48 protein-coding genes, 1 tRNA gene and 1 riboswitch (2 of these 50 running past the window's edge) are annotated in these 57,671 nt (G+C 40.3%); of the genes, 24 read left to right on the top strand and 25 right to left on the bottom strand.

The window, feature by feature from the left end; translation table 11 throughout:
- The 6 genes from ruvB to MAF46_RS02015 form a co-directional block, all read left to right on the top strand.
- A protein-coding gene (gene ruvB, locus MAF46_RS01990) for a Holliday junction branch migration DNA helicase RuvB (RefSeq protein ID WP_060785990.1) crosses the window boundary here: on the top strand, window positions 1-858 show its 3' portion. 222 nt of this gene lie to the left of the window's left edge; the window shows 858 of its 1,080 coding nt (coding positions 223-1,080); its start codon lies beyond the left edge, outside the window; its stop codon occupies window positions 856-858.
- Between the two features lie 68 nt (window positions 859-926).
- Window positions 927-1,346, top strand: a complete 420-nt coding sequence (gene yajC, locus MAF46_RS01995; protein ID WP_060785989.1) for a preprotein translocase subunit YajC — start codon at window positions 927-929, stop codon at window positions 1,344-1,346.
- A 17-nt stretch (window positions 1,347-1,363) separates the two neighbouring features.
- Entirely contained in the window at window positions 1,364-1,945 is a 582-nt protein-coding gene (locus tag MAF46_RS02000; protein ID WP_004130797.1) for an adenine phosphoribosyltransferase, read from the top strand.
- Between the two features lie 95 nt (window positions 1,946-2,040).
- Window positions 2,041-3,369, top strand: coding sequence for a cell division protein PerM (locus MAF46_RS02005; RefSeq protein ID WP_060785988.1), 1,329 nt, complete (start codon window positions 2,041-2,043; stop codon window positions 3,367-3,369).
- 71 nt (window positions 3,370-3,440) lie between these two features.
- Window positions 3,441-5,081: a bifunctional phosphoribosylaminoimidazolecarboxamide formyltransferase/IMP cyclohydrolase gene (gene purH, locus MAF46_RS02010; RefSeq protein ID WP_032819170.1), complete on the top strand. Its 1,641-nt coding sequence runs from the start codon at window positions 3,441-3,443 to the stop codon at window positions 5,079-5,081.
- Between the two features lie 200 nt (window positions 5,082-5,281).
- On the top strand, window positions 5,282-5,611 hold the full coding sequence (locus MAF46_RS02015; protein WP_373271614.1) for a DUF3017 domain-containing protein: 330 nt from the start codon (window positions 5,282-5,284) through the stop codon (window positions 5,609-5,611).
- Between the two features lie 15 nt (window positions 5,612-5,626).
- Here MAF46_RS02015 and MAF46_RS02020 read toward each other — a convergent pair whose 3' ends face one another.
- Window positions 5,627-6,574 (bottom strand): MIP/aquaporin family protein, encoded by a 948-nt coding sequence (locus MAF46_RS02020; RefSeq protein ID WP_060785987.1) that lies wholly within the window; start codon window positions 6,572-6,574, stop codon window positions 5,627-5,629.
- Between the two features lie 238 nt (window positions 6,575-6,812).
- On the opposite strand from MAF46_RS02020, the gene MAF46_RS02025 reads away from it, so the two are divergent.
- From MAF46_RS02025 to MAF46_RS02040, 4 genes are all read left to right on the top strand, one after another.
- Complete coding sequence (locus tag MAF46_RS02025) at window positions 6,813-7,586, top strand: pseudouridine synthase (protein ID WP_004133164.1); 774 nt, start codon at window positions 6,813-6,815, stop codon at window positions 7,584-7,586.
- Complete coding sequence (der, locus tag MAF46_RS02030) at window positions 7,583-9,790, top strand: bifunctional cytidylate kinase/GTPase Der (protein ID WP_060785986.1); 2,208 nt, start codon at window positions 7,583-7,585, stop codon at window positions 9,788-9,790. Before MAF46_RS02025 ends, der begins: the two co-directional genes overlap by 4 nt.
- A gap of 82 nt (window positions 9,791-9,872) precedes the next feature.
- A complete protein-coding gene (locus MAF46_RS02035) occupies window positions 9,873-12,401 on the top strand; it encodes a DEAD/DEAH box helicase (RefSeq protein WP_018639247.1) in 2,529 nt (842 codons plus the stop codon).
- A gap of 110 nt (window positions 12,402-12,511) precedes the next feature.
- The gene (locus tag MAF46_RS02040; protein WP_018639249.1) at window positions 12,512-13,885 is read left to right on the top strand and encodes a replication-associated recombination protein A; all 1,374 of its coding nucleotides are present in this window, start codon (window positions 12,512-12,514) and stop codon (window positions 13,883-13,885) included.
- A gap of 78 nt (window positions 13,886-13,963) precedes the next feature.
- Here MAF46_RS02040 and MAF46_RS02045 read toward each other — a convergent pair whose 3' ends face one another.
- The 3 genes from MAF46_RS02045 to MAF46_RS02055 all read right to left on the bottom strand — a co-directional run bounded on the left by MAF46_RS02045 (window position 13,964) and on the right by MAF46_RS02055 (window position 17,568).
- Window positions 13,964-14,269 carry a YhbY family RNA-binding protein gene (locus tag MAF46_RS02045; protein ID WP_004117809.1) on the bottom strand — a complete coding sequence of 102 codons (306 nt, stop codon included), beginning with the start codon at window positions 14,267-14,269 and terminating at the stop codon, window positions 13,964-13,966.
- Between the two features lie 235 nt (window positions 14,270-14,504).
- Window positions 14,505-16,910 carry an energy-coupling factor transporter ATPase gene (locus tag MAF46_RS02050; RefSeq protein WP_018639261.1) on the bottom strand — a complete coding sequence of 802 codons (2,406 nt, stop codon included), beginning with the start codon at window positions 16,908-16,910 and terminating at the stop codon, window positions 14,505-14,507.
- A gap of 58 nt (window positions 16,911-16,968) precedes the next feature.
- Window positions 16,969-17,568: an ECF transporter S component gene (locus MAF46_RS02055; RefSeq protein WP_004130819.1), complete on the bottom strand. Its 600-nt coding sequence runs from the start codon at window positions 17,566-17,568 to the stop codon at window positions 16,969-16,971.
- Window positions 17,569-17,573: 5 nt separating this feature from the next.
- Window positions 17,574-17,726, bottom strand: a riboswitch (FMN riboswitch).
- A gap of 120 nt (window positions 17,727-17,846) precedes the next feature.
- Here MAF46_RS02055 and MAF46_RS02060 point away from each other — a divergent pair.
- Window positions 17,847-18,863, top strand: a complete 1,017-nt coding sequence (locus MAF46_RS02060; protein WP_004130820.1) for a glycosyltransferase — start codon at window positions 17,847-17,849, stop codon at window positions 18,861-18,863.
- A gap of 116 nt (window positions 18,864-18,979) precedes the next feature.
- Here the strand turns inward: MAF46_RS02060 and adhP are convergent, their stop codons facing one another.
- Window positions 18,980-19,990: an alcohol dehydrogenase AdhP gene (gene adhP / locus MAF46_RS02065; RefSeq protein ID WP_004130822.1), complete on the bottom strand. Its 1,011-nt coding sequence runs from the start codon at window positions 19,988-19,990 to the stop codon at window positions 18,980-18,982.
- Between the two features lie 329 nt (window positions 19,991-20,319).
- Here adhP and MAF46_RS02070 point away from each other — a divergent pair.
- From MAF46_RS02070 to MAF46_RS02125, 12 genes are all read left to right on the top strand, one after another.
- Window positions 20,320-20,395 (top strand) — tRNA-Gly (locus tag MAF46_RS02070).
- A gap of 412 nt (window positions 20,396-20,807) precedes the next feature.
- Window positions 20,808-21,389, top strand: a complete 582-nt coding sequence (locus MAF46_RS02075) for a hypothetical protein (protein WP_004130824.1) — start codon at window positions 20,808-20,810, stop codon at window positions 21,387-21,389.
- 263 nt (window positions 21,390-21,652) lie between these two features.
- The gene (locus tag MAF46_RS02080) at window positions 21,653-23,710 is read left to right on the top strand and encodes an AMP-dependent synthetase/ligase (protein WP_060785985.1); all 2,058 of its coding nucleotides are present in this window, start codon (window positions 21,653-21,655) and stop codon (window positions 23,708-23,710) included.
- A 126-nt stretch (window positions 23,711-23,836) separates the two neighbouring features.
- Complete coding sequence (gene def / locus MAF46_RS02085) at window positions 23,837-24,325, top strand: peptide deformylase (RefSeq protein ID WP_060785984.1); 489 nt, start codon at window positions 23,837-23,839, stop codon at window positions 24,323-24,325.
- 269 nt (window positions 24,326-24,594) lie between these two features.
- Complete coding sequence (rpsB, locus tag MAF46_RS02090) at window positions 24,595-25,395, top strand: 30S ribosomal protein S2 (RefSeq protein ID WP_004130830.1); 801 nt, start codon at window positions 24,595-24,597, stop codon at window positions 25,393-25,395.
- Between the two features lie 29 nt (window positions 25,396-25,424).
- A complete protein-coding gene (tsf, locus tag MAF46_RS02095; RefSeq protein WP_060785983.1) occupies window positions 25,425-26,276 on the top strand; it encodes a translation elongation factor Ts in 852 nt (283 codons plus the stop codon).
- 155 nt (window positions 26,277-26,431) lie between these two features.
- Window positions 26,432-27,859, top strand: coding sequence for a UTP--glucose-1-phosphate uridylyltransferase (locus MAF46_RS02100; protein ID WP_020757638.1), 1,428 nt, complete (start codon window positions 26,432-26,434; stop codon window positions 27,857-27,859).
- 227 nt (window positions 27,860-28,086) lie between these two features.
- Complete coding sequence (locus MAF46_RS02105) at window positions 28,087-30,015, top strand: helix-turn-helix transcriptional regulator (RefSeq protein WP_004130835.1); 1,929 nt, start codon at window positions 28,087-28,089, stop codon at window positions 30,013-30,015.
- 1 nt (window position 30,016) lies between these two features.
- The gene (locus tag MAF46_RS02110) at window positions 30,017-30,391 is read left to right on the top strand and encodes a hypothetical protein (RefSeq protein ID WP_004130839.1); all 375 of its coding nucleotides are present in this window, start codon (window positions 30,017-30,019) and stop codon (window positions 30,389-30,391) included.
- A 10-nt stretch (window positions 30,392-30,401) separates the two neighbouring features.
- Entirely contained in the window at window positions 30,402-32,984 is a 2,583-nt protein-coding gene (locus MAF46_RS02115; protein WP_004130841.1) for a DEAD/DEAH box helicase, read from the top strand.
- Between the two features lie 58 nt (window positions 32,985-33,042).
- Window positions 33,043-33,390, top strand: coding sequence for an RNA polymerase-binding protein RbpA (locus tag MAF46_RS02120; protein WP_004130843.1), 348 nt, complete (start codon window positions 33,043-33,045; stop codon window positions 33,388-33,390).
- An 81-nt stretch (window positions 33,391-33,471) separates the two neighbouring features.
- Window positions 33,472-34,191 carry an HAD hydrolase-like protein gene (locus tag MAF46_RS02125; RefSeq protein WP_004130844.1) on the top strand — a complete coding sequence of 240 codons (720 nt, stop codon included), beginning with the start codon at window positions 33,472-33,474 and terminating at the stop codon, window positions 34,189-34,191.
- 200 nt (window positions 34,192-34,391) lie between these two features.
- Here the strand turns inward: MAF46_RS02125 and MAF46_RS02130 are convergent, their stop codons facing one another.
- The 17 genes from MAF46_RS02130 to hisS all read right to left on the bottom strand — a co-directional run bounded on the left by MAF46_RS02130 (window position 34,392) and on the right by hisS (window position 49,916).
- The gene (locus MAF46_RS02130; protein ID WP_060785982.1) at window positions 34,392-34,910 is read right to left on the bottom strand and encodes a MerR family transcriptional regulator; all 519 of its coding nucleotides are present in this window, start codon (window positions 34,908-34,910) and stop codon (window positions 34,392-34,394) included.
- Window positions 34,911-34,940: 30 nt separating this feature from the next.
- Window positions 34,941-35,381, bottom strand: coding sequence for an FHA domain-containing protein (locus MAF46_RS02135; RefSeq protein ID WP_016635312.1), 441 nt, complete (start codon window positions 35,379-35,381; stop codon window positions 34,941-34,943).
- An 18-nt stretch (window positions 35,382-35,399) separates the two neighbouring features.
- Window positions 35,400-36,281: a DUF881 domain-containing protein gene (locus MAF46_RS02140; protein WP_081090848.1), complete on the bottom strand. Its 882-nt coding sequence runs from the start codon at window positions 36,279-36,281 to the stop codon at window positions 35,400-35,402.
- Window positions 36,282-36,295: 14 nt separating this feature from the next.
- Window positions 36,296-36,628: a small basic family protein gene (locus MAF46_RS02145; protein ID WP_004130859.1), complete on the bottom strand. Its 333-nt coding sequence runs from the start codon at window positions 36,626-36,628 to the stop codon at window positions 36,296-36,298.
- 19 nt (window positions 36,629-36,647) lie between these two features.
- Entirely contained in the window at window positions 36,648-37,679 is a 1,032-nt protein-coding gene (locus MAF46_RS02150) for a DUF881 domain-containing protein (RefSeq protein ID WP_060785981.1), read from the bottom strand.
- Between the two features lie 43 nt (window positions 37,680-37,722).
- Window positions 37,723-38,325, bottom strand: coding sequence for a CDP-alcohol phosphatidyltransferase family protein (locus MAF46_RS02155; RefSeq protein ID WP_060785980.1), 603 nt, complete (start codon window positions 38,323-38,325; stop codon window positions 37,723-37,725).
- Window positions 38,326-38,419: 94 nt separating this feature from the next.
- Window positions 38,420-39,085 (bottom strand): ribulose-phosphate 3-epimerase, encoded by a 666-nt coding sequence (rpe, locus tag MAF46_RS02160; protein WP_004130865.1) that lies wholly within the window; start codon window positions 39,083-39,085, stop codon window positions 38,420-38,422.
- Between the two features lie 62 nt (window positions 39,086-39,147).
- Window positions 39,148-40,107: a prolipoprotein diacylglyceryl transferase gene (gene lgt, locus MAF46_RS02165; RefSeq protein ID WP_060785979.1), complete on the bottom strand. Its 960-nt coding sequence runs from the start codon at window positions 40,105-40,107 to the stop codon at window positions 39,148-39,150.
- Between the two features lie 97 nt (window positions 40,108-40,204).
- Window positions 40,205-41,146, bottom strand: a complete 942-nt coding sequence (locus tag MAF46_RS02170) for a phosphatidate cytidylyltransferase (RefSeq protein WP_060785978.1) — start codon at window positions 41,144-41,146, stop codon at window positions 40,205-40,207.
- A gap of 4 nt (window positions 41,147-41,150) precedes the next feature.
- Window positions 41,151-41,705: a ribosome recycling factor gene (gene frr / locus MAF46_RS02175; protein ID WP_016635318.1), complete on the bottom strand. Its 555-nt coding sequence runs from the start codon at window positions 41,703-41,705 to the stop codon at window positions 41,151-41,153.
- Between the two features lie 154 nt (window positions 41,706-41,859).
- Entirely contained in the window at window positions 41,860-42,609 is a 750-nt protein-coding gene (gene pyrH / locus MAF46_RS02180) for a UMP kinase (protein WP_004130872.1), read from the bottom strand.
- Window positions 42,610-42,891: 282 nt separating this feature from the next.
- Window positions 42,892-43,995 (bottom strand): amino acid ABC transporter permease, encoded by a 1,104-nt coding sequence (locus tag MAF46_RS02185; protein ID WP_060785977.1) that lies wholly within the window; start codon window positions 43,993-43,995, stop codon window positions 42,892-42,894.
- Between the two features lie 5 nt (window positions 43,996-44,000).
- Window positions 44,001-44,678, bottom strand: coding sequence for an amino acid ABC transporter permease (locus MAF46_RS02190; protein ID WP_060785976.1), 678 nt, complete (start codon window positions 44,676-44,678; stop codon window positions 44,001-44,003).
- A gap of 1 nt (window position 44,679) precedes the next feature.
- On the bottom strand, window positions 44,680-45,552 hold the full coding sequence (locus MAF46_RS02195) for a glutamate ABC transporter substrate-binding protein (RefSeq protein ID WP_060785975.1): 873 nt from the start codon (window positions 45,550-45,552) through the stop codon (window positions 44,680-44,682).
- Between the two features lie 54 nt (window positions 45,553-45,606).
- Window positions 45,607-46,377 (bottom strand): amino acid ABC transporter ATP-binding protein, encoded by a 771-nt coding sequence (locus tag MAF46_RS02200; protein ID WP_032835928.1) that lies wholly within the window; start codon window positions 46,375-46,377, stop codon window positions 45,607-45,609.
- A gap of 199 nt (window positions 46,378-46,576) precedes the next feature.
- Window positions 46,577-48,373, bottom strand: coding sequence for an aspartate--tRNA ligase (gene aspS, locus MAF46_RS02205; RefSeq protein WP_020758970.1), 1,797 nt, complete (start codon window positions 48,371-48,373; stop codon window positions 46,577-46,579).
- A 142-nt stretch (window positions 48,374-48,515) separates the two neighbouring features.
- Window positions 48,516-49,916 (bottom strand): histidine--tRNA ligase, encoded by a 1,401-nt coding sequence (hisS, locus tag MAF46_RS02210; RefSeq protein ID WP_060785974.1) that lies wholly within the window; start codon window positions 49,914-49,916, stop codon window positions 48,516-48,518.
- Window positions 49,917-50,012: 96 nt separating this feature from the next.
- On the opposite strand from hisS, the gene MAF46_RS02215 reads away from it, so the two are divergent.
- Window positions 50,013-51,380 (top strand): DUF349 domain-containing protein, encoded by a 1,368-nt coding sequence (locus MAF46_RS02215; protein ID WP_060785973.1) that lies wholly within the window; start codon window positions 50,013-50,015, stop codon window positions 51,378-51,380.
- An 83-nt stretch (window positions 51,381-51,463) separates the two neighbouring features.
- Here the strand turns inward: MAF46_RS02215 and MAF46_RS02220 are convergent, their stop codons facing one another.
- The 3 genes in view from MAF46_RS02220 to MAF46_RS02230 are tightly spaced (at most 55 nt apart) and all read right to left on the bottom strand, a layout consistent with a single transcriptional unit that may run on beyond the window.
- Window positions 51,464-52,591, bottom strand: a complete 1,128-nt coding sequence (locus tag MAF46_RS02220) for an Mrp/NBP35 family ATP-binding protein (RefSeq protein WP_060785972.1) — start codon at window positions 52,589-52,591, stop codon at window positions 51,464-51,466.
- 4 nt (window positions 52,592-52,595) lie between these two features.
- Window positions 52,596-55,532 carry an NAD-dependent DNA ligase LigA gene (gene ligA / locus MAF46_RS02225; RefSeq protein WP_060785971.1) on the bottom strand — a complete coding sequence of 979 codons (2,937 nt, stop codon included), beginning with the start codon at window positions 55,530-55,532 and terminating at the stop codon, window positions 52,596-52,598.
- Window positions 55,533-55,587: 55 nt separating this feature from the next.
- Window positions 55,588-57,671 carry the 3' portion of a tetratricopeptide repeat protein gene (locus tag MAF46_RS02230; RefSeq protein WP_060785970.1) on the bottom strand. It continues 1,213 nt past the right edge of the window, so 2,084 of the gene's 3,297 nt are visible here — the last part of the coding sequence; its start codon lies beyond the right edge, outside the window; it ends in the stop codon at window positions 55,588-55,590.

Below are 57,671 nucleotides of genomic sequence, written 5' to 3' on the forward strand. Positions count from 1 at the left end.
GTTCCTCCAGATCATATGCTTCTTGCGGGTCCTCCTGGTCTTGGAAAAACAACGTTGGCAATGATTGTTGCTAACGAATTAGGTGTTTCTATTCGAGTTACTTCTGGCCCTGCTATTCAACATGCTGGGGATTTAGCATCGATTTTAAGCTCTCTAGATACAGGTGAAGTGTTGTTTATTGATGAGATTCATCGACTTCCTCGCGCTGCAGAAGAGTTGCTTTATATCGCTATGGAAGATTTTCGAGTAGACGTTATGGTTGGAAAAGGACCTGGAGCGTCTTCTATACCGCTTACTTTGCCTCATTTTACGGTTGTTGGCGCAACTACTAGGGAAGGCATGCTTCCTTCTCCTCTTAGAGCGCGTTTTGGTTTTACTGCTCACTTGGATTTTTATCCTCACGAAGAGCTAGAGAAGCTTATTGAGCGCTCTTCCGCACTTTTAGACGTAAATCTTGCAGACCAAGCGGCAAAAGAGCTTGCTTTGCGCTCTAGAGGAACTCCTAGAATTGCAAACAGACTTTTGAGGCGTGTTAGAGATTGGGCAGTAGTCCATAATCTTAAAGAAGTAAATCGCGAGTCTGTAATCGAGGCTTTATCTTTGTATCAAATAGATACTCAAGGCCTTGATCGTTTAGATATTGCTGTTCTAAAAGCTATTGTGGTTCAATTTAATGGTGGTCCTGTAGGGCTTAATAACTTGGCTGCAATGGTTGGAGAAGAGTCGGAAACTGTGGAAACAGTTTGTGAACCATATTTGGTTCGAGAAGGCTTTCTTGTTAGAACACCTAAAGGCAGAGTTGCAACCGAAAAAGCTTGGCAACATTTAGGTCTTAAAGCACCCGATAATGTCAGATAGATAACATAAAATAGTTGATTTGGACGGTGTTTTGCCGTCTTAGGGTTGGATAACTTAAGGAGTTTATTGTGCCCCAATTCTTTCAACAGTATGGCATGCTTATTGTTCTTGTAATTGCCATGGTTGGTATCATGTGGTTCCAATCTCGTAACATGAAAAAGCGCCAAACTGAATTGCGTTCTTTCCATGATTCCTTAAAGCCTGGTGTTGAGGTTATAACCATTGGCGGAATTATTGGTAAAGTTGTTAGCGTTGATGCAGATCACGAAGAAATTGTTTTAGATTCAGAAGGTAGTCTGCTTCGCGTATCTTTCCGTGCTGTTAACAGGGTTTACGTTCGCGTAGATTTTAATAGCTACGATAAAGAAGATAGTGCAGAAGGCGCTAATAATAATGCGGATAGCGCAGAAGATAACGAATCGCAAGAATCCAATGAATCTAACGAGGTTCAAGAATCTAGCGAATCTAATGAAAATAAAGAAAACTAGAATAGAACGCTAGGATTATGACAACAACTGATATTACGGTAAAGCCTCTAAAGAATGTTAGTAGTGAAGATGCTAATTATTTAGCATCTCTTGTTCGCACAATTCCAGGATTCCCTAATCCAAAGATTGTTTTTCGCGATTTTCTACCAGTATTTGCAGATGCTCGTGGTATGAACATTCTTATTGAGTCACTTGTTGATTCTTTGCCAGTTTCTAAAGATTCTTTTGATTTAGTTGCAGGTCTTGAAGCTCGTGGATTCTTATTTGGCCCAGTATTAGCTGCACGCTTAAATAAGGGTTTTGTTGCCGTAAGAAAAGCAGGGAAGTTGCCGCCAGAAGTTATTAGCGAATCGTATTCTCTTGAATATGGAGAAGCTAAAATCGAGATTGAAAAAGACTCGATTAAACCTGGCCAGCGTGTTCTTATTGTTGATGATTTGATTGCAACAGGAGGAACCGCAAAAGCTGCTGCAAGGCTTGTTGAAAGATCCGAAGGTGTTGTTGCTGGATTCTGCTTTGTAATGGAGCTAACGGGCATTAACGGAATGAGCGACCTGCAATCCTATAAGTGCTCTAGCTTAATGAAAATGCCAGCTTAAACACAGCAAATAATAGTTTTAGGAAAAGCGTTAAATACATAGATAATCCAAAATAATCCAAGTCTAAACTTTAAGAACGTAGGGGAGAAACAATTTTGAAAAAACTAAAATCTTCTCTTATTAGCGTTTTGAAGGGTTTAGCTATTCCAGCAATAGCTATTTTTGTTTTTGCTCTTATTGTTGGATTGTTTATGTCTTTAACGCTTTTAGTAATTTCGATTGAAGAAGGAACTGGTAATCTTTCTGATTCATCAATGTCTTTAACATGGGCCGTACTTCTTTTTGCACAAGGTGTTGGTCTTGGTTTTGACGATTTTGTTCTTACGATTATTCCTCTTGGATTAACAATTCTTTTAGTTTCATCTCTTGCAATTGCAATGAGAAAGCTAAAAGGCGGTCAATTAGCCAATTCAATAGGATTATTTGTTTGGGTTTTTGCAAATTATGTAATATCCCAAAATACTAATATTGAGTTGTTGGATTCTTCGCCAATAATATTGCTAAAAAGTGTTTGTGTGTATATTTTGGCTATGATGATTGCCGTTTTTCCATATTCTTCTACGTTTGCACAAATAAAACAAAAGTTGGCAAAGCATTTTTCTGAGCGAACAATTAAATGCGCAAAAATCTGTTTTTATTGCTCTATAAGTGTTTTGGCAATTTACGCAATTGTTGCACTTTTAACAATCATCTTTTGGTGTGTAGTTGGTTCAAGCAACGTTGAGATTGCATTTTCTAAGCTAGGGATGCAAATCGGTTCTAGGATTTTAACATCTATTGCCTGTTTAGTGTGGTTGCCGAATATTGCACTATGGGCATTATCTTGGATTTCTGGAGCAGGATTCAACATTGGAGATATTGCAAGCTTTAGTATTTTTTCTGTTAGCAAAAAATCGTTACCACCTATTCCACTTTTTGCAATATTCCCAGATGCTATAAAAGATTCATTCTATAGAACAGCTTCGGTTAGTATATTGTTTGTTTTGTGCGCTATTTTGGCATTGTTTATAATTTTGTACTCAAAGTTGTGCAACCTTAGAATCATATTTGATAACAATAAAGTAGACTGGAAGAAAACAGCTTTTGCATTTGTTCAATCTGCAATAGTTCTAGTAGCGTCTTGCATGGCAATAATACTTGTTATGAGTGTATTGCTTCTATTTGCAAATGGTAGTTTGGGAAGATTTAGATTAGCACATGTTGGAGTTAATGTAAGTAGAAGTCTTCGTTCCTTAGGGCATTTAACAATATATGGTTTTGGCTTTTCTTGGCTTATTATTCTTTTTGTTTGCGCAATAATAGTTGGTATTCGACTTTTAAGCAATAAAATTTTATCCGAAAATCAACCTTTGCTTGAGAGCAAAACTGAAACTAGTAATCTTGAGTCAACTAGAACAGTCAGCTCAAAAGCTAATAAAAAATAAATCCTCATCCAACACAAGGAGGAAGACCGGTGCAACAGATACATGAGCAAGAACAAAATGCAGATGTGCTGATAACCACAGGTAAAAGGTCAATAAAGCGAGTACTGGTTTCAGTATTTTGCAAAGAAGGACTAGAAACGCTGGCAGATGCTTTTAGAAAGTGTGGAACTCAAGTTGTTTCAACTGGTTCAACTGCTTCAAAGCTTCAAGAATTGGGTGTAAGCGTTACGCAAGTGTCGGATGTAACAGGATTCCCAGAAAGTTTAGATGGTAGAGTTAAAACACTCGATCCACATATTCACGCTGGAATCCTAGCAGATATGACCAATTCGGATCACGTAAAGCAGCTTAAAGATTTGAATATTGAGCCATTTGATGCTGTAGTTGTAAATTTGTATCCTTTTGTGAACACAGTTATGAGCGGTGCTAAAAACGACGCCATTATTGAAAAAATCGATATTGGTGGACCTTCAATGATTCGAGCAGCTGCTAAGAATCATAAGTCTGTAGCTGTTATTACAGATCCTGCAGATTACAAATTGCTTGCTAATCGAATTGCTTCTGGCAAAGGTTTTAGCTTGCAAGAGCGTGAATACTTAGCGCATAAAGCATTCGAGCATACAGCCGCTTACGATGCTGCAATATGCCAATGGACTAATAACGCTTGGCCAATGCCGCAAAGCATGATGGAAAACACGGATAACAATGATGATTCGCTTGATAAAACAAGCAAAGATTCGTTACTTCCACGCGACTACACAAGAACATGGACTCTTGAACGTAATCTTAGGTATGGAGAAAACCCACATCAATATGCTGGGCTTTATCTTGATCCGTTGCATAATGGCGGTTTAGCTCAAGCTGAGCTTCTTGGCGGAAAGCCAATGAGTTATAACAATTATGTTGATGCGGACGCAGCGTGGCGTGCGGTTTGGGATTTTGCTCCACAAATTACCGTTGCTGTTTGCAAACACAATAATCCGTGCGGCTTAGCAATAGGCGCAACAGCAGCCGAAGCTCACGCGAAGGCTCACGCTTGCGATCCTGTAAGCGCATACGGCGGAGTGATTGCTTGCAATTCAACTGTTACGCTAGAAATGGCACAAAGTGTGCGTCCAATTTTTACAGAAGTGATTATTGCTACAGACTACGAGCCTGAGGCTTTGGAATTATTGCGCACTAAGAAGAAGAATTTGCGAATACTAAAGGTTGCAAATCCTCCTGTTTTAGGTTTGCAAGTGCATCCTATTGACGGAGGCGCGTTGGTGCAAAGCGCAGATAAGATTGATGATTTTGGAGATAATCCACAAAATTGGACTCTTGTTTCTGGAAATCCAGCAGACGAAAAAACCTTAAAAGACTTAGAGTTTGCGTGGCGTTCTCTTAGATGCGTAAAATCTAATGCCATTTTGCTTGCGCATGATTTAGCAACTGTTGGAATAGGAATGGGTCAAGTTAATCGCGTGGATTCTTGCCATCTTGCAGTTGAAAGAGCTAATACTTTGGCAGATGGCGTTGAACGTGCTAAAGGCTCTGTTGCAGCATCCGACGCATTCTTCCCGTTTGCTGATGGTCCGCAAATCTTAATAGAAGCAGGTGTAAGCGCAATTGTTCAACCTGGAGGATCTATTAGAGATGAGGAAGTGTTTGAAGCTGCGCGCGCGGCTGGCGTAACAATGTACACTACTGGAACAAGGCACTTCTTCCACTAAAAATCAATCGCTATTTGCAAATTAGTCTTTATGTAAATAGCTGATTAGTCAGTTAGATTAACTCGATCAATCATATTAACATAAAAAGCCTTGGATTTTATTTAATATACTTTCCAAGGCTTTTTATGTATTATACAAGTATGACAATTAGCCAGAAGAACCAAGATAACGAATTAAAATTTGAGCATAAAGATGAATTAATGAATAATGTGAACAGCAGCGTGAATAACAACGTGTCCAACAACTCAAACAATCATATCTACGTTTCGGAAGTAAAAGAGGGAAAGCCGTATGCGCAATGGATTGTGGCAATAATAGTATGCGTGTGCGCTGTATTAGCTTTCATAGGAAAAATAATGGCTGCTACAGTTATTATTTCTGCAACAGCCATCATTCTTGGAATAATACGCTTAATTTTCTCTCAACGAAGCCCTTGGAAAGTTAGATCCATTGCTTTTGACTCTTTTATAAGCATTGCACTAGGACTTGGTTTGCTAATAACGTATTTTTCTATTTTTGTTTTTATGTAACCTATTTTGTTTTAACTATTTGTCTTCGTTATAGAATGGGTTAACTTCTTTATTTTCGCTATTTTCTGATTCTTCGCTAGATACTGAAGTGTTTTTGGAAGAATCATCCGAGCTTAAATCGCCAGCATTATTGGATTCTTTAACACTGTTTGAGTCTTTTGAAGAAGAACGAACAAGCTTGCTAATAAGCATAACGAATCCAACAAGAGCTGCTGCAAAAACAGGAGCAATCCAAAATACCCAAAGTTGGCTTAATGGTGCAGTAGCTAATTTCTTAGACTGTGCAAGAATGGCAATACCTGTAGAGCGAGCAGGATTAAGACCCGATCCAGTAATTTGGTATGTAATAAAAGCTCCAACCGAGTATGCAATACCCATGTGTGCTGCATAAGTGCATTTAGCACTACCATCTTCGCGCGTATACGTCATTGCTGTTGCAACAATAATAAGAACAGCAATAATCTCAACTATTAATGCGGAGATAACGCCAAAAGAAGCATTAACGCTTTTTAGTTGATTTGCAGAGATAGAAGCGCTTTCAAAACCGTTTACAACAGGAGCAAACCATGTTTTTTCTGGAACCATTTTAGTTTGAGGAAGAATAAAAACAGTTATTGAAGCAGCAACGAGTGCGCCAAGAACTTGCGCAATAATGTATAAAATTCCAGAGATATAAGAGGTTCTTCCAGTAAGCATAGAAGCGATTGTTATTGCTGGATTAACGTGGCCTCCAGAAACCTTAGCTGCTATACTGATTGCTGCTGCGTAAGCTAAGCCTGTTCCTGCAGCAATCAAAAGAACGTTCACGCCGTACATTGCTGTTACAACAGAAGAGAACGTGTAAATAGTAAATATTGCAAAAACGCTTGCAATAAATTCAGCAAAAATCCTAAAAATAAGAGGTGCAGGAGCAGATGCTTTTTGCTCATCATTTGAACATTTATTTTGCAAAGTGTTGTTCATAACAATTCCTTACGTTAATGTGTACGTGTTGTGTTGTTTTTATGTTGTTTTGTTATTAGCAACACAACCAAACGTTTGCTATAGTATCACGGCTATGCCATACGCTAACATAGAAAAACGTGGCAATTTGCTGTGAGTATTAAAAAATGATTAAAAATTATTAATAAATACGCAAAAATGGCCATAAATAAAACATCAATAATATTAAATTAATACAATAGGTCACGTTGGGAGAACGATGCCAAACGCATATTCCCGCGCCAATCAGGCGCATTCAAATGACAAAAATGCCGTTCGACTGCAAAAGCTACTTGCTGAAGCGGGATTTGGTTCAAGACGCAAATGTGAGGAGATTATTCTCGATGGGCGTGTTGAAGTGGATGATGAGCTTGTAACAACACTCGGAACTCGAGTAGATCCAAGTAAGCAAAAAATTCGCGTAGACGGATCCAGAGTAAAGTTCAATCACAAGCTTGTAACGCTTGCGCTTAATAAGCCAAAGCGAGTTTTGAGCGCAATGGATGATCCAAAAGGTCGCTTTACTTTAAGAGATATTGTTGGAGACAAATACGAGCGAATTTTCCACATGGGTCGCTTGGACTACGATTCGGAAGGTCTTATTTTAATGACCAACGATGGCGAGTTAAGCCAGCATGTTATGCACCCAAAGTACGAAGTTGAAAAAACGTATATTGCAACTGTTGAAGGCAAAATCAACGGAATGGTTTGCCGCAGGCTAGTTTCGCAAGGCGTAAATCTGGAAGACGGCTGGATTAAGCTAGACAGATGCGCAATAATCGATCAGAATCACGATGCAACAATCGTAAAAGTTGTTTTGCATTCTGGTAAGAATCGAATTGTGCGTAGGATTTTTGGAGCTGTTGGCTTTCCTGTAAAGCGTCTTGTTCGTACGCAAATCGGCCCTATTAAGTTGGGTGACTTAAAAGCTGGGTCTTACCGCGTGCTTTCGCAAGTAGAAGTTCGCTCGCTTTCTAAGGAGGTTGGCCTGTGATTTGTGTAGCAATTGATGGACCAGCAGGAGTTGGTAAGTCTTCTACTTCTCGCGCTTTAGCACAATACTACGGTTTTGCGTATTTAGATACGGGTGCAATGTATAGAGCTGCAGCATGGTGGTGCTTAAAGCAAGGAATTGATTTAAGCAAGCAACTTGAGTTGGATGAAGAAGGAAATCCAACAAATTCTGCAGATGCGGAACGCTTTAATCAAATTGTTGAAGCTGTTGGAGCATTGTTTACGGAAGATCATGCTGAATTTAGCGTTGATCCAAAAAATCCTGTAGTCGTAATTGATAGTGAAGATATTAGCGAAGAATTGCGTTCCAGCGAAGTTTCTTCGCGCGTGTCTACTGTTTCTTCGATTCCTGCAGTTCGACGCATGCTTATTGCTGCTCAACGCGCATATATTGCTTCAGAGTCTGCTGGGGATTCTTTCTCTGGCGGAGAAGGAATTGTTGCAGAAGGCCGCGATATTACTACTGTTGTGGCTCCTAATGCGCAAGTTCGAGTGCTTCTTACTGCGCGCGAAGAAGTGCGCCAAGCTCGAAGAAACAAGCAAGATATTGCGCAAGAAAATTCGCAAAATAATGAATCTAAGAATAATGAATCTTTAGAAGAAGACGATATTCGCGCTCGCGACGCTAAAGATGCTAAAGTTACGCATTTTCTTAAAGCAGCAGACGGTGTTACAACTTTAGATAATTCTGATTTGACTTTTGAGCAGACTCTTGACGCTCTTGTAGAGATGGTTGACGATGCAATTGAGCAGGATGAGTACGACCGTTATGCTGCAAATCTTGAAGGCTACGATCTTGACGATGAAGACCGTGCGCTTCTTAGCGGAGATTTAGCAGGCGAAGATGAGTCGAAAGACGCTAAAGCTGTTGGAGTAATTGCCGTTATAGGCCGACCAAACGTTGGAAAATCAACGCTTGTAAACCGTATTTTGGGTCACAGAGTTGCTGTTGTAGAAGATACTCCAGGCGTTACTAGAGATCGCGTAAGCTACGATGCTGAGTGGGCTGGAACCAACTTTAAGCTTGTTGACACTGGCGGCTGGGAAGCAGATGTTGAAGGTATTGATTCTTCGATTGCTCAGCAAGCGCAAGTAGCAGTGCGTTTAAGCGATGCTGTGATTTTCCTAGTAGACGGTCAAGTTGGTTTAACAGCTACCGACGAGCGTATTGTTTCAATGCTTCGCGCTGCTGGTAAGCCTATTACTTTGGCAGTTAACAAGGTTGACGACGCTAGAAGCGAGTATTTGACTGCAGAGTTTTGGAAGCTTGGAATGGGCGAGCCTTACGGAATTTCTGCAATGCACGGAAGAGGCGTGGGAGATTTGCTTGACGCAGCTCTTGCATCTTTAAAGAAAGCGAATAAGACTTCTGGATTCTTAACTCCGCAAGGTCTTCGCAGAGTTGCTTTAGTTGGACGTCCAAACGTTGGCAAGTCTTCGCTTTTGAACCATTTAGCTCACGAAGAGCGTTCTGTTGTAAACGACTTGGCTGGAACTACTCGAGACCCTGTTGATGAAGTTGTGCGCGTAGACGGCGAGGACTGGCTGTTTATTGACACGGCTGGTATTAAGCGCAGGCAGCACAAGCTTACTGGCGCCGAATACTATTCTTCACTACGTACGCAAGCTGCGATTGAACGCTCGGAACTTGCTTTGATTCTTTTTGATTCTTCTCAGCCGATTGCAGAGCAGGATCTAAAAGTTATGAGCCAGGCTGTGGATGCAGGTCGCGCAATCGTACTTGTGTTTAATAAGTGGGATTTGATGGACGAATTCTCTAGGCAGCGCATGGAACGCTTGTGGAAAACTGAGTTTGAGCGCGTTACTTGGGCTGAACGCGTTAATCTTTCTGCAAAAACAGGATGGCATACTAACCGTCTTGCGCGCGCTATGCGAACAGCCTTAGAAAACTGGGATAAGCGCATTCCTACAGGCAAGCTTAACGCCTTCTTAGGCCGTATTCAGTCTGCTCATCCACATCCTTTGCGAGGTGGAAAGCAAGCGCGAATCTTGTTTGCAACGCAAGCTTCTACGCGCCCTCCGCGTTTTGTAATATTTGCAACTGGATTCTTAGAGCACGGCTACCGTCGCTTTATTGAGCGTTCTCTTAGAGAAGAATTTGGATTCGAGGGAACTCCTATTCAAATCTCCGTAAAAGTACGAGATAAAAAGAAGCGCAAGTAAAATCGCAGGTTAATCATAATAAATCGCAAATAAATCTGCGATTAAAGTTGCGATTAAAGCGTAAGTAAAGTAGGAGCGGAATATGGCTGGATTAGGCGAGTTAGCTCTTGATTTGCATCATGCTAGCGAAGATGAGATTTTTCAAGCATTTGTTGATTGGGTTAAAACTAACAAGCATGTAGATTTGTGGCCGCATCAAGAAGAATCTGTTATGGATTTGCTTGCAGGAGACCACGTAATCTTAAATACTCCAACAGGCTCTGGAAAATCGCTAGTAGCGCTCGGCATGCATTTTGCGGCACTTGCCACTGGCAGACGCTCCTACTACACTGCGCCAATCAAAGCACTTGTATCCGAAAAATTCTTCGATTTAGTTGCGATTTTTGGGCGAGACAACGTAGGCATGATTACTGGCGACTCGCATATTAACGCGGATGCTCCAATAATCTGCTGCACAGCGGAAATCTTAGCAAATCAAGCCTTAAGAGAAGGCGTAAACGCAAAAGTTGATTGCGTTGCAATGGACGAATTCCACTACTATGGAGACCCAGAGCGAGGATGGGCTTGGCAAGTGCCTCTTCTTACGCTTCCAAATACGCAATTCTTGCTTATGAGCGCAACTCTTGGAGATGTGTCAGACATTGCACAGCGATTAGAAAAATCAACAAATCGTAGTGTTGATATTATTGCTAACGCTCCAAGACCAATCCCACTCGAATACGAGTACATAGATAAGCCACTTGCTGCAACTGTAGAACTCTTATTTAACAAGGGTTTAACGCCAATCTACGTAGTTCATTTTTCCCAAGATGCAGCTCTAGAAACAGCTCAAGCGCTCGCAAGCACGGGAGTTTCTAGCAAAGAGCAGCGAGACAAAATTGCTCAAGCGATTAAAGGCACTAAATTTACTACAGGTTTCGGCAAAATTTTGCAAAGGCTACTGCGCACTGGCGTTGGCGTACATCATGCTGGCATGCTTCCATGCTACCGCAGGCTTGTTGAACAGCTAGCTCAGCAAGGATTGCTGCCCGTTATTTGTGGCACAGACACTCTTGGCGTTGGTATTAACGTGCCAATTCACTCTGTTGTGCTTACAGCTCTTACAAAATTTGACGGGAACCGTAGTCGAAAGCTTCGCGCTCGCGAGTTTCATCAAATTGCAGGTCGTGCAGGCAGAATGGGGTTTGATACAGAGGGCTTAGTAGTTGCAGAGGCTCCAGAGTTCGAGATTGAAAACGCGCGCGCTGTTGCAAAAGCCGGAAACGACCCTAAAAAGCTTAAAAAAGTTAAACGTAAAAAGGCTCCAGAAGGATTTGTAGTTTGGGGTGAGCCAACGTTTACTAAGCTTATTGAAAGCGCTCCAGAAACTTTGAATCCGCACATGGTTGTAACGCACTCAATGATTTTGAACGAAGTTACGCAAGGCGGAGACGCTAAAGCACGCGTTGAAAAACTTATTGAAGATAGTGCACAAAAGCCGCAAGATAAAGAAAAATTGCTTGAGCGTTGCAACGATATTTTCCAAACTCTGCTCGATACTCAAGTGATTGAATGCAGAGAGTTTTCGGATGGTTCTTGCGATTATGATCTTGATGTTGCTATGCCAGAGGGTTTTGCTTTAGATCAGCCACTTTCTCCGTTCTTGCTCGCAGCTTTGGAACTTCTTGACCCAGAATCTCAAAGCTACGCGCTTGACGTAATTTCTATGGTTGAGTCAACTTTAGATGATCCTAAGCCTGTTCTTCGCGCGCAAGAGCGTAAAGCTCGCGATGCTGCAATGGCTGGCATGAAAGATGATGGCATTGATTACGAGGAGCGCATGGAACGCTTAGCGGAAGTTAGCTACCCTAAGCCTCTTGAAGATTTGCTTGAGCCTGCTTTTGCGCAATATCGCAAAGATGTTCCGTGGGCAAACGACTACTGGATTAAGCCTAAATCTGTGCTTCGAGACATGGTTGAAACCGCCTCTGATTTTACTGGCTATATTTCGCGCTATGGCATTGCTAGAAGTGAAGGAACGCTTCTTCGTTACCTTTCGGACGCTTATCGTTCGCTTGCTCGAACTGTGCCAGAAGACATGCTTAACGAAGAATTGCGCGATATTATTTCGTGGCTTCGACTTGTTGTGCGCTCTATTGATTCGAGTTTGGTTGACGAGTGGGAGAGTGCTGGAGGGTCGGACGCTGAAGCTAGTGCAGTAACTACGGCTGCGCCTGGAACTTCTGAGTCTGTTGTTGCGGATCGAAGAGGACTTATTGTGTTGATTAGAAATGCAATGTTCCGCCGCGTGCAACTTATGGATTTGGAAGATGCGGATGCTTTGGGAGAGCTTGACAAAGCTTGGGGTTACGGCGTTCATGAGTGGAATGATGTGCTTGACGACTATTACGACGAACATGAGTATGTTGGGATAGATGCCAAAGCTCGTGGCGGAGACTTGTTTATTTTGGATGATTCTCTAGAAAAAAATGAGCATTCGTGGAAAGTTCGGCAGATTATTGACGATTCGGACGGAGACCATAATTGGGCTATTACTGGAATTGTTGATTTGGATTCCACACAAGATACAGGCGAAGTTGTGTTCTTTGACTACAGCGTGTCGCACGTTTAGTGTTGTTTTACTTAAGTTTTATTTGCGTTTTGCTTATATTTTACTTATGTTTTATGCAAAATCTAAAATATAGTCGAACGTTTGTTCTATGGATTGAGTATACTTAGATTATGGTTCAGGATTTATTTACAGCAAGTAGTGCGCCTAGCGATGTAACACGTCCATTGGCTGTGCGTATGCGACCGAGCGTTATCGAAGACGTTCTTGGGCAGACTCATGCGCTAAAAGATGGTTCGCCTTTGCGCAGGCTTGCAAATCCGCAATCTAAAGGTTCTCTTACATCTCCAAGTTCTGTTGTGTTGTTTGGGCCTCCTGGAGTTGGTAAAACTACGCTTGCTTATATTGTGGCTCAACAGTCTGGTCGCGTGTTTGAAGAGCTTTCTGCTGTAACTTCTGGAGTTAAAGATGTTCGAGCGGTGTTAGATCGCGCGCATGAGCGTTTAGTTAGTAAAAGTCAAGAAACAGTCCTGTTTATTGACGAAGTTCATCGTTTTTCTAAATCACAGCAAGATGCTTTGCTTCCAAGCGTAGAAAATCGCGATGTAACTTTTATCGGTGCTACTACCGAAAATCCAAGCTTTTCAATTATTAAGCCACTACTTAGCAGATCAGTAGTTGTTAAACTTGAGTCTCTTAGTGTAGAAGATTTGCGCACGCTTATAGAACGCGCAATTTCAAGCGAAAATGGTCTTAATAATCAGCTTAAGATTGATGACGATGCAATAGATTCAATTATTCGTTTAAGCGGGGGAGACGCTCGCAAAACTCTTACGATTTTAGAGGCGGCTGCAGGAGCAGTAACAGGAGATGTTGCTTTGCAGCATGGCAAAAAGAAGCCTGTTATTACTGCCGATATTGTTTCTAACGTAATGGATACTACTACAGTTCGTTACGACAAAGATGGAGACGACCACTACGATGTGATTTCTGCTTTTATTAAGTCAATGCGTGGAAGTGATGTTGACGCTTCTTTGCATTATTTAGCGCGAATGCTTAGAGCTGGGGAAGACCCGCGTTTTATTGCAAGGCGAATTATGATTGCTGCTGCCGAAGAAGTTGGTATGGCGGCTCCGCAAATTTTGCAAGTAACTGTTGCTGCAGCTCAAGCGGTTGCTTTAATTGGCATGCCAGAAGCGCGGATTATTCTTTCGGAAGCTGTGATTGCTGTAGCAACTGCTCCAAAATCAAACGCAAGCTATAATGCGATTAATAAGGCTTTGCAAGATGTTGATGCTGGAAATATTGGTCAAGTTCCTCTTCATTTGCGTAACGCTCCGACTGCTTTGATGAAAAGTTGGGGAAATCACGAAGGCTACAAGTACGCTCACGACTACCCAGGAGCTGTTGCATCTCAACAATATATGCCAGATGAGCTAGTTGGCCGCGAATATTATCACCCAAATAATCGCGGATACGAGCACGAGATTTCACAACGTTTATCTCAAATCCGCAATATTCTCCACAATCCCGATGACAATAAATAAAGTCGATAATTAAAAGGCTCCTTAGAATTTTAAGAAGCCTTTTAATGCAGTATTACTATTTTTTTTTTTAAGAGAGTTTTATTCACGAACAAGCATAATGTGGTCAATATCTTCGCGATTTGAAACGCGGAACAGCACAAAGCGGTTGCCAATTACTTGAACGACTTCTGCACCAAGATGTTCTGCGAGTTCCTGCGCAGCTTCTTTAGCACTTAAGCCAGAGCCATCTTGCACAGCGCACTTCATAAGCTCGTGAGATTGCATTGTTTCGTCTGCTTGCTTAACAGCAGCATCGCTAATATCGTTTTTTCCAACGTAAAGCAATGGGCTTAAAGTGTTAGCGAGCGCGCGCAATTGCTTAATTTGCTTTTTAGTTAATGCCATTATTTTCCTTCCAAATCGCGTTCAACATGCATAAAACGTTAAAACGCCAATTTTCAAAACATTAAAACGTCAAAACGCTATATTGTTAAACGCAATTATCAACAACCAACTATCGACTATTGATTATCTACTTGTAACGCTTAAATTTTCAATGCTTATCGGATTATACATTAACCGTAAGAATCCGCGTTCAACACGTTCAATGAGTTCAATATACAAATATTCCAATTATCAGTTATATAAATATTCCAGCAAAAATTATTCCGCACACAATGCCTAATGTAATTATTAAAAGCGCAAAGTCTTTTATGTGAATTTTCTCTGTATGTAAGTGTGTGCGTTTAGCTCCAGGAACGTAGCATCTGGAATCTAGCGCAAGTCCCAGTGTGTTTGCGTGCCGAATCACGCTTGCAAATCCTGGAACTATAAGAGATGTTATTGCTTGCAATCGCTTTTTTATAGACCCGTCTTTTATGTTTCCGCCTCTTGCAATTTGAGCTAAAGCAACAGATTCTGCTTCTTTTGCAAGAGTTGGCAAAAATCGTAAAGCAAGGCTCATAATAAGAGCAATTTCTTGACTTGGCAATCCTACGCTTTTAAGAGGCGAAATAATAGACGCGCATGCTTCAGTCAATCGCGTTTGGCTTATGGTTAGTACAATTATTGACCCGATTAGTATAACAAGCGAAAATCTTGAAGCGAAAAGTATTGCAAACTTTATTCCATCGTCTGTTATTAATATCGGTCCGATTCTAAAAAGTCCTCTTCCAGAATGCACAACTAGAAGATTAAACAATCCAGAAAATACGAATATTGCAATAAACATGTGCAATGACAAGAATAATTTTATAGGCGATATTCTAGCGAGAAATATTAGAGCAAGCGTTGACAGTGCAAGAATTCCTAGTTGATAGAAGTTTGTAATGCTAAACGCGCTAAACATAAGAATTAAGCATGATATTAGTATTATTCGCGTATTGAATAAGCTTAGCAATGACTTATTTTTGTTTTCGCTACCATTCTCGCTAGCATTTTCAAGCTTTTCGTCTTGTGCGTGTTCTTGAATTTCCTTCTTTTTGCGCGAATCTAACGTAACTATGCGCGCTCCAAGTGCTTTTGCTTCACTAAAATCGTGCGTAATAACAATAATTGTTACGCCTTTATTGTGTAAATCGCTTAAAATTTTTAGCACGATTTTTGCATACTCAAAATCTAATCCTGCTGTAGGCTCGTCTAAAACCAAGATTTTTGGATTGCAAGCCAAAATTCCCGCGATTGCTGCTAATCGTTGCTGGCCTCCAGAAAGCTCGAATGGGGATTTTTGCGCTAAATGTTCAATATGCAATGATTTTAGTGCGTTCAATACTATGGAACGCAATTCGCATCCCTCTAATCCAAAGTTTTTTGGACCGTATGCTACGTCTTCAAAAACAGTTTGCGCAAAAAGTTGCTGTTCTGGCAATTGCATAACGTAACCAATGTTTTTGCGAATTCCTCGCATTTGTGATTTGCTTGTTTTCTCGCTAATTTTTATTCCGTTTACGCAAATAGATCCAGAATCGTATTTAATAAGTGCGCATATTGCTTTTGCGAGCGTGGATTTTCCACACCCGTTTTTTCCCATTATTGCAACGATTTCGCCTGCTTTTACGCTTAGAGAATAGTCTCTTATTATTGGATTTTGACTATTTGCATAGCTCACACTTAAATTAGATATTTCAATTGCTGCATTCTTGTTTGTTTTATTCGAATCACGTTTATTTTTGCTTTCTGCATTCGAATTTTCTGCATTTGATTTTTCTACATTTTCCGTCATGCTTTTTGATCCAATAACAGCTGGCGATTTTTCCGCGTAGAATTCTTCTAATTCCAATAAACTTACATCACGCAATTTTCCATTTTCTAGCATTAATATTCGATCCGCATTTTTGCATTCGCTAATCTTATGTGTTACTTGAACGATTGTTGTGCCGCGCGTTTGTAATTTGTCAAAAAGCTTATTTACGTCTGCTTTTGCGCAAGAATCAAGCATGCTTGTAGGCTCATCTAATACAAGAAGTTTTGATTTTGTAGCAATCGACGACGCAATAGCAACGCGCTGCTGCTGACCTCCACTCATATTGCTTGGGTCGCTAAAACGGTGATTTTCCATGTTTACAGCGCGTAAAGCTTTGCTTATATTTTGCTTCATAAATTCTTTAGAAGCGCACAAGTTTTCAAGCCCAAAAGCAACATCGTCTTCTACAACTGTTGTAACGATTTGGTCTTCTGGGCTTTGAAACAATGCTCCAATAGATTCTCGTGCTTTTTGGTACGCTTTTGAATCAACATTGTTTGCTTCAAAAACTTTTATTCCGCATAGCGTAACAATTCCAGAATCTGGGGAAGAAAGTCCTGCAATAATTTTAGCTAGCGTGGACTTTCCACTACCATTTTTGCCGATTATTGAGATTCTTTGACCATATGCAATTTCAAGATCTATTCCGTCTAGAATCCAAGTTTTTCCGCCATCATAGCTAAAGCGAACTTTTTGCAAAGAAACAGCATTATCTTTTTTAGCACAATAATCCGTATTGCTTTTTTCGTCTTTGTAGCTTGTTTTGTCACTTGCTTTATCTTGAATAACTTTATTGCTTTGCATAATTAGCTTGCTTTTTACTTAATTGACTAATGCTATTTTGGCTAATGCTATTTGTTTACTATTTGTTGTAGTTAAGAAGTTTTGAAACAGGCTTATAAACAAGCATAGTTACTACGCAATGAATCGCAAGCTTAATCACATTAAACGGTAGCAGAGCTGGAACTATAAGAGCAGCAACTTGCTCAACGCTAATATGAGCATAAAGCGGCGTAATAATAAGATTTCCGACTATTGCAAGAGCAATCGCAACTACAGAGCCAACCACAAGCGAAATAATAGCGCCTTCTTTGGTTCTAATTTTTTTGTAGACGATTGCAGCGCTAACAGAAGCGCCCATTGAAACCAATATTGCCATTATTGCGCCAAACGGGTTAGTGAAGAAGTGTGGAGCAAATCCTAGTACGCTTACGATTGCAGCGGCGAATGGTCCGTATGCAAATCCTGCAATTAAACACACAATTCCCGAAGGATCGTATTTAAGGTAGTTTACGTCTGGAATAAGTGGAAATTCTATAAAGCTTACAGCAATAGAGAGCGCAACGAATAGCGCGTATTTAGCAATTTTTTCGCTTGACCAATAGTTTGTGCCAGAGTAAGTTGCGTGATTATTTGCTGTGTGATTGCTTGTTTTATGATTATTTTCGCGTGAAATGCTCATTAGAGCCTCCGTTTCTTTCATCCGGACTTTAACCGTTGGCTTCGGATTTTAACCGAATCAGCAGCAGTGGTGCCGCTCGCGGGCTTCGAGACAATTCACTAATTCAAGAATTACCTCGTTACCGCCAGTAAGGATTTTCACCTTCCCTGAAACTACACTTTATTTTTATCTTATGCTAAGAACATTTATTGCTAAGTGCTAAGAACATTTAGCACGTTTGGGTAACTTTTGACTTGTAACGTTTTTTTGATGGCAATGCTAAGTGTAAGATTAAAAGCATGAGTGAAATTACGAATACTTCTGTTAATTCTATAGATAAGCTTGCGATTATTGTTGTTACTTATAAGCGCCAGGAGCTTCTTGCAAATCTTTTTAAATCTTTTGAGTGCCTGAATCAATGCCCTTGGCGAATTATTATTGTAGACAACGAAAGTAGCGAAAAAACGCGCAAAATGGTGTATGATCTAGGCGATATTCTTTCGCGCAGATGGGGCGCTTCTAGCGCGGACGATTCTGGCGATTCAAACCGCGTTGTTTACGCGCCACAAAGTAGCAATCTTGGGGGAGCTGGCGGTTTTAGTGCTGGCGTTAAAAAAGCGTATGAGCTTGGCGCACAATGGTTTTGGGTTATGGACGATGATGTTGAAACTGTTCCAGAATCTATTGAGCGTCTTTGCAAGTGGACTAAAAGCCACGATGTTATTCAAGGAAGCCGTTTAGACTACGACGGTGGCGATTTTTATTGGCAATATAACTTTATTGTTTCTCTTGGAATTCCTAATCCAATCGCTCCAGCAGCATTTGGGCCATCGGGCTACCGCGTTATGAACACAATGTGCTTTGAAGGTGGATTGTTTAAGCGCAATATTGTAGAGAAAATCGGACTTCCAGATTCGCGCTACTTTATTTATTGGGATGACACTACTTATGGCTATCTTGCTAGCAAAGTTACGAATCCGATTGTTGTAAATGACATTATTCTTCGCAGAACTCGTAATATTCCTAATTGGGATATTGCTGGTGTTCGCCAACTAAATTCCACTTCCGACATGAATCGTTACCATATTATGAGAAATCGTGGCTTTATGGCGCGCTACTTTATGATCCACGGAGATTTTAGACCATTTATGTTTGCTCTTGGAACAGCATTAACTGCTGCAAAAGAGCTTATTAGGCTTGTTGCTGTAAATCGTGAGCATATTTTAAGTGGCGTTAAAAAGCTTTTTACTGGTTGGATTGCAAGCAGAAAAATTTTGCATGATCCTAATTGGAAGCCAATGCCTCCGTTGAAATAGTGTGCAAAAATTAAGTTTTAAAACATCTTAAAGCATCTTAAAACTTCTTAAAACATAAACTAGAAGCCACCTAGCGTTTGCTAAGTGGCTTCTAGATTTTTATTTTATCTCTTTTTTCAGTGGGAGAGGTCAATTACCATTCGACCGCGAATCTTACCGCTGAGCATCTCATCGAAGATGTCGTTAATGTCTTCCATCTTGCGCATATGGCATTTTGGAACAACCTTGCCTTCAGCACCAAACTGGAACGCTTCTTCCAAATCCTTACGAGTTCCAACAAGGGATCCAACCAAGCGGATTCCGTCGAGAACAAGGCGAGGGATGCTGAGTTCCATATCTTCTGGTGGAAGACCAACAGCTGCAACAGTGCCGCCTGCTCGTACAGAGTCAACTGCACAGTTAAAAGCATCCTTGCTTACAGCGGTTACAACAGCGCCATGAGCGCCGCCTACCTTCTTCATAGCAAATTCAGGAACATTTTCCTTAAGTGGGTTCACGCACAAATCTGCGCCATATTCCTTAGCAAATTCAAGCTGAGCATCGTTAACATCTACTGCGATTACGTGCGCACCAAATACGTTCTTTGCATATTGCAACGCAAGATTACCAAGACCGCCAAGACCGAATAAAATAAGCCATTCGCCTGGATGTACGCCAGATTCCTTAATAGCCTTGTAGGTTGTAACGCCAGCGCAAGTGATGGAGCTTGCAGGAGCTGGATCCAAGCCTTCTGGGACCTTTACTGCATAGTCTGCTGCGACGATGCACTCTTGAGACATGCCACCATCGGCAGTGTATCCTGCATTCAAAACGCTACGGCAAAGTGTTTCTCGGCCAGTGGTGCAATATTCGCAATGTCCGCAACCCTTAAAGAACCATGCTACAGATGCACGGTCGCCTGGCTTTAATGTTGTAACACCAGGGCCAACTTCCTTAACAATACCAATACCTTCGTGGCCAAGAACAACACCAGTTTTATCGCCAAAATCTTGGTTCTTAACGTGAAGATCGGTGTGGCATACGCCGCAGCACTCCATATCGAGTAAGGCTTCGCCAAATTCCAATGGACGAAGTTCCTTCTCTACAACCTGAGCCTTCTTATCTTTGGTTGCAACAATAGCCTTCATAGAAACCTCCTTGTTCTATGCTTCATCTTTGAAAAACATTGCTTTTTCAGTTTTCTTTTACCTGTTTGGTAAAAGCTATCTTTTATTCTACATTATTTTTACGATTTTTCATGATAAAAATCACATTTTAATAAAAATTTTTATAAAAATTTATGGCTTAATGATAATAATTATCGTATTCAATATTTTTCTTATCGTTTTCTTATCTTTTTCTTATACTCAACACTCCGTAAAATTGCTTGAATACAGCAGAAAATCACTATATATTTTTTTATTTTTGATTATAACTTGCATTCAACAATAAATCAGGCTACTATGGCATCTTGTTTGCGGATATAGCTTAGTTGGTAAAGCGCAACCTTGCCAAGGTTGAGACCGCGGGTTCGAGTCCCGCTGTCCGCTCCATTTTTTATGTCTCAGCAGACTGTCCTCATATCTACTGAGATTTTTTATTTTCTATTACATGTCTCAGCACGTATGCCAGCTTTCGGTGTTATAGGCAGCCAAAAGGGTATAGGCCAAAACTGTGTAAAGCTAAGCTGATGAATATTCTGAAAATAGAATTAGTCAGCTTAGCTTTGGACTATAAAGCAATTCTTTTTATTCAATGTGTATAACTTTTGTTAGATAATCCTTGATTTTTCGGTGAAAATTCAAGCGTTATGAATGTTTTATCCACATATTAAATTAACTCTTTTATTTTTTGCAATAAGCTGTATGCTTTACTTAAACATTAGAAAATAATGTGAAAACAAAATTAACAAATAAGGAATTAAAAAATAAATGACTTGACAAAATTTTAGGAAAGAAGGAGAGAATGAGAAATTTTTCTAACACTCTGTTATATGCAAACGACGATGATAATGAGACATTTTGGGAGGTTATTAATAGTAACTTCCCAGATCAAGTAGATCCGTCGCGGTTCCAGACTAAAGATAGAAGACCTTTTCCAGTTTATGAAGGTTTAATACCAGTTGGGTCTTCTCGCTCAATGGCAAGTTATCACGTATCATCGTGTTTCAATAATACGCATGGTAAAAAGATGTACCTATATCTTGCAATGCAAATATGCAAAGTAGCGTGCATAGTAGGTGATATTTCTCACGGCAGGCCAATATCGCCAGAGATGAAAAGAGCATTAACAAAAGAGTGTATATACAAACTCGAGAATATGTGGTACTTGATTAATGAATGCTACAAAGATAAGCATAATGAGGCAGAAGTTTCTAAGCTAAGAAGTAATCCAACAATACCGAAGATGATAAACGGAATACTGGTTTCTCCATCACAATTAGAGGCAGTTGTTTTGCTTCATATTGGAGATACAGAATATTGGACATCTTTAACACTTAGATTCATAATGGGAAAATGGGTTTGCACGTTAGCAGATATAGGTTAGGTTTTACCTAATCGTAGTTTGCATAATATGAATTTTAAGTAGTTATTGATTCAATTAAGTATGTACATGCATAAACATGTTGGATTATTTAGCTTATTTGAGTAACGCCCCTAGAATATAATTTGCATTTGCTGTTTTACTCAAGGGGTTTTCTAAATCGTTATTTGTTAAATTGTTATTTTGTAAAAAACGCTAATTTTCTGTGCATATTTTTGTATCTTCATAGTTTTGTGTTGGCATGCTTATACCGTACAATTAAGAATATGCTGCGAGAATTTTCTGTAGAAGACATTCACCCAACTAACGATGGTGACACAATTTATTCATTGCTTGCCAATAGGGCAATGCGAGACCCGCAAGGTGTGATTGCACAATGGCAAGATGACAATACTCGTCAATGGCACGATGTTAGCGCATCACAGATGCTATCCAAAGTTCGTTCTACTGCAAGAGGCTTAATCGCTCTTGGCGTTAAGCAAGGAGACAAAATCGTTATTTACTCTCCAACTTGTTATGAATGGGGTGTTGTGGACTTTGCGTGCGCTTGTATTGGTGCTGTTAGCATACCTATTTACGAAACTGACTCCGCTCTTCAAGCTGCAGATATTATTTCGGAAGTAAAGCCTGTTATCGCTTTTGCAGGAGACGACGAGCATGCGCAATGCTTGGAAAGAGTTCGTCAAGACAATAAGCGAATTTCATTAAAAACGGTTTTTAACTTTAAGGCCAATGGTATTGATGCTGTTATTGATTTTGGAAAATCAATAAGCGACGATGAGCTAAATAATGCTATTAATCAAATAAAAGCAGATGATTTAGCAACTATTGTTTACACTTCTGGCTCTACTGGCAAGCCAAAGGGAGCAATGCTTACTAATAGAAACTTTACGCACATTGTTTACGCAGCATACGATGTTCTAAACGACATGTTGTATAAGCCAAGTAGAATACTTCTATTCCTTCCTCTTGCACATTGCTTTGCAAGGTATATTCAATATGTTGCAGTTGGAGCGAATGGCGTTATTGGATATGTTCCAAACGCTAAACATTTGTTGGCAGATTTGCGTAGTTTTAAGCCTACGTATTTGCTTGGCGTTCCTCGAGTGTTTGAAAAAGTTTATAACGCAGCATCTCAAAAAGCTGGAGCTGGAATCCGCGGTAGAATCTTTGCTAAGGCTGTTCAGCATTTTGTTGAGTGGTCTAAAGACGAAGTCGAAGGAAAATCGCATTCTATTTATGCAAAATTGCAGCACGATTTTTATATGAAGACTGTTGGTTCTTCTATAAGATCTGCACTTGGTCCTAATTTAGCGTGGCTAGCTTGTGGTGGTGCTCCAATAAATGCAGAGCTTGCTCACTTCTTTAATGGATTAGATGGAATAACTTTTATTCAAGGTTATGGAATGACGGAAACAGCTGCTCCATGTGTTGTTAACTTTGAGCATGCTAATCAAGTTGGTTCTGTTGGAAAGCCTGGTCCTGGAATCACAATTCGCATTGCAAATGATGGCGAAGTTCTTGTAAAAGGTCCTAATGTTTTTGTTGGATATTACGGAAAGCCAGAGCTTACTGCAGGAGTTATTGACCAAGATGGATGGCTTCATTCTGGCGATTTAGGCGAGATTGATGATGAGGGCTTCTTAACAATTACTGGCAGAAAAAAAGACATTATTATCACTGCTGGTGGAAAGAACATAAGTCCTGCTCCTCTTGAAACCATTATTGCAAAGTGTCCTATTGTTTCGCATGCAGTGGTTGTTGGAGATGGAAAGCCATTTGTTTCTGCTCTTATTGAGCTTGAGCCAGATATGGTTCGTTCTTGGCTTAATAATCAAGGAATGGATGAGACTATTCCAATGAAAGATATTGCACAAAATGATGCAATCCGATCTGTTGTTCAGCAATTTATTGATCAAGCTAATAGCACAGTTTCTAGAGCGGAGTCTATTCGTAAATTTGTTATTTTAGACGAAGAATTCTCTCAAGATGCTGGTACGTTAACGCCAAGCATGAAGGTTGTGCGTCCAAAGGTTTTGAAGAAATATAGCGATATTATTGAAACGCAGCTTTATGCTCCAAAACCTAATAGTAGGCCACTTCCTGCAACGGTTAAGATTTTAGATAAAACAACCGAGACTGTTAAGCAGGCTCAAGAAACTGTTAAGCAAGCTCAAGAGGTTGTTACTCCTAAAGTTAAGCAAGCTATTGATCAAGCTGCAACGCATCTGAAGCGTTTTGGAGAAGATTTGCCTTTGCAGTCCGATTCTAAGGAATCTTATTCAAATAATGAAGATGGAGTAAACCAAACCGTTAGTGAATAAGATTATAAAATAAAATACTAATAGGCTAATTAACAATTGCAAATACAGATTTACAGATGGTATTACTATAAAGTTTGTATAATTGTGGATTGCGATTTTAATTAGCTTTTTGTTTTAAGGAGTGCCGTGACTATTAGACAAATCCGAGTTGTTCCAGACCCTGTTCTTAGAACGCCTTGTGATGAAATTCGCGAGATTACGCCATCTGTTAGAAGTCTTGTAGAAGATTTATTAGAAACTGTAAACGATCCAGGTCGTGCAGGACTTAGCGCGAACCAAATTGGTGTTAATCTTAGAGCATTTTCTTATAATATTGATGGAACAATAGGCTATATTTTGAATCCCGTTATAGAAGAGCTTAGTGGAGAACAATACGGAGATGAGGGCTGCTTATCGGTTCCAGGATTGTGGTACAAGACCCGCAGAGCTGATTATGCTAGAACAAGAGGAATAGATCTAGACGGTAAAACTGTTGTTCTAGAAGGTAAAGGCTTAATGGCCCGCATGATTCAACATGAATGTGACCATCTTGATGGTCATGTGTATATTGACCGTTTAGAAAAAGATGTTAGAAAGCAAGCTTTACGCCAATTGCGCAATAGCTCTTCTAAGTAGCTAATTCAATAAATTATTGCGATTTTTTATAGAGATTGATTACAAAGTTAGTATAAAGCTTCTGCTATAATATGACTCTGCGTATTCGCTTTGAGCATGAGTGTTGTCGCGTTATACGATTGCTCGTTTTTTATTGTCTATCAGAATGCGCATATACGCGCCATGTACGCGTCCGTTCGTGTCGGTCGGCTTGGATTTAGTTATATGCTAGCCAAGTTGCATGCGAACAGACATGGCCAGGCAAGAACCGACAAGAAAGGTATATAGATATGGCACAGATTACCATGAGCGAAATGCTGAAGGCTGGTTTGCACTTCGGTCACCAAACTCGTCGCTGGAATCCAAAGATGAAGCAGTTCATTCTTACTCAGCGCAATGGTATTCATATCATCAATTTGTTCAAGTCGCTCGACATGATCGACAAGGCTTATGACTTTATTAAGCAGACTGTTGCTCACAATGGCACTGTTTTGTTTGTGGGTACTAAAAAGCAGGCTCAAGAAGCTGTGCAAAATCAGGCTACTCGCGTAAACATGCCTTACGTAAGTGAGCGCTGGCTCGGCGGTATGTTGACTAACTTCCAAACTGTTTCTACTCGCGTAAAGCGTTTGAAGGAACTCGAGGAAATGGACTTTACCGACGTTCGTGGATCTGGTTTAACCAAGAAGGAACTTTTGCTTCTTGAGCGCGAAAAGGATAAGCTTTCCAAGCAGCTCGGCGGTATTCGCAATATGAACCGTACTCCTTCTGCAATGTTTGTTGTAGACATTAACAAGGAAGCTTTGGCTGTTGAAGAAGCACACAAGCTCGGTATTCCAGTTGTGGCAATCGTTGACACCAACACCGATCCAGAATCCGTTGAGTATCCAATTCCAGCAAACGACGATGCAATTCGTGGCGTAGAGCTTCTTACAAGCTTGATGGCCGATGCTGTTGCAGAAGGTTTGCTTGATCACGCTGGCAAGGGTGCAAAGGCTGAAGATGCCAATGCTCAGCCAATGGCAGCATGGGAAAAGGAACTGCTCACTAAGGAATCTGAACAGTCCGACAATGAAGCCAAGGCTGAATAAGCCTGTTGGCAGTTAATGAGGAGAACAAAATGGCAGCAATTACTGCAGCGTTGATTAAGCAGGTGCGCGAAGAAACTGGCGCAGGCATGATGGACGTTAAGAAGGCTCTTACTGAAGCCGAAGGCGATGTAGCTCGCGCTAAGGAAATCATCCGCGCTAAGGGCATTCAGGCCGCTGGCAAGCGTGAAGGTCGCAAGGCCCAAGAAGGAACCGTTGCTTCTAAGGTTGTTAAGACTGCAGAAGGCGAAACTGGTTATGCAGTTGAGTTGAATTCCGAAACTGACTTTGTTGCTAAGACACCAAAGTTTGTTGAATTCTCCGAAACTGTGTTGAACAATGCTATTGAAGCCAATGCTTCTAATGCAGAAGAGCTTCTTGCCGCTAAGGCTGGAGATGCTACTGTTAAGGAAGAAGTTGAAGAAGCATCAGCATTGTTTGGCGAGCACGTTAAGGTTGGCCAGATTGCCAAGGTTAACGGTCCTCACGTTGAGGTTTACGCTCACAAGAAGTCCGTTGAATTGCCTCCAAGCATTGTTTCTATGATTGCTACCGACGAAGCAGGCGCTAAGGTTGCTCACGAAGCTGCTTTGCAAATTTCCGCTATGGGTGCTCAGTGGCTCCGCCGCGAAGACGTTCCAGCAGATGTGTTGGAGTCCGAGCGTCGCGTTGCTACCGAAAAGTCCTTGGCAGAAGGCAAGCCAGAAAAGATCGTTCCAAAGATTGTTGAAGGCCGTTTGAACGCATTCTTCAAGGAAACTGTTCTTCTTGAGCAAGCTTATGTTAAGGATCCTTCCAAGACTATTGGCGACTTGTTCAAGGAAGTTGGCGGCTCTGCTTTAGCTTTCGCTCGTGTTGAGGTTGGCAAAGGCTCTGCTGAATAGTTTTTGCTAAGTTTCAAATAATTTTCTTTTACTGAAAACTATTTGAAATGTAAAAATGGACTTGCGTGTTTAACGCGTGAGTCCATTTTTGTTTGCAACATATTGTTTGAGCAGATAAACTATTAATCAAAATGCATACAGGGAGGCTGCGTTAAATGGACAACACTTTTGAATTGTCCGCTGCAAAGATGCGCGAACACGGTATGAGCGAAGTTGCTATTAGCCAATTTGAACGTCTTTATAAAGTGTGGAATGAAGCTAAAACTGGCGGATTTATTCGCGAAAACGCAGTAGAACCTATTAAGACTGTGCCAAATTTTCATGAGATTTATGAAACAATTGATCACAATAAAGCCGTTAACGCGTTTTCAAAAACAGCATTTATTAAGCTAAATGGTGGTCTTGGAACGTCAATGGGATTGTCTTGCGCAAAGTCGCTATTGCCAGTTAGAAGACATAAAGCTCGTCAAATGAGATTTATTGATATTATAATTGGTCAAGTTCTTACAGCGCGCCAACGTTTAGGCGTTGATTTGCCTTTGATTTTTATGAACTCTTTCCGCACGTCTAAAGATACTTTACAAGTATTAAAGCGTACAAAAAAATTTTCTCAAGAAAATATTCCTGTTGAAATTATTCAGCATCAAGAGCCAAAGCTTTTAGAGGAAACGGGTGAGCCTGTTTCTTGTTCTAAAGACAGTAGTTTAGAATGGTGCCCTCCGGGTCACGGTGACATTTTTTCAACTATTTGGGAATCTGGATTGTTGGATATTCTAAAGAAAAATGGCATTAAGTACTTGTTCATTTCTAACTCCGACAATTTAGGCGCAAGACCGTCTAGGACTCTTGCTCAGCATTTTGAAAATACTGGTGCATCAATCATGATTGAGGTTGCTAAGCGTACTCAAGCAGACCGTAAAGGTGGTCATATTGTTAGAAGTCTTGAAACTGGCAGAATGATGCTTCGCGAAATGACTCAAGTTGCTGCAGAAGATAGAAGAAGTGCGCAAAGTATTAATAAACATCCTTATTTTAATACTAATAATATTTGGATTCGTGTTGATGCTTTGCAAAAGATTCTTAAAAAATATAAAGGTGTTCTCCCTCTTCCAGTTATTTGCAATCACAAGACTGTTGACCCAACTGATGATTCAAGCGAAAAGGTGATTCAGCTTGAAACTGCTATGGGCTCTGCTGTTTCTCTTTTTGATGATGCAATTTGCGTTGAGGTTGATAGAATGCGATTTTTGCCTGTAAAGACAACTAACGATTTGTTTATAATGCGTTCTGATCGCTTCCATCTTACGGATTCTTACGAGATGGAAGATGGCAATTACATATTTCCAAATGTGGATTTAGATCCACGATTTTATAAGACTATTGATGATTTTAACGAAAGATTCCCGTATTCTGTTCCAGCTTTGGCGGCTGCAAAATCTGTTACAATACGAGGCGATTGGACTTTTGGAAGTCAAGTTTCTATGTTTGCGGATGCTGTTTTAGAAGATACGGGGGAGCCAAGCTACGTTCCAAATGGCGAATTTGTGGGGCCTCAGGGCATTGAACCAGATGAGTGGGTGTAATCACAAAATAAATTCATTCGGGCGTGTCGTGTGGAAAATGGCCTTATTCCAACGTTTTTATAGTGTTGATTAATGGCTTTTTAAGAAAATTGATGACTTTTTTTGAAAATGTCCACACGTATGGCAAAACACCATTAAAATAGTTAAGGTGTGTGTTGAGAATTTAGCGTTTTTCGCATGTTTTTAACACAAGATGAAACTACAAAAGAAACGATACGTGAGGACAAATGGCAGAAGGAAGTAACGGAAGACGTCGTTTTTCCGATAAGTGGGGTAAACACGAGCTTGATGTGCTAGCTGTGTTGTCTTCCGCATTTCCACAATGGCTGACTTCGCGTCAGATTGCGCAACGAGTTAAGGCTTATGCCGATTCTTATGGAGAGCTTGCCGACCAAGCTGCAAAGGCTGCGTTTGCAAAGCAATTCCAAAGAGATCGTGCAAAGCTTGCAGCTATGGGTATTGCGATTGAATCTCGTCAGCCTGAATATTCTTCAAAGTCAGAAGGCCAAGATTTTGCATCTTACAGGTTGCAACTTGGTGACGAACCACGCGTGCGTATTCGTTTTGAACAAGAAGAGCTTCCTGTTCTTGCAGCTGCTAATTATTTAGCTCGCTCTATGTCGATTTCTTCTTCTGAATCGCGCAAAGTAGATCAGCAACATTCTTCTGCGTCTCGTACTGCTCCGCGCGTTCCTCAAACACCTATTCCTGGTTTGGGCTTAGATTCGATTGCTCCAGGGCTTGGAACTCAAACAATTCCAGACGCATTGGTTAAGGTTATTGATTCTAGAAGATTTGCAGCAACTGTTGACGTTGATGGTGAACATTTGAACGTTGCATACACTGATTCCGACGATTTAGCAATGTTTGTTCTTGAACATCCAGGTTCTTGCGTTGTAAGCCCTCAAGAAGCTGTGGACGCTTTCTATAGAAGGCTGAATGCTGCTACGCAATTCGTTGAATGCGACGAGAATTACGCTGATCAAAGCGTTGATTCTGCACGTTCTAATGCGGAAGACAATCAAGCCCTTTCGGAAAACGAGCCAGACAAGTCTCGTCAGAAGAAGACGTCTTTCCAAACTGGAAGCGAAGTAGATCGCAGACTTCGACTAATGCTTTTCCTTTCTGCTCATCTTGGAGAAGAATTCCCACTAAATGAGCTTGCTGTAAGATTCATTGGCAAACCTAAGAATGACGATGAACTTCGTAGATTTGTTGCGATTTTGCATAAAGACATTAATACGCTTACTACTGTTTCCGACGATGGCGAGATGGCAGGTAGCCAATTCTTCGATATTGATTGGTCTCTTTTAGAAGCCGAAGGTATTGTTTCCGCAACTAATTCGCTTGGTCTTGAGCGTTTAGCTGGAGTTTCTCAACAATATATGAGCATGCTTACGGCTTCTATCAACTACCTTGCGCATTCTCCTCTTTTGCCTGTTGAACAAAGAAATCAAGCCAAAGCGCTTTACATGCGTTTGCGTAGGCATGTTAGCCCAGGGGAGACTCCTTGGCTTAGCCTTACTGGTTACGAGGTGGAGCCTAGAAATTGTTCTGTTGTTCGCAGTGCTATTAGTGCTAATGCATTAATCGACATGGAGTACACGGACGGTGCTGGTAGAACGCGCAGAAAGATTGTTGCTCCTTCTAAGATTTTTGTTGATGAAGGCGTTTACTACGTTGCTGTTTGGACAGATGTTGAGGCTCAAACTCCACAAGATAAGCGTACTTTTGTTGCAAAAGACACTTCGATTAATAAAGCAAACGGTTTGCCTAGAATTTGGCAGGTTTTGCGCGTTGCAAGAATTGAGCGTGCAGAAGTTGTTAAGCCTATTTGCCCTGTAGAAATTCCAGATGTTCCAGTTAGCGAACTTAGAAAATGGAGTTTTGACAATGGCACTCAAACATGCTTTATTACAGATGAGCCAGATTTGAACTTCTTAAAGAGTCTTTCTGGAGCTACCATCGAGCCTTGTGGAACTGGTGTTAAGGTTCATTTAACGGTTTCTTCCGACTCTTGGTTTGTTGCATTTTGCATTGCTCACGCTCGTCATATTAAAGCTGTTTCTCCAGAAACTTTGCGCACTATGATTATTGCTCGAGCACAGCGAGAATTAAGCGTTAATAATAGCGATTGCCAAAACTTGGAGAATTAAAATGCCATGGTGGATTTGGCTTTTATTAACTCTTTTTATGCTATGCATGATTGGTGCAGGGCTTGCGTACGCGCTTAAATGCGCGTATAAAATTTTAACGAATTGCACAAGTTTTTATACTAAGGCTTATTCTTGTTTTGAAAAGTTGCAAAACAGTGAAGATTCGTTGAAAAAGGATTCATATCCATTTTTTACGCGTCCGATTTTCGATGCTGCGCAACGTGTAGAAGAGGCTCGAATTAGAGTTTTGAAGCGCCAAGAAAAAGTAGGGGATTCTCATAGGACTGTTTGGCAGCATTGGAATAATGTGTCTTTGCGCAAAGAAGATATTGACAATCCAATTTTTAATGAATCTAAAGAAACTAAAGGAAACTAAAGAATAGTTTATGACTACGCTCCCATTATCTCCGTCTCAAAGATTTAGTGCGTTTCGCAAGACTTTGCAACATTCTAAATCAATGGCTGCTAAATTTGAAAGCTCCTTAAGCTTTGATTTGGATGATTTTCAACTTGAGGCAATTGATGCTCTAGAAAATGGAGATAACGTTCTTGTTGCTGCTCCTACAGGTGCTGGTAAAACTGTTGTAGCAGATTTTGCTGTTTTTTTGGGTGTAAATCGCGGTGTTAAAACCTTCTATACAACTCCAATCAAGGCTCTTAGCAACCAAAAATATCATGATTTTTGCGAAGTTTATGGATCTAATAAAGTTGGTCTTTTAACAGGAGATACATCTGTTAACAGTGAAGCAGATATTGTTGTTATGACAACAGAAGTCTTACGAAATATGCTTTATGAGCGTTCAATAACACTTAATTCGCTTGGATTTGTTGTTTTAGACGAAGTGCACTATTTAGCAGATAAATTCCGAGGAGCAGTTTGGGAAGAAGTTATTATTCATCTTCCGCAAAGCGTTAAAATTATTGGACTTTCGGCAACTGTTTCTAATGTTGAAGATTTTAGCGCATGGATTTCTTCTGTTCGCGGAAACACTCATTTAATCGTAGATGAGCATAGGCCTGTTCCTCTTGAACGTCATGTTATTATCCAAAAAGATGGCCAAACAGAGCCAGAGCTTCTTAATCTTTACGATTCAGACAAAAATGGCAATCCAACGAATCGTGTAAATCTTGCTTTAACTAGAAAGTTAAGCCAGTGGGAAAATGCTGCTTTGCGCAAAAAATCTTCTTATTTAAGTAAAGATAAGAGATTCTCTAAAGGGCGATTTTCTAAAAGAAAATCGCGCGATCGCTCTAGTGATTTACAAAAAAATTCCAAGTCGTCTTTAACTGTTCGTCATACTCCTAAAAGATGGGCTGTTATTGACGAGCTTGATTATCTTAATATGCTTCCTGGGATTTACTTTATTTTCTCACGTTCTGGTTGCGATCAAGCTGTTCAGCAATGCTTAAACGCTGGTCTAGCTCTTACAAGCGATGAAGAGATGTACGAGATTCGTAGAATTGTTGATTCAATGATCTCGCAAAATAAGCTTTCTAAAAGTGACTTAAAAGCGCTTAGATTTGAACGCTTTAGATATGCTCTTGAGCAAGGATTTGCGGCTCATCACGCAGGTATGATTGCGATTTTTAGGCATATTGTTGAAACTCTTTTTGAGCGTGGTCTTATTAAGATTATTTTTGCCACAGAAACGCTTGCTTTAGGCTTAAATATGCCAGCTAGGAGCGTTGTTGTAGAAAAGCTAGTTAAGTATGATGGCACAGGTCATGTTCCTCTTACTCCTGGAGAGTTTACTCAACTTACTGGCCGAGCTGGCAGGCGTGGAATTGACGATATTGGTCATGCTGTTTTAATAGACAATCCTGATTTTGACCCAGCTAAAGCGGCTTCTCTTTCTAGTAAGCGTGTTTATCCTCTTCACTCTAGCTTTGTTCCAACTTTTAACATGGCGGTTAATCTTCTTAATAATAGCGATGCAAAAACAGCTCGAGTAACGCTTAGTAGCTCATTTGCTCAATGGGAAGCGAACGCTTCTGCAGCGCGCCTTTTGAGTCGTATTGAAGAGCTTCAAGAGGCGATTAGTGGCTATGAGCAAGCTTTCCATTGTTCTAATGGCGATTTTGCTGAGTTTATGACTCTTAGAATGCGCCTTAAAGACGCTCAACATGATCAGCGTAGAAAACTTAAGCATACGCTGTTTTCCAGCGATTTAGAGCGTTCAAATGCCTTCAAAGAGTTAGATAACAAAATTGCTAGTTTGCGTAGTCAAGAAAGAAACCATCCTTGCGCAAATTGCCCAGATATTCAGAGTCACTTGCATTGGGGCTATTATTGGGCCAGAGAAACAAAAGAGTTAAATCAAGTTAAAGAACGTTATAATTCTAGAACTGGTTCTGTTGCAAGATGTTTTGACCGTATTTGCAACGTTCTTTGTAGTTTGGATTACTTAAAAGAAACAGGTAATACGTTTGCTTTGACTAATAAAGGTCAGCTTCTTAGACGACTTTATAACGAGCTTGATGTTGTTTTTGCGCAAGCTATTTGCGAAGGTATTTTTAACGATTTAACTCCTATTGAGCTGTTGAGTTGTGTATCTTCTTTGGTTTATGAGTCTAGAGGTCCAGTTGGATTGGAGCCAAGAAGATATCCTGGCGGATTAGACGGCGCTGTATTCAATACTGTTTCTAGACTAAAGGAATTGTTTATGCGCATAAGCAATATGTGCTTAAATAATCATCTTGATGCGTTGAAATCGCTTGATTTTGGCGCAGTAGACCTTATATACGATTGGGCGCGAGGCGCTGATTTGCTTGATATTTTGCAAAATACAGATATTACGGGTGGGGATTTTGTTCGTTTTGCTAAAAGACTTATAGACTTGCTTAATCAGCTTGCTGTTCTTAGCGATTATTTAAGAATTTTGCCTAATGTAGACGATTCGTTAGCACACAAAGCATATGAAGCAGTTCAAATAATTAATCGTGGGGTAGTAGCCTATTGTGATGTTTAGTATTTATAGTCCGTGCAATTCGCTAGCTTTATAATGGAAACTAAAAGGAGAATATAATATGGCAGAACGCAGTTTACGTGGTATGAGCATTGGTGCAAAGTCGTTAGAATCCGACGATAATGTTGATTTTGCAGCTCGTAATGATGTTACATATGTTTGTCCTAAAGGGCATAGGACTATTCTCCCGCTTGCTCAAGGTGCAGAAGTTCCAGAAGAATGGGAATGCCGTTGCGGCGCTTTAGCGCATAAAGAAGGCGACGCAGATAGGCCAGATGATGATTTTAATAAGCCAACTCGAACTCATTGGGATATGCTTTTAGAGCGCAGAAGCGAAGAAGAGCTTAAAGCTTTGCTCGATAAGCGCTTGAAAATGCATCACGAAGGTTGGATTCCTGATTACGAGTAGTCTTTGATGTGTAGTTTTACTTTAATTTTGTGATTAATCACTAATATTAATTATTTAATTTAGGATTTTAGGGAAAACTCCATGAAAGTTGTTTTGCTTGATTTAGATGGCACTTTGACTCAATCTCATATGGGAATTATTGCGTGTGCTAAAAAAGCTATGAGCGATTTAGGAATGCAAATTCCAGACGATGAAGAGATGATGCGTTTTGTAGGGCCGTCTATTCTTGAATCTTTTCAACGAAATGGCATGCCAGAAGATTTGCAATTAGAAGGCGTAAAGTTGTATAGAAAGTATTATTCCGAAGTTGCAACTTTTACAGATCCTAAAAATCCTAGTGGTAGTAAAATCACTGGAAGTCTTTTAAATAGTGTTTATGAAGGCATTCCAGAACAATTAAAGAAACTACGTGAATCTGGATATTATCTTGCTACAGCATCTTGCAAGCCAGAATATCAAGTTAAGCCTATTTGTGATTATTTTGGTTTAACAGATTTGATTGATGGAATTTACGGCGCAAGTGCCGATATGTCTAGAATTAAAAAAGACCAAGTTATACGTTATGTTCTAAAAAATATTGGTTTTGACTATTCGCTAGACAAAGCATTAATGGTTGGCGATCGATGGACGGACGCAGATGGCGCATTAGCTTGCTACATTGATTGTCTTGGTTGCGCTTGGGGCTACGCAGAGCCTGGTGAGCTTAAAAAGCACGGTGCTTATAGGATTATTGACAATGTTTGTGATTTGAGCATTGCTATTGATGAATATTTTGATAATTCTAATACTTTGCGCAAATAATATTTATATAAAAATAATTCTATATAAGTATCCGATAATGTACGTTATGTCAGATTTGTTATAAATCACGAATAAAACACACTACATAAGAATTAGAGTCAGCACACCACTTTCATTTTTTATTATTCATTATTTTTTTATTCTTAATATTTCGATATTTTCAATATGATATAAATTTTATGATTTAAGATTCTTTAGTTTTAAGATTCTTTAGATAAATCAGCTCGTACTTGCTTAACAATGCATCCAACTGCGATTGCAAAAACAGCTGAGCCGCCCTCAAGCATGCTAAACATATTTTCTTGATTATTGTTACATTCCATAACAGATTGACCATCGCAAATTATTGTCATGCGCTCAAGATGATTAACACTATAACAATTCAAAAAAACTATAGCTTTTGTAACGTTTGTAAGATTTACGCCAGCGTCTAAAAGTCGCTTAGCAACCGCCATAATAGAAATATCCTTAAAAGAATATAAACGCCTGGATCCAGACCCGTGAGAAGGATTAATAGAAGGCTCAATAATGTTTTTTCTAGCCCAATAATCAAGTTGCCTATAGGTTATTCCAGCAATCTTCATTGCAACGCTTCCGCGATATCCTACGGACTCTTCTCCGTAGCTAGAAAAAGCAAACAACTCCCCCTGCACTGGCTGATTATTAGATTCGTAGAAATCCGCCAGTGCATTTTTGCTAGAAGAGTTTTTTAACACCATTATTGTTTATTATGTTTATTGTGTTTATCGCTATCGTTTACTAACAGCACTTTGCGTAAAGAACATTAAGCGATATTTGCCAATCATAATCTCATCGCCATTATTAAGAACTGCTTCATCAACTCGATTACGATTAACATAGGTTCCGTTTAAGCTGCCAGCATCTGCAATGCTAAAAACGTTTCCATTCCTTCTAAACACTGCATGCGCTCTAGAAACAGTAGAATCGTCAAGCATAATATCTGCTCTAGAGTCACGCCCAACCGATACAACATCTTCGTCTAGCAAATAACGAGACCCAGAAACTGCCCCACGTGTAGAAATAAGCAAAGCGGTGCCTGGCAGTAGTTTTGCTATTGTGTCTAAATCATCCTGTTTGAGTGGGCGGTCTGCGTTCGAGTTTATTGGAATAGTTATTGCTGGCATGCCAATAATGGTTGTTTCGCCAGCTGTAGGAATAGGTTCAGTCATAATTGCTATTTTACCTTCTTATTCGACTGGTTTTGCATATTGATACTGTTTTGGTTCGCGTGTTGAACGAATCTCAACCTCTTCAGGCGTTGAAACGTATACGGAAGCGCCAAATTTAACTTTTAATCTAGATCCAACTCCCCCTGCAATATTTACGGCGTTTTGCAAATTTTGCGCATCGCCAATAGCCTTAACTATGTAAGGAGGATTTATCTCGATTCCATCGCACAGCAATCCATGCTTAGTGTCGGAAATATAAGTAGAAGTAACAATGCGAATATCGTTAATAGACATAACTTCCACGCCAGCGTTGCGAAGCTCTTCTATAAGCTGAAACATAGTTGCAGCATCTACGCGCTCTTTTTCTCCAGCTGTAATATGAATAATTACACCTTTTCCAATTGCTGGAAGGCGACCAGAAATCAAGCCGCTTGTTTGCGAATTTTGCTTAGCAATTCTAGCAGCTTCTTCTTGCTTATTCACAGATGCTTTTAGAGAATTAAGCTGACTTGTTAATTCAAACTTTCGTTGTTCAAGATTTTGTATTTGAGAATTAGTTTCTGTAATCAATCGCGTAAGCTCATCTTCGCTCATAGTTTGGTACACAAGAGCACTTCGATTTACTTGAATCATATATGCAAAGCTAAGAAGAGCGCAAAGAAGCATAACAAGTAAGCCTGTTAAAATGCGCGTTCTAGTAACATGACCTTGCAAAGATGGCTTATTTTTGCGCTTAACGATTGGGAAGGAACCCGTTTGCGTGCGGTCACTTTCTCGATCTTTAGCATGCTGGCGATGAAGCCGTTTAACAATATTGTCTACATTTTTATCAATATTATTATCGCTTAATTCATTGTTTTTTACGCTGTTTTTTGAAGTATTCGCAAGTGGATGTTTCATATTATCCCCTGAATCTATCCCCTAAATATAAAACGACGAATTGCAGAAACGTTAGAGAAGATTCGTATTCCTAAAACAACAATAACAGCCGTTTGCAATTGTGCACCAACTCCAAGCTGGTTGCCAAGCAAGACTAAAAGCGTTGCAGCAATAACATTTGAGAAGAACGAAATAACAAACACTTTGTCGGAAAAGCTGCGCTCAAAATAAGCTCTAGCAGCGCCAAGAAGAGCATCTAGTGCAGCAAGCACCATGATTGGCAAATACGGTTGAATAACCACTGGAATATCTGGATGCACAACAATGCCAATAAGTGCTCCTAAAATCAATCCAAGAATAGCTGTCATAACCTATTTCCTATCTTTCCTATCTTCTACTAGTCAACTCTTTTGCAAAATTGACTTCTCCCGTTCCAGCTGCCGACAACTTTAAGTTATTAGTAGCTGAAACTTGTGGATTAATACCAGCATTTGTAAGAGAAGTAAACCATTCAGAATGCTTTTGAGAATTTAACTTTTCAATAAGGCTAGAGCTGTCTCCTATTGCCTCAATCGTATACGGGCTTTGAGTTTGATTAACTCCAACAAGAATCGTGGATCCTGCAGTACGAATCGATGTTTGAGAACCAATCCTGTATCCGTTAATTGATATTGCTTCTGCTCCAGCATCCCAAAGAATAGAAACAAAGATTTGAATATCTCGATCGCTAACAACCTTGATTCTAGCACCTTTAGACATTTCTCTAGGAAGAGAGCCATTAGAAACATCGTTACTTGCAGAAATAGGATTTGCAATAGTTAAAACAACACCAGGGCCATATACAGCGTGAGTGCCATTAGTCATGTTGTCGGATTTATCAACTTGATTTTCGTACGGAGTGTTAATTCTTTTAGACTCTTTGTCTACACTAGCGCGAAGCTTTGCAACTTCTTTAACAAGATTATCGAATCTGCTTGCGTGAGTCGTAAGCTCGTTCGCTAAAGATACGCGTATAGCTTTACGCGAATCAGCGTGTAGTTTACGTACGAATTGACTACCAACAGTACCAACAGCAATGCAAATTAAAAAAACAATTATTCTTGTAATCCAAAGACTAATCTTGCTAACATTTTGCTTATTTAGTCTAGAATCCATAAAAAGCGGATCAACTGGCCTGTTGCTTAAATCATCTATTAGTCTAAGAGAATAATCTTCAAGCCTACGATGCCTATCTCGATGCGATGAAAAAGTATACGATGAATTTGTAACGTGATGAGCGCCTAAATTAAACACGGATTTAGAAAATACTGCTCTGCGCTTAGAAAACAAAACAACAGTTGGAGCAGGAAAAGACTCTGGAGCTTTGCCACTAGAGGCATAATCTCCGCTTTGATTTAGATTAGAAGTCTTTTCCACCATGATTCATCCGTTGTTATTGATTAGTTTTCAAAAATCGTAAGAATTATTTAGCCTTTTTTATTAGTAGCTTATAAGCTTGTATACAGTACAATATTCCCGCAAACCAATAAAGCGTTATTCCCCAAATCGCACATGCAATTGCAGCAGCATATAGAATAAGCACTGGCTCTGTTGCAATCGCGAAAACAATCATAAATAGAACAATAGTTACCATTAGCAATGCTGTTCCAGTTTTGCCCATAAAATTAACAGGCAAAGGGCCATAGTCGTATTGTGCAAGAATCACAATTAAAATTGCCATTATTGCGTCTCGCAAAACAACTAAAGCTAATGCCCACCAAGGTATAATCTTTGCAAATGCTAAAGCTAGTGTGCTGCAAACTATAAGAAGCCTATCTGCAATAGGGTCTAGAATCTGACCTAATTTGCTAACCTGATTAAAAGTTCTTGCAATATAACCGTCAATACAATCAGAAAGTGCAGCAATTGCAAGAACAATTAAAGCAGGCCACATTTTGTGTTGCGCAATTAAAACAGCAAGATAAGGTATTGAGCATATTCTTAAAAAGCTAATAACATTAGGCACAGTAAGAACTCGATTAAGCGCTTCAGGACTATATTCCTGACTATAAACGAATTTGACCATACCTAATTTCCTTAAAACTTTCTAAAAATAAAATTTCAATACTAATATTATTGCGAATAATAAAATATTGGGGCACTTTTATGCCCCAATATTTCTACGCACGCCAAGCTTCTTGAGCAATATTACGAATAGAATCAATTGCTTGAGCTGGGCTACTTGCTCCGTAAACTGCAGAGCCAGCAACAAGAACATCTGCTCCAGCTTGTGCAACAGTTGCAGCAGTAGATGGGCTAACTCCGCCGTCAACCTGAATATGCGTGCTTAGTCCGCGGCGCGTAATCTCATCGCGTAAACGGCGAACCTTGTTCATTTGATTGCTTAAGAACTTTTGACCACCAAAACCAGGCTCTACAGTCATAATAAGAACCATGTCGAACTCGTCTAAAATATCGAAAATAGGCTCAACTGGCTCAGCTGGGCGAACTGCAAAGCAAGCTTTGCAACCCATATCTCTAAGCTGGCGCGCAAGACGCACAGGAGCGTGAGTTGCACCCATGTGGAAGCTAACAGAATCAGCCCCGAGCTTAGCGTATTCTGGTGCCCAACGGTCTGGGTCTTCAATCATCAAATGAACATCTACAGGAAGATTAGTAACTTCGCAAATGCGCTTTACAATCGGCTCCCCCAAAGTCAAATTCGGTACAAAATGATGATCCATAACATCAACGTGAACAAGATCAGCATTGGAAATTGCTATAAGATCTCTTTCAAGATTGCAAAAATCTGCAGAAAGAATGCTAGGTGCTATTTGTATATTCATGTGTTCCATTCTAAGAAAAGCAAGCGACTAGAAAAACAAAATCTAACTAAAACTAACTAAAGCTAACTATTTAACTTAGATTCCTCTTTGGCTTCTCTTTTAGAAACCATTTTTGTTTTGGATTGAAGTTCGCGCTCACGTTCGTATGCAGTAATGTCGATTAAACGGTTCACAAGATTTGCTCGCGATTTTTTACTATTTTGCAAAATAACAAAAACAATAATCGAAGCAATAAAAATAACAATCGATACCCAAACGTTAATTCTTACTCCAAGGAAAGTGTGTGAAAAATCAATGCGTAAAGCTTCAATCCACATTCTTCCAGCCGTATACCACATTACGTAAAGAACAAACTCAGAACCAGACTTAAGCTTGCTTTTAAGCGCTTTACTAAAGCATATAAGCAAAGCAGCACCTGCAAAATTCCAAAGCATCTCGTACAAAAACGTTGGGTGAAAAAGTGTGCCTTCTGGGCATGTAAGACCGTCGTAGCATCTTTCAGCGTGACCAATTGCATTTGATGCCGAATAATTAAGTTTTAATCCCCATGGAAGTGTTGTAGGAGCGCCATAAAGTTCTTGATTAAACCAATTGCCTAAACGCCCTATTCCTTGAGCTACAAGCAATGCAGGAGCTGCACAATCAGCAAGTAGGCTTATAGGATATTTTCTGTACGCGCAAAATGCACTAGCAGCCAAAGATCCAAGTATTACTCCACCCCAGATTCCAAGTCCACCATTCCAAATCCTAAAAATTTCTAGAAAATCGCCATTTGCTCCAAAAAACTTCTCTGGAGTTGTAATAACGTGATATAGACGCGCGCCAACAATTCCCATAGGAAGGCTTACAAGAGCTATATCTAGAATTTGGTTAAAATCTCCGCCTTCTCGCTTCCATCTTCGATTTGCAATCCAAATTGCAACTAGCGCTCCAGCAAGAATCGAAAGAGCATAAAATCTTAATGTAATAGGTCCGAATGTAATTTGAGAAATACTTGGACTAGGAATAGCACAAATCGTCATATTCTTTACTTTCCTTTATTTTCTTTTACTTTCAACAAAACATAAGGACTTTTGTTAAAACGTTTAATTGGTAAATTCTAATTGGTAAAAACTAATATTAGAATCCAACAGCTTTGATTAATGCCATTAAAACTGGCGCACACAGCAAGATTGAGTCCACTCTATCTAAAACTCCGCCATGACCTTTAAGCAAATGACCCATGTCTTTAATGCCAATATCTCGTTTAAGCATAGATGCGCACAAATCACCAAAAGTTCCAACAATTCCAGACAAAATGCCCATAACAGCAGGCATCCACCAGAATTTAATCCAAGATGTTCCATAGAATCCAGCAACAATCGCGTAAGCTCCGATTAGTGCAAGAAGCATAGATCCTATAAGTCCTTCAACAGACTTTTTTGGAGATATTCGTGGAGAAAGCTTATGTTTACCTAACCATGCTCCAGCAAAAAGACCACCCGTATCGCTTAAAGCAGGTAAAAATATGAGTAGCATTGCGTGCGCTACAGCTTGTTTAGAATCAGCTATAGATAAAATAATGCAAGAAGCAAGAAGAGGAATGTACAACACTACAAACAACGAAACAGCTGTATTAGTAAAAGTATTAGCTTTTAAGCTTTTAGAAGTTGCACGCTGTAGTTTCTTTTCTACAGCACGCATAGTTCTTTTAGATACAGTGCTATTTAGAGTTGCAAAAATAACAGTTAAAATAAGCGAGGCAGTTATTCCACTTGCCATTGCAACTGCATGCCACTTTGCGTAGAAGGTTGAAAAAATCGTAATAACCGAGCAAATAGACAATACAGCAAAAGGAATCCTAAACCCCGCTGTAGCAAAGTCAACGTGCAATTCCCACAATGCAAGAAGCATAAAAACAGTTAAAAGAACAACAAAAGCATCTATACTTACAAGAAGACATGCCACAATTACAGCAATCAGCAGCACTGCAGTTGCAATAGCTTGTGGCATGTTCCTGCCAGTTCGCTTGTTTATATCTGTTAAAGCTTCATAAGCATCGTTTGTAGCATTTGAATCCAAAGAATCAAACCTCCATGATTTCCTTCTGCTTGCCTTCTAGCAAAGCGTCTAAGGAATCGGTAACTTGCTTAGTTACTTTATCTAGTTCTTTTTGCAAGCGATCGCCTTCATCTTCGCCAATCTCGCCATCTTTAACAGACTTATCAATGCTTTCTTTAGTCTTGCGACGAATATTTCTAACAGCAACCTTGCCTTCTTCTGCCTTGGTCTTAGCAAGCTTTACGTATTCCTTACGTCTGTCTTCAGTAAGCTCTGGCATTGTAACGCGAATAACATTGCCATCTCTGTTAGGGCTAACACCCAAATCTGAATCGCGAATAGCTTTTTCAACAGCATTTGCTTGCGATGCGTCAAAAGGAGTAACAGAAAGAGTTCTTGGCTCTGGAACGCCAATAGAAGCTACAGCCTTAATAGGAGTTGGAGCACCATAATAGTCAACCATAATGCCATTAAGAAGAGCAGGATTAGCTCGACCAGTCCTAATGCCCATAAAGTTTTCTTTTGTAGCTTCAACAGACTTGTTCATTTGTTCAAGAGCCTGATCAATAATAGCTGGCATGTGTTCTCCTTTATTGGTATTAGTTGTGCCAATTAAAATTTTATTTATAAATTTTATGCTTGTTAAATTTTACGTTATTAAGTTATTGCCTAATTTGCATGTTTGATTTATTGATGAGTTATTTATTGGTGATTATTCACTAATATTTCATCTATTAAGCAAATGTAGGCTCATCGTTAGAAACCAAAGTTCCAATTTGATCTCCGACTAATGCACGAGTAACGTTTCCTTCTCCTTCTAGACCAAATACACGAATCTTTTGGCTGTTGTCTCTAGCCATAGAAAGCGCAGAAGCGTCCATAACTGCAAGACCATCAACAAGCGCGCGATGGTAATTAAGAGTGAGGAATTTCTTAGCATTAGGATCTTTGCGAGGATCTGCACTATAAACTCCGTCAACTCCATTCTTGCCCATTAAAACTTCATCGCAATGAATCTCTAAAGAACGCTGAATAGAAACGGTATCGGTTGAAAAATAAGGCATTCCAGCGCCTGCACCAAAAATTACAACTCGGCCTTTTTCTAAGTGTCGAATTGCTTTAAGTGGAATATAAGGCTCAGCAACTTGACCCATTGTTATAGCAGTTTGAACGCGAGTTGCCTGCCCTGCTTGCTCAAGAAAATCTTGCAAAGCTAAGCAATTCATAACAGTTCCAAGCATACCCATGTAATCGCCGCGACTACGATCGATGCCAGCTTGTTGAAGCTCTGCACCGCGGAAGAAGTTTCCGCCGCCAACAACTATTGCAACTTGCACGCCTTCATGCACTGCTTTTACAATCTCGCCAGCAATTCTACGAATAACATGAGTATCTATACCAACGGCGCCACCGCCAAATGCTTCTCCCGAGAGCTTTAACAAAACTCTACGAGACTTGCTTTCCCCCGCTTGTGCGATAGTCATAAAACTTTCCTCCAGTCATAACGGCGAACGCAAGCATATCTTTGTTATAATATCTTTCAATAACGACACAGCAAAACACGATTTTTAACATGATTGTGGCGATTTTGTGCCGATTTTTATTTTAAGCATGTTTTGTAACGTTTTAAGCATGTTTTAGTCGTGTTTTAGTAAATACTAAATAGAGTTTTGTTCAAACGCATAAAACAAACGAATAAAAATAGCGCAACAGGCGGAATCAAACCCATTGCGCTATCAATACATGAATTAATCTAAAAATTAAGATTAATCATGTTTTTTATTATTTTTATCTTGGTTAGTATTTTGACTATCATCTAGATTCTCATCACCTGTTTCTAAATGATGCTCATCGTAGCCTTGCAAGTAACGCGTACGACGCCAATGGTGAATAGAAGCATTTGTACCGCGGTGATGCACGTGGTACTTTCTAGGAGTTCCACCATGTGGCAGCTCTTTAACTTCCTTAGCAACAGCAATCTGATTCACGTTAGAAGGATCCATAATTGCGATTGGCGCAACAGGTTCTGGCTCAGTCGGAGCTGCCGTTCTGCTACTAAGCTTTGATGGGAGCCATTCAGCAAACCAAGAAAGAGCCCAACAAATCAAGAAGTACACAATTGCAGCAACAGTCAAAGTTTGCAAAATATTAAAGTACATTGATCCAAGTCGTCTAGATTCTTGGAGCAAATCAGTGTACATAATTATGGAACCTAATGCAGTATCTTTTAACACAACAACAAGCTGAGTTACAGCTGCTGGAAGCATAGCGAATATAGCTTGCGGCATTTCGATTTGTGTTAAAGATTGATATTGAGAAAGTCCAAGAGCTAAAGATGCTTCGCGCTGACCGTTAGGAAGATTTCCAACGCCAGATCGAACTAACTCTGCAACAACAGAACCGTTGTACAAAATCAAAGACAACACAACAGCCCAATAAGACGCTCCACTTATTCCAGCAAACGCAAATCCTCGCCAAAGGAAGATCATAAGCAAAAGCACTGGTACTGCTCGGCAAAACTCAACAACAACTGCAGAAATGCTACGAAGAATCAAGCTAGGCAATAGTCTTAAAAGACCAAACAAAAGTCCAAAAACTATTGATCCTGCAACAGCAAGAAGCGAAGCTTTAAGAGTCATCCACAATCCTGGAAGATAAAAATCGCTCCAAGCTTCCGATTCTACAGCTGGATTCCACAATGCCCACGAAAGCTGATTCTCGCCCTCTGGAGGATTGCTAAGTCTTAAAAGCAAAGCAATAACAATAAGCGCAAACACAACGCACGCAACAATATTTGCAATGCGAATCTTCTTTAGAGCCTTAGGTCCAGGCGCATCAAATAACAGAGATTTTTCTTGTTCTTTTGCCATTTTTATCACCTTCTAACCGCAAGCTTATTAGACAAATAAGTTGTAAGAATACCAATTGGAATAATCAACACAATGTATCCGCATGCAAAAATCAAAAAGATTGGAACAATCAAATCTGCATGCCTTTCAATCATCTCGCTCATAAGAGTAGATGTTTCAGTTGCAACAGATGCAGCAGCAGCAACAGTGGAATTTTTAAGCAACGCAATAAAAGTGTTTCCAAGAGGTGCTACAGATCCGCAAAATGTTTGAGGCAAAATCACATTAAAAGCTGATTGGAAGAAGTTAAGCCCAAGCGCTCTACATGCTTCTGCCTGACCCAAAGGTACTGTATTTAAGCCAGATCTTAAAGATTCGCAAACAAATGCTGCAGTGTAGAAACTCAAGCCAGCAATTGCAAGCCAGAAGAAGTTTACGCTAAAAACAGCAGAAAAACCGAGCTTTAGCTGAGCATACACGCCAAGAACCATAAACACCATGATTATAGTTAGAGGCATATTCTTAAAGAACTCAACATATGCGCTTGCAATAAGTCGAAGCGAATGAATTGGACAAATCCTCATCATAACTAGAATCACGCCAAGAATCGTGGAAAATAGCACGCTCCATAATGTGATTTCAATATTTACCAAGAATGCTCCTGGAATATTGTACGAGGTAAATAATTGCACAAAGTCTTGCATTTTACTCCTCCCCCTCATTTGGTACTGGCGGATTATACTTTGCGTTTGGCTTAAAACCAGTTCCGTGCATATTATCGTCTAATGCCCTTTTCCATGAGCCATTTTTAATCATGTCTTTAAGAGCATTATTAATGCGCTTAGCTAGCTTAGTGTTTCCTTTTTTAATGCCAATTCCGTAGTGTTCTTCAGTAAATGGCTTACTAACAAGCTTTAGTTTGCCGCGCGATGCTGTAGCAAGACCAGCGAGAATAATATCGTCTGTTGTAACAGCGTCTACGATTCCAGAGAATAATGCTGTTGCACACTCCGCATAACCAGGCTGTTGCATAAGTTGAACTTTTGAAGAGTACTTCTCTTTAATAACTATTGCAGACGTAGAACCAGTTACCGAGCATAAGCGCTTTCCATCTAAATCGTCTGGGCCACTTACTTTATGCTCGTCTTTACGAACCAATAAATCTTGACCAGCAATAAAATATGGTCCTGCAAAAGAAACAGTGTTTTTTCTGGCATCTGTTATGGAATATGTTGCAACAATCATATCCACATCGCCATTTTGGAGCATTGCTTCGCGCTGTTTTGAAGGCGATTCCTTCCAAACAATCCTATCTTCGGAGTAACCCAACTTTTTGGCAACGTATTTTGCAACGTCTACATCAAAGCCTACGTATGTTCCAGATTTTTTGAAACCAAGACCAGGCTGATCAAACTTAATACCAATGCGTATTACATCGTTGCGACTATTTTGACTGCAAGCAGTAAGAGGGAGAACGCAACACAACGCGCATATCATAGATAAAATCACGCGGTACGTATGCCTTAATCCCAGTTTGCAGCGCTTACACTTAAGCGCAATATTGTGTAAATATTTCATAGCTACCTCTTAAAGACTTAAAAATCGATATTAATGACTTAAAAATGAGTCAAATTAATGAGTCAAAATCTTTGAAAGGAAGTCTTTTGCTCTGTCTGTCTTTGGATTTTCAAAGAACTCTTCTGGAGTATTTTGCTCAAGAATACGACCATCTGCCATAAACACGATTTTGTCTGCAGCTTTACGCGCAAAGCCCATCTCGTGAGTAACGCAAATCATGGTCATTCCTTCTTTTGCAAGCTCAACCATAACATCAAGAACTTCGTTAACCATTTCTGGATCAAGCGCAGATGTAGGCTCATCAAAAAGCATAACCTTTGGGTGCATTGCAAGCGCGCGAGCAATCGCAACTCGCTGCTGCTGACCACCAGAAAGCTGAGAAGGCATCTTATTCGCTTGATTATCTACGCCAACTCTAGCAAGAAGATCCATTGCTAAACTTTCCGCTTCTTGCTGTTCCATGTGACGAACCTTAATAGGAGCAAGCGTAACGTTTTCTAGAATCGTCTTGTTTGCAAAAAGATTAAAGGACTGGAACACCATTCCAACTTCTGCACGCAATGCAGCAAGTTCTTTTCCTTCTTGAGGAAGAGGCTTACCATCAATACGAATATCTCCAGAATCGATTGTTTCAAGACGATTAATCGTCCTGCACATTGTTGACTTACCAGAACCAGAAGGTCCAATAATAACAAGCACTTCGCCTTTATCGACCGTTAAGTTAATATCTTTCAAAACGTGAAGCTTGCCATAATGTTTTTCAACATGACTAAGTTCCACTAAAGGCTGTGCTACTTTTTTTGTATTGTTTAATTTAGTATCCATAGAAAGGATTTTAATGTTCTTGTGTTACATGCGTTTATCGTAATAGTTACTTTTAACCAACTATAGAGTTACGAAAAACATTAAAAATGATACAAAAATGTTAATTTTACATAAAAAATGCCGTTAAGCCTTGATTTTGGTTTAGTTAACCAAATGACTTAACGGCATATGAATACTAATTCTTGTTTAACGCTTGCGACTACTCGTCTTCTTCTGGATCGTAGTCAACGCCAGTTTCTGCACGCTGTTCAGCAGAGATTGGAGCAGGAGCGCCAGTTAGAGGATCACGACCGCCACCAGCCTTAGGGAAGGCGATTACGTCGCGAATCGAGCTTGCGCCTGCAAGAATTGCAGCAGTACGATCCCATCCCAAAGCAATACCAGCGTGAGGTGGAGCACCATACTTAAACGCTTCAAGCAAGAAGCCAAACTTTTCGTCTGCTTCAGCTTTATCGATTCCAAGAACGTTAAGAACGCGATCTTGAATATCGTCGCGGTGAATACGAACGGAGCCGCCGCCCATCTCGTTACCGTTGCAAACAATGTCGTAAGAATCGCTCATTGCATGTTCTGGGTCTTTATCGAACTTGTCAATCCAATCAGCAGATGGCATTGTAAATGGATGATGCATAGAAGTCCACTTGGAGTGGCCAACTGCAACATCGTCATCGTCTGGATCATCCGTGCGCTTAAACAGTGGGAAGTCAACAACCCAAGTAAAAGCAAACTCATCTGGGTGAAGCAATCCTGCGCGGCTAGCAAGCTCTACGCGGACAGCACCGAGCAAAAGCTGAGAAGATTCACGGCTGCCTGCTGCAAAGAACACAGCATCGCCATCTTGCGCACCAACAGCTTCTTTAAGTCCTGCACGCTCTTCTTCACTAAGATTCTTAGCAACAGGGCCTTTAAGCTCGCCATCTTCACCAAAGACTACGTAAGCCAAGCCCTTAGCTCCGCGCTGCTTAGCCCAATCCTGCCATGCATCAAACTGACGACGAGGTGTATCTGCACCGCCCTTAAAGAGCACAGCGCCAACATAAGGAGCTTGGAACACGCGGAATGGAGTGTTCTTAAAGAAGTCAGTCAACTCAATAAGTGGGTTTCCAAAACGCAAATCTGGCTTATCGGAACCGTACTTATCCATTGCTTCCTGCCAAGTGATTCGAGGCAAAGGAAGAGTAATCTCGTGACCAGCTTCTTTCCAAATAGCTGCAATAACGTGCTCTGCCATAGCCATAACATCTTCTTGGCTTGCAAAGCTCATTTCCATATCGAGCTGAGTGAACTCAGGCTGACGATCTGCGCGGAAGTCTTCATCGCGGTAGCAGCGAGCAAGCTGATAGTAGCGCTCAACACCAGAAACCATAAGCAACTGCTTTAAGAGCTGAGGAGACTGTGGAAGAGCGTACCAAGAGCCTGGAACCAAGCGCGCTGGAACAACAAAATCGCGAGCGCCTTCTGGAGTGGACTTAATAAACGTTGGTGTTTCTACCTCTGTAAAGTCCATATCTTCCAAAGCGTGGCGAGCAGCCTTAGCCATATTAGAGCGAAGTTTCAAATTGCGCTGCATTGATGGGCGACGCAAATCAAGATAACGGTACTTCAAACGTACGTCTTCGCTAGGAAGCTTGTTTTCGGACTCGTTTTCCAAAGCTGTAGAAACTTGGAATGGTAACGCATCGGACTTAGCGAGAATTGTTACTTTATTTGCAACGATTTCGATTTTTCCTGTTGCTAAATGGTCATTTTCATTGCCATCTGGACGCAAGCGAACTTCGCCAGTAACTTGCACAACAAACTCGCTACGCAATGGTCGCGCAGTTTCTTCATCGTAAATAACAACTTGTACTAAGCCAGTGTTGTCTCGAACGTCTACAAAGGCAACGCCACCGTGGTCGCGGCGACGATCAACCCAACCAGCAATGGTTACGTTTTGTCCAACTAATGTCTCAGTCACTTCAACGGCATGGTGTGTGCGATACGCCGTCTGGCTCATAAGTCCACTTCCTTGTTTGAATAATTTTGTTAATTTTTGTTTTGACTTTAATAGTTTACCGCATGAATCGCGCTTTCAAATATTAAAATCTTAAAAAGCAAATTGCAAATCTTAAATCTTAAATCTTAAAAGTAAATCGCAATTATTGAGCGCAAGAAACAGTTTGATGTGCATATGCATCATCTGGCTGCCAAGACGTAACGTCTGCGCAAACTTGCTCTCCTGTAATAATGTTTTTTACTTCATCATGACTAGATTCAGAATCTGTGCTATCTGCTGGGAACCAAACGTATGGAATACCCAACTTATCTGCATATTTGATTTGTTTACCAAGCTTTGCTGCACTTGGAGAAACGTCTGTTGCAATTCCTCTAGAGCGAAGCTTTTGAGCAATATTGTTACAAGCTGGCCTATCTTCCTCGTTCCAAACTGCAACCATTACTGCAGCAGGAGAAACGCGTGAAACTGTAGCTCCAGCTGTGTGAAGCATGTAAGAAAGCAAGCGCGAAAGTCCTATAGAAAGACCTACTCCTGGATACTTTTTGTTTCCTTGAGAAACAAGATTGTCGTATCTTCCGCCAGAGCAGATTGACCCCAGGGATTCAGCGCCTTCTAAGAATGTCTCGTAGACTGAGCCAGTGTAATAATCCAAACCGCGCGCAATCTTCAAATCTGCAACAACAGATCCTGGACGAATTTTTGATGCATCGTCTACAATCATTGCCAGCGTTTCTACGCCTTCAATAGCTAAAGCGTAAGATTCATTGCTAGAATCTCTAGAAATATTGTGTTTATCGCATAAATCGTTGAATTTAGTCTTTAGCTCTTCACCACTATTAGCGCTAAGCTCTGCCAGCTCTAAGCATGCTTCAGCTTGAGAATCCGAAGCTGCGCATTCTTTTACAAGAAGATTTGCAACTTCTTTTGCGCCAATCTTATCTAGCTTATCGATTTCTCGAAGAACACCTTCAATATCACTTAAGCCAATTCCTCTATAAAAACCTTCGGAAAGCTTGCGATTATTCGCGTGAACAGTGGCTTTTGGCAATCCAAACTTGCGCAAACGCTCCAAAGCTTCGACCATAACAAGCGGAAGCTCCACTTCGTAGTGAGATGGCAAGTCGCCATTTCCTACAACGTCAATATCTGCTTGAACAAACTCGCGGAAACGTCCTTCTTGTGGACGCTCTCCACGCCAAACTTTTTGCATTTGCCAACGCTTAAATGGGAATGCTAAATCGCCAGTGTGTTCAACAACATACCTACTAAGAGGAACTGTTAAATCAAAGTGCAATCCAATGCGATTTTCAACTGGTGTGTCGCTTTCGTGACCCACTTCTTGCAATCTAGATAAAAGATATATTTCTTTACTAGTTTCGCCTTTTTTCAACAAGCTTGAACCCTGCTCAACAGCACGAGTTTCAATGCCTATAAAACCATTTAATTCAAAGACTTCCCGCAATGTGTCCATAACACGCTGCTCAACAGCGCGCTCACTTGGAAGCCACTCGGGAAAACCAGATATTGATGAGCCTTGTACCATGTCCACTATAATAGGTTATGTTACGGAAAAATCATGGCTTACCGTCATACTTATTCGTAACACTATTACCGTGCATATGCTCTAAGGAGTCGTCCCGTGACCGAACAGACTAAAGCTGAAGAAACTACTAAACAAACTACCCCAAAACCGCATGCTCCTTCGCCTGCAAGCTTAGCAAATAAAGCTCGCGTTGTTGCTGCCGTTCCTGCTATTTCTTATAGCGAAGAAGACGTTAAAACCGCAAAAACCTTTGGGCGCGTTGATGAAAATGGAAATGTGTATGTTCGAGAAGCTGGTGGAGAACGCGAAGTAGGGCAATACTCCACTGGCACTCCAGAAGACGCTTTGACTTTCTACGTACACCGTTATCTTGACTTAAAAATCAAGCTTGATCTTTTCGAAAAAAGACTTGAATCTTCTAACGTAAGGCCAAAGGAAATTGACGAGACCTTAGCTACTTTAGATGCGGAGCTTAAGGAGCCATCTGTTGTTGGAGATCTTGCCGCTTTAAGCGCGCGACACGCCGAGCTAAAAACTAAAGCTGCATCTAAAAAAGATGAACTCGCTAAAGCTCGTAAAGAGGAGCTAGAGAAGGCTCTTAAAGATCGCACAGCCATTGTTGAACAGGCAGAAGCGCTTATTGCACAAATGGGCGAGTCTACAAATTGGCGCTCGCTTTCCGATAAGCTTCGTTCACTGTTCGATAAGTGGCAGCAGCATCAGCGCACTACAATTCACTTAAACAAGGCGGATGCGGATGCTCTTTGGCAGCGTTTTTCCAAGGCTCGCTCTGCGTTCTCTCAAGCTCGCTCTGCTTGGGTTAGAGAGCGAGACAATGAGCGCAATAGTGCTAAAGAGATTAAAGAAGCAATCATAAAAGAAGCAGAAAGCCTAAAGGACTCTACTCAATGGCGTGAAACTTCAATGAAGTTTAATGCTTTGATGGATCGCTGGAAGAAGGCTGGAAATGCTGGTCGTCAACACGACGACGAATTGTGGACTAAGTTCCGCGAAGCTGCAGATGCTTTCTACCATGCTCGTCAAGAAGATAGAGAAAAGATGAGCGCTGGCGAAAAAGAAAATCTTAGCAAGAAAGAAGCATTGCTCGTTAAGGCAGAAGCTCTTGTTCCTGTTAAAGACGAAGAAGCTGCTAAAGCTGCTCGCAAAGCATTGTCTGAGATTCAAGAAGAATGGGACAAGATTGGTTTTGTTCCACGCGAAGATATGCGCAGAATTGAATCTCGTTTGAACGATGTAGACAAGAAGATTAAGGCTGTTGAAGATGCTGCTTGGAAGGATGCAGACCCAGAAGCAGATGCTCGCAAGTCTAGTTTTGCTGCGCAATTAAAGGCTCAACTCGAGGAACTTGAGTCTAAGATTGCAAGCGAAAAAGATGCAAAGCGTAAAGCTAAGCTCCAGGCAGAAAAAGCAACTAAAGAACAGTGGCTTAACGCTATTAAGTAGTTTGTTTTAATGTCTTAATAAAATAAAGCATATTGCAAATAAGGCTGCTTGACGAAAAGTCAAGTGGCCTCATTTTTTATCGATTAATCGATTAATGATTTTGCAAGACTAACAAATGTATTCGCTAATTGAGTGTTTGCTAGTTTGCCTTCTTTTGTAAGAACAGCAGGTCTGCCCGATTCTCCAATTTCTCTAATACTTGTATCTAACGGGATTTGAGCAAGAAGAGGAACGTTCTTACCAAGAGCTTTGCAAAGCTGATTACTAACACGCTTTCCGCCTCCCGAACCAAAGATTTCTAAGCGTGCTCCATTGTTATCGAACCAACTCATATTTTCTACAACACCGCGCACATTAACTGGAATTTGCAAAGCCATAAGCCCAGCTCTAACAGCAACATCCGAAGCACTAGGCTGAGGTGTTGTAACAACAACAAGCTCCACATTCGGCAATGATTGCGCAACAGCTAAAGCCATATCTCCAGTTCCAGGAGCCAAATCTAAAAGAAGCACGTCTGGATCTGCCCACCAAACATCGCATAAAAATTGCTCAAGAGAACGTTGCAAACGAGGTCCCCTCCACAAAATCGCGCGATCTGTTCCAGCAAACATTCCAATAGAAATCAGCTTAACTCCCCAAGCTTCAACTGGCATAAGCATGCCGTTCAGATTAGTCGGTTGAGTTGTAATTCCAAACATGCGCGGTAATGAAAAACCATAAACATCTGCATCTATTGCTGCTGTTTTGTAGCCAAGAGATGCAAAAGTGGCAGCTAAGTTAGCTGTTATAGAAGACTTTCCAACTCCGCCTTTTCCAGATGCAATAGCAAAAATCCTTGTTCTAACACCATTTTTATTGAACGGATTTTCTTTACGCTCCTCTTTTAAATCCGAAACAAGCTTTGCAAGCTTATCTTTGCTCATAGCGCTTACGTTTACCGTTGGAATAAGCGTTGCATTTGGGTACTTTGCTACAACTGATTGAACTCTTTGCGTAATAACTTGAGCTAATGGGCAATCTGGAACAGTAAGCTCAATATCTATAGAAACGCTATAAGTTGGATTATGATTATTTGATTCGCATGATTTTTCGCTTACACGAACGCCCGTAACCATGTTTAATTCGGTAACAGAACGTCCTAATTCTGGATCAATCACACTACCCAATAAGTCGTAAATACGCGTTTCTAATTCAACAAGATTATTACTCATGTTTTTACAATTCACTTTGCGAATCAAGTGTAATATCGTTTTTTAGTGCAGATTCAACACTACCCGTTTTAAGTAAAATCTTAAATTGATTCTCGTTCAACATTGGTATGCCAAGTTCTTCTGCTTTAGATTCTTTAGATCCAGCATTTGCTCCAACAATCACACAATACGTTTTTTTACTAACAGAAGATGCAGCTTTTCCACCTCTAGATACAATAGCTTCTTTAGCGGAGTCTCGTGTGAAATCTTCTAAAGACCCTGTAACAACAACAGTTTTGCCACTAAGCGTTTGCTCAAGATTATTGGATTGTGCGGAATCGTTTCCAACAACTCCAGCTTCTTTCCATTTTCTTAAAACTTCGCTATGCCAATCGTTAGAATCTTTTGATTTTTCAAACCAATCGTAAACAGCTTGAGCAATTTCTGGACCAACGCCATCAATTTGAGTTAAGTCCTCAATAGTCGCATTTGCAATATTCTCGATTGAGCTAAATCTTGCAGCTATAAGACGAGCTGTTGGAGGCCCAAGCCTGCGAATAGAAAGTGCCACTAGCACACGCCAAAGAGGCGCAGACTTACCTTTTTGAGCTATTTCTTCTAGCATTGCTCTTGTTGTTTCGCTAGGACGAGTGTATTCTGGCGCTTCAACTATTTTAAGAACATTATTTATGCGAATTTTCTTTTCAACTAGCTTTGTTACATACGCATCTACAGGAACTTCAAACAGTGGGTAGTTTGGGTTAAAAGATTCGTTAGACTCATCACTACTAAAGTCGTTAGAATTACTAAAGTCGCTAGAATTACTAGAGTCGTTAGAATCTTTAGAATCATCATTCGACTTTCTTCTAGTAGCTTCTAGAGGCCTAGTCCAAAAAGCTGAGACTTGCCTCCATAATCCACTTCCGCCAATCTTTTTAGATCGTTTTTTGAGTTTTCCGTCTTTTCCTACTTCTTCCCATTCTTCAACAAGCGGAATTTCCTTCCAAACTTTAACATTTCTTAAATCGTTAGCACTAAGGTTAAAAATATCGGCTTCGCTAGTAAGAACAGGAGCTTGAGGAGCAGGAAGATCGCAATTCGACTCTGGTAGAATCGGCGGATTAGAAGATCCACGCTCAACAACTATTTTGCTTATGCTTTTATCTTCAATATAAACTTTTGACGTTATTGGCCTAGAATCTTCTGGGTTAGTTAGAGCAAGAGCGGATGCTTCGCCAAGATTTTCAATATCAAAAGCTTGTCTTGAAGCCAAGTTGATTATGCGCTCAGTAAGCTGAGCTGGGCAATTTTCTACATTAGGGCAGCGAATATCTTTGTCGCCTTCTTTTGTAGGAGCAAGTTTTGTTCCGCAAGATGGACAATACTCTGGCATAACAAATTTTTTCAATTCATTTTCTCTGCCATTTCTATATTTGAGCACAGGTCCAACTAATTCTGGAATAACATCTCCAGCTTTACGCACAACAACAGTATCTCCAATAAGTACACCTTTATGTTCAACTTCGTATGGATTGTGCAAAGTCGTACGAGATATAGTGGAGCCTGCAACAGTTACTGGCTCTAAAACAGCTACTGGAGTTACTCTTCCTGTTCTTCCAACTTGAACAACAATATCTTTTAAGCGCGTATTAACTTCTTCTGGCGGATACTTGTACGCAATTGCCCAACGCGGCGCTCTAGAAGTTGCACCAAGCTTTTTTTGCAATGCGCGATCGTCTACTTTTACTACAATTCCATCTAGAGCATGAATAATAGTGTTTCTATGCTCGCCATAGTAGTCAATCATGTCTTCTATTTGTTCAAAAGACGTAACCTTGCGCGTATATGGAGAAACAGGAATACCCCATTTTTTGTACAATTCGTAAGCGTCCGATTGGTTGAAGGATGTTTGAGCATGAGCATTAGATTCACCACCGCTTTGCGCTAAGTCCTTCCACTTTAGATTTCCTAATCCGTGTGCTATAAAACTCAAGCGTCTTGTAGATGTAATTCTAGGATCCTTTTGTCTTAAAGATCCTGCAGCCGCATTTCTTGGATTTGCAAAAGCAGGCTTTCCTAAATCTTCTTGCTCAATGTTTAGCTTTCTAAAATCCGCCCACTTCATAAATACTTCGCCGCGGATTTCCACAAATTCTGGAATATCGTCTGGATTTTCACCATGCAATTGCGTAGGAATTTCTTCGATTGTTCTTACGTTTAGCGATATGTCTTCTCCAGTAACACCGTCTCCTCGGGTTAGCCCTTGTTCCAAAGTTCCATTTCGATAAATAAGATTTAGCGCAAGTCCATCGATTTTTACTTCGCATGTCATTGGCAGCGGCTTATTTTCGGGCCATTGCAAGTCTCGAATAATGCTGTTATACCAGGATTTTAATTCATCAATCGAAAAAACATCATCCAAGCTCATCATTCTTGAAGGATGACGAACTGGCGCAAAATCGTTAGAAAAAGTTCCGCCAACTCTATGCGTTGGCGATTGAGGCGTGTCTAGAATCGGAAAAGTAGACTCAAGCGCGCTTAAAAATCGCATTCTTGCATCGTAAGCTGCGTCGGAGCTTGTTGGAGAATCGTCAACATAGTATGCGATTTGATCTGCTTGCGCCCATGCAGCCAATTTTGCCCATAATCTTGCGCCTTGTTCTGTTGTTAAAAGCGAAGGATCAAGCTTAGCTAATTGCATTGCGCCCGAATCTGATGGCTCTAGCTTAGCAATCCAATTGTCAAAATCTGCGATTGAACTAAAAGTGTTAGACTCACTTAAATCACTTGTTGCATCATGTGATTGCTTTGCGCTTTGAATCGTTGATGCAAATTTGCCATTAACGCTTGGCTCATTATTATTTTGCATATTTTCAGCATTATTAACACTATCTAGATCATCAAAAAGTGACAATTGAGCACCGATTGAATGTTGCATTGAATCACCATTAGATGCAGCCATGAGTCTTCCCTTCAAAGCGTTTATTCTATTTTATAGCTTATTTAACAAGAATTTATTAAGCGTTAAGAGATCGCAAAAATTGCATTTGAACAATACTTTCAGAAGAATCGTTTCTAAAAAGCATTCTAGATCTAGCAACAGAAAGAGTTCGCGCAATAACAAACATACCCTCATTAACAGTGACTTTTGCAGCTTCGTCAATAATCTCATACGCATTAACATCTGGCCAATTCACAACATTATTTATTTCTAGCATTTCTTTTGCTTGATGCAAGCTTTTAGGAACAGAAATGCATTGAGATTCAACTCTACTTAAGAGTTCTGCAAGCTCTACTTCTAGAGATTCATTTTTTTCGCTAAACAAGTCATCTGCAACCATATATGCAGCAACAGCTAGAGGGAAGTTATCTTGCATCCACTCTGCATATGCTAGCCTGTAGTAAATAAACGCAGCGTCTTCTCTATCAAAACAGACTTGTAAAGCGTTTAAGCATACTGCTTCTACAGAAGGCCAATCTTCTTGACGAGATAATTGCGAAGCTAGCTTTAAGTGAGATATAACATATGTTGGAGCGTAAGAAACCATTGTATTTAGATGTTTTAGCGCCTCTTTACTTCTTCCAAGCTGGCCGAGTAAATCCGCAATCTCCATATGCGCGTAGAAAAGTCCGTCTGGTATAAGCCTCATTTGCTCGTTTTGCGTTGCAAACATGCGATTATAAACAACGCGCTCAGCATACGAGTTAAAGTATCTTGGAACAACGTCTCCAGAAGCAAACATATCGTCAAAATGCTTTATATTGTTTTCATACTCTTCGATTGCACTGTCTAAGTCTCCACTCATAAATTGTTCGTGAGCACGCACTCGCATATTGTAAATATCTTTTGAAGCGCTAAACGATATTTCTGGTATTTCTTTTTCGTCTATTAACGCGCTTATTACATGGTTTGCTTGATTATTTAGCTCTGGATCGTTAATGCTTTCAACAATACCCATTGCCATACGAGCTTTTTCTGCATTCGTCATAATTGCTTTAGACGCTATGTGATTAAAATCAGCAACCGCTTGTTGTAAAACGTCTTCGCGCTGGATTGAAAGGCCTTTTGCATCTTGAGTCGCTAACAATTCTTGCGACTTTGCGTCAAAAATTATGTCGGAAAACTCTGGTTCTTCTTGAGCACCATGCGGCGCAAAGCAGCTGTCTCTTAAGTCAAACGTTGGCTCAATTTGGCTTAATGCGCCGTTTTCGTCGACTTGCAAAGTTGCATTAAACTTTTTATAGGTTTCAAGAGGATTATTTAATCCGTATGCGCGTATGTGTTTTAAGAACGACTTTCTAGTAAAAGTAACAGTTAGCAAAGGTATAATCGAAGGCGATTTGCTAAAAGCTGCTATTGGGTCTTCGTTTTTTGCGCTATTATTGCTATCGCTATTATCACTACGATTAGTGTTACTACTGTTATCACTGTTGTTTGCGCTTGCATCTTCAAGGTTTTCTACAACGCTTTCAACAAAATTATCTGAAGCACTATCCGAGCTACTATCTGCGTTCGATCCTAAATTAGCAAATCCATTGCTAACGTCTCCATGAATATCTCCATCTTTTGGATCGCCTTTTGCTCTTGAAGCATTTTTATTCATGTGATTAATCGCATTAATCGTTTGGCTTAAAATTTTATTCATTGCAACGTCTTGTGCTGCAACCATTTCCTCTAAGCCGATTGAATCCAATCGTATTGAAACGTTTTGCACTTCTTCGCTAGCTCCAAAAGCAATAGTAGCCAATATTAATCCAATACGAAGATTGTAGTTAGTTGTCATTTTGGATCTATTTTGTTCGCTTATTGGAACAAAATCTTTTTTAGCAGAATCGTATGTTAAAGTAGGCATCATTGAATTGCCTGTTGCCATAAATGCTAATGCAACATTTCCACTATCTAAATTAGATCTAAAATCAGCATCGAACCTAAAAGGCAAATAAAGACTTCTGATTAGTTCAGAAAGTCTTTGCCTGTACGACCATTCACAATTAGAAGATCCGTTAGCTTTATAAATATACAAATCATTAGATTTTCTTGCACGATTAAGCAAATGCAATAATGGCCTAATATTGTTGTCTTGCAACGGATTGCCAAAAG

The sequence above is a fragment of the Gardnerella pickettii genome (assembly GCF_029226345.1).
Lineage (GTDB): Bacteria > Actinomycetota > Actinomycetes > Actinomycetales > Bifidobacteriaceae > Bifidobacterium > Bifidobacterium piotii.

Bases quoted from the DNA above. Each gene is read 5' to 3' on its own strand.
- MAF46_RS02155 (WP_060785980.1), bottom strand. From the start codon at position 38,325: ATGGTCAAATTCGTTTATAGTCAGGAATATAGTCCTGAAGCGCTTAAT.
- pyrH (WP_004130872.1), bottom strand. From the start codon at position 42,609: ATGACTATCGCACAAGCGGGGGAAAGCAAGTCTCGTAGAGTTTTGTTA.
- MAF46_RS02000 (WP_004130797.1), top strand. From the start codon at position 1,364: ATGACAACAACTGATATTACGGTAAAGCCTCTAAAGAATGTTAGTAGT.
- MAF46_RS02135 (WP_016635312.1), bottom strand. From the start codon at position 35,381: ATGACTGAACCTATTCCTACAGCTGGCGAAACAACCATTATTGGCATG.
- MAF46_RS02115 (WP_004130841.1), top strand. From the start codon at position 30,402: ATGACTACGCTCCCATTATCTCCGTCTCAAAGATTTAGTGCGTTTCGC.
- MAF46_RS02025 (WP_004133164.1), top strand. From the start codon at position 6,813: ATGCCAAACGCATATTCCCGCGCCAATCAGGCGCATTCAAATGACAAA.
- MAF46_RS02050 (WP_018639261.1), bottom strand. From the start codon at position 16,910: ATGCAAAGCAATAAAGTTATTCAAGATAAAGCAAGTGACAAAACAAGC.
- adhP (WP_004130822.1), bottom strand. From the start codon at position 19,990: ATGAAGGCTATTGTTGCAACCAAAGATAAGAAGGCTCAGGTTGTAGAG.
- hisS (WP_060785974.1), bottom strand. From the start codon at position 49,916: ATGGTACAAGGCTCATCAATATCTGGTTTTCCCGAGTGGCTTCCAAGT.
- MAF46_RS02145 (WP_004130859.1), bottom strand. From the start codon at position 36,628: ATGACAGCTATTCTTGGATTGATTTTAGGAGCACTTATTGGCATTGTT.
- MAF46_RS02080 (WP_060785985.1), top strand. From the start codon at position 21,653: ATGCTGCGAGAATTTTCTGTAGAAGACATTCACCCAACTAACGATGGT.
- MAF46_RS02120 (WP_004130843.1), top strand. From the start codon at position 33,043: ATGGCAGAACGCAGTTTACGTGGTATGAGCATTGGTGCAAAGTCGTTA.
- MAF46_RS02060 (WP_004130820.1), top strand. From the start codon at position 17,847: ATGAGTGAAATTACGAATACTTCTGTTAATTCTATAGATAAGCTTGCG.
- MAF46_RS02190 (WP_060785976.1), bottom strand. From the start codon at position 44,678: ATGCAAGACTTTGTGCAATTATTTACCTCGTACAATATTCCAGGAGCA.
- MAF46_RS02020 (WP_060785987.1), bottom strand. From the start codon at position 6,574: ATGAACAACACTTTGCAAAATAAATGTTCAAATGATGAGCAAAAAGCA.
- MAF46_RS02035 (WP_018639247.1), top strand. From the start codon at position 9,873: ATGGCTGGATTAGGCGAGTTAGCTCTTGATTTGCATCATGCTAGCGAA.
- frr (WP_016635318.1), bottom strand. From the start codon at position 41,705: ATGCCAGCTATTATTGATCAGGCTCTTGAACAAATGAACAAGTCTGTT.
- rpsB (WP_004130830.1), top strand. From the start codon at position 24,595: ATGGCACAGATTACCATGAGCGAAATGCTGAAGGCTGGTTTGCACTTC.
- ligA (WP_060785971.1), bottom strand. From the start codon at position 55,532: ATGGCTGCATCTAATGGTGATTCAATGCAACATTCAATCGGTGCTCAA.
- MAF46_RS02150 (WP_060785981.1), bottom strand. From the start codon at position 37,679: ATGGTGGAAAAGACTTCTAATCTAAATCAAAGCGGAGATTATGCCTCT.
- MAF46_RS02100 (WP_020757638.1), top strand. From the start codon at position 26,432: ATGGACAACACTTTTGAATTGTCCGCTGCAAAGATGCGCGAACACGGT.
- MAF46_RS02140 (WP_081090848.1), bottom strand. From the start codon at position 36,281: ATGAAACATCCACTTGCGAATACTTCAAAAAACAGCGTAAAAAACAAT.
- MAF46_RS02075 (WP_004130824.1), top strand. From the start codon at position 20,808: ATGAGAAATTTTTCTAACACTCTGTTATATGCAAACGACGATGATAAT.
- MAF46_RS02045 (WP_004117809.1), bottom strand. From the start codon at position 14,269: ATGGCATTAACTAAAAAGCAAATTAAGCAATTGCGCGCGCTCGCTAAC.
- MAF46_RS02015 (WP_373271614.1), top strand. From the start codon at position 5,282: ATGAATAATGTGAACAGCAGCGTGAATAACAACGTGTCCAACAACTCA.
- MAF46_RS02200 (WP_032835928.1), bottom strand. From the start codon at position 46,377: ATGGATACTAAATTAAACAATACAAAAAAAGTAGCACAGCCTTTAGTG.
- tsf (WP_060785983.1), top strand. From the start codon at position 25,425: ATGGCAGCAATTACTGCAGCGTTGATTAAGCAGGTGCGCGAAGAAACT.
- MAF46_RS02110 (WP_004130839.1), top strand. From the start codon at position 30,017: ATGCCATGGTGGATTTGGCTTTTATTAACTCTTTTTATGCTATGCATG.
- MAF46_RS02185 (WP_060785977.1), bottom strand. From the start codon at position 43,995: ATGGCAAAAGAACAAGAAAAATCTCTGTTATTTGATGCGCCTGGACCT.
- MAF46_RS02105 (WP_004130835.1), top strand. From the start codon at position 28,087: ATGGCAGAAGGAAGTAACGGAAGACGTCGTTTTTCCGATAAGTGGGGT.
- MAF46_RS02220 (WP_060785972.1), bottom strand. From the start codon at position 52,591: ATGAGTAATAATCTTGTTGAATTAGAAACGCGTATTTACGACTTATTG.
- lgt (WP_060785979.1), bottom strand. From the start codon at position 40,107: ATGACGATTTGTGCTATTCCTAGTCCAAGTATTTCTCAAATTACATTC.
- aspS (WP_020758970.1), bottom strand. From the start codon at position 48,373: ATGAGCCAGACGGCGTATCGCACACACCATGCCGTTGAAGTGACTGAG.
- MAF46_RS02195 (WP_060785975.1), bottom strand. From the start codon at position 45,552: ATGAAATATTTACACAATATTGCGCTTAAGTGTAAGCGCTGCAAACTG.
- MAF46_RS02040 (WP_018639249.1), top strand. From the start codon at position 12,512: ATGGTTCAGGATTTATTTACAGCAAGTAGTGCGCCTAGCGATGTAACA.
- MAF46_RS02055 (WP_004130819.1), bottom strand. From the start codon at position 17,568: ATGAGCATTTCACGCGAAAATAATCATAAAACAAGCAATCACACAGCA.
- rpe (WP_004130865.1), bottom strand. From the start codon at position 39,085: ATGAATATACAAATAGCACCTAGCATTCTTTCTGCAGATTTTTGCAAT.
- MAF46_RS02130 (WP_060785982.1), bottom strand. From the start codon at position 34,910: ATGGTGTTAAAAAACTCTTCTAGCAAAAATGCACTGGCGGATTTCTAC.
- MAF46_RS02125 (WP_004130844.1), top strand. From the start codon at position 33,472: ATGAAAGTTGTTTTGCTTGATTTAGATGGCACTTTGACTCAATCTCAT.